The following is a 57,671-nucleotide window of genomic DNA, read 5'->3' on the forward strand; positions in this document are numbered from 1 at the left end:
ACGTCATGAATGTTCCATCTTTTTTTATCTGCCTAATATCACTATATTATTTGTGGGGATACCTCAGGGTCAGAGTACATTTTTAGGCCAGTTAATTTACTCTGACCCCAATATTTTAACAAACTAGGAAACATAGCATGACTCAGCAACTTCTGCCTTGCGTAGAAATTAACCCGTCGACTACGCCTGATGCCTGCGTTATCTGGCTTCACGGTCTTGGTGATTCAGGGCATGGCTTCGCGCCCATTGTGCCCGAGCTTAAACTCCCAGGTACAATGGCTGTAAAATTTCTTTTCCCCCATGCCCCAGAGCGCCCAGTTACCATTAATGGCGGTATGCGTATGCGCGCTTGGTACGATATCAAGTCGTTAGACTTTGAAAGTCGTGCAGACCTTGCTGGCGTGAAAGAGTCGGCGGCACGGGTAGAAGCATTAATTGAAGCGCAAATTGAAAGCGGTATTCCTAGTGAACGTATTGTTCTTGCTGGTTTTTCTCAAGGGGGCGTTATTGCGCTGCATCTTGCGCCAAGATATGCCAATAAGCTTGCTGGAGTACTGGCACTTTCTACGTACATGTGCGAGCCGTCGCTACTTGAAAGCGAAGCTAATGACACAAACCGTGAAACACATATAATGATGGCACACGGGGATCAAGACGAAGTCGTTCCTGTATTTATGGGTAACGCTGCGTTTAAAACATTAAGTGAAAGTGGGTTTAAAGCCACGTGGCAGACTTACACCATGCAGCACAATGTTTGTATGCAAGAGCTAAACGATATTAGCGCTTGGCTTCAAAAAGTGTTGAACTAAGGCTTTTAGCTTGCCAGTTATAAAAAGATAGCCATGAGAAATAGCTGGTTTAGCAATTGCTCACCGGCTATTTTTTTGATGTGTGTCTAGTTCGGCTCCTGGCTCTTTAAGCCTTCAAAGCGCAAGCTTTTACTTCATTCAACTACGCGATTTCGGCCTGCACTTTTCGCTTTGTAAAGATTGTCATCAGCTTGCTTTAAACAAGCATGCAGCGTTGTATCGGTTAGCGCCGTTGCCACGCCAAAGCTTGCGGTGAGCTTATGATTCACATCCCCTTCCACAAATGGGTTGGCTTCAATTACCGACCTCACCTTTTCAGCTAGCTTAACGGCTTGACTTAGCGTGGCGTGAGGAAACAGCACTAAAAACTCCTCCCCTCCTGTTCTCGCTACAACGTCTGTAGCTCTTATTGCATCTTTCATTAGCCTTGAGATGTGAATAAGCACCTCATCACCGATATCATGCCCATAGGTGTCATTAATGACTTTAAAATGGTCGATATCGACAACCACCGCGCTTAACGGGAAAGATGCCGCCGGGTCTTGCATCGCCCTTTCGAAAAAAACAGTTTCTAAAAAACGTCTATTAGGAAGCTTGGTTAACGGGTCGGTATTAGCCTGCCGCATTCGCTCTAAATTCTCACGCAGCATTTCTTTTCGACTTTGATGCCAAAAGTGCTCGCCAATAAACGCGACACAAATAAAGCAGAAGGTGGCTATAAGAAAACGAGAAACGTGCACGTCGGTGTACTGAGCCATTATTTTATCTTGGTTGTACAACATGACGATAGCAACACCTATTGTAACTGCCACATATGCCATTGCTGGCTTAAACCGCACCACAACAATCTGAACGAAGAGCAAAGGAAAGATAAAATAAAGACCAGTATTGTTAAGCCCGCCGGTATACACCAAGCCATTTATGGTAAACGCCACGGCAAGCCCAGCAGTGTAATAAAAAATATCAGCACGGGGAAACATGTGCGACAGAGCAACATTTGCGTAGATCACCGCAGCTGACACCGCTAATGTCAAAACTAGAAGGGTGCTGTTGGTTCCCATGTTGAGCCACGCCATAAACGCCATGATCGAGCCGCCAACATAAGAGATGAAATATAAGGTTAATCTTCTTCTTTTAGCCTCTGCTTCGTCTTGTTGCGCATTTCTAAGCAGTTGCCGTAATGACGCACTATCCATACAAAGACATATCTCCGCGTTTTTTCAAGCAAATTAACGTTCAGCATAGACCGAAAGATTCACAATGACCAAATAGAAAACTGCATGTAATTTCAAACATTGATACAGAAAATGCGTATACTACGACGTATCTTGTATGACATTTTGTGATACGTTGTTTTAGTTTCTTTTTTAATAAATTTGGAATAGCCATGAGTCACCTCAACACTACCCGCACCGTTCGAATTGCTACTAGAAAAAGTGCTTTAGCACTTTGGCAAGCAGAGTATGTGAAGGCAAAATTGATGGAGCACTACCCATCAATGACCGTTGAGCTAGTTCCGATGAGCACACAGGGCGACAAAATTTTAGACACACCACTTGCTAAAATTGGTGGAAAGGGCCTGTTTATCAAAGAACTTGAAATTGCAATGCTTGAAGGCCGAGCCGATATTGCCGTGCACTCGATGAAAGATGTACCTGTAGAATTTCCTGAAGGATTCGGGCTACATGCAATCTGCGAACGTGAAAACCCGTTCGACGCGTTTGTCTCAAACCACCACGATAGCTTAGATGCACTTCCTCAAGGCGCAGTGGTGGGCACCTCTAGTCTTCGTCGACAGTGCCAAATTCGTAAATATCGTCCAGACCTTATCATTAAAGACTTGCGTGGAAACGTGAATACCCGCCTAGCTAAGCTTGACGCGGGTGAGTACGACGCCATTATTTTAGCTTCCGCAGGCCTAATTCGCCTAGAAATGGAGTCTCGTATTCGCATGCCACTACCTGCTGATATTTCATTACCTGCAGTGGGCCAAGGTGCAGTAGGCATTGAATGCCGTAACGATGACGAAGAGCTTATTAGTCTGCTTCAAGCACTAAACCATACAGATACTCATACGCGAGTGACTGCTGAACGCGCTATGAACGAAAGACTAGAAGGCGGTTGCCAAGTACCGATTGGTAGCTTTGCTACCCTTGATGGCAATGTGCTTACTTTAACAGGTATGGTAGGCAAACCAGATGGCTCTGAACTGCTTTTTGCATCGGCTACAGCATCACGAGAAAAGGCTTCAGATATTGGTGTTGAAGTGGCCGAAGCGCTTCTTGAGCAAGGTGCAGGAGAAATCTTGAAGGCACTTTACAGTTAGGGGCCTTATCGTTTAAGCGCTTTTCATTTGAGACACTATGCGCCTAGCTAAACCTAATGACATTGTTATTTTAACGCTAAAAAAGGATGAGAATTAGCTAACATGTTGCTATTTACGCGCCCGCTACCAAAACTGAAAGCCAGCGCTCTAGCGTTTGAAAAGGCTGGAATTAATGCAGTGGGCGTGGCGACATCTGACATTGTCACCGTTTCATCGGAACAAAATGCGGCCGCATCTTTTTTATCGTCAAACACAGTAAACGCAATTGTTGTCACCAGCGTATACGCTGTAGAAGCAGTCGTTTCGGGGCTTAACGAAGCAAGTAACCACTCTGCATTCGTTATCGCCGTTGGCGATGCTACCGGGCGAAAACTAAAGGCCAAACTTACGTCTGCTTTAGCGGCAAACGTTATTACGCCTGAAGTCCATACATCCGAAGGAATATTGGCAATGCATCAGCTTAATGAGGCAAATTGTCGGCATGTCGTTATTATTAAAGGTGAAGGTGGGCGAGACGCCATAGCAAAAGGGTTAGACGAAAAAGGTATTTTAGTGAATAGCTTTAGCGTTTACAAAAGAGAGCAACTTACGCGACCAGTTTACACAAAACGGTGGAAAATGGGCGAAGTTAGCGGCATTATCGCAACAAGCGAAGCAATGGCACTGCAACTAATTGAGCAATTTGGTAATGCACTTTTAGCCTTCCCTTGGCTAACAGTGAGCGACCGAATAGCGCAAACCCTTAATAAAAAAGGTATTACAAACGTAGCGGTTTGTCAGCAAGCCACCGATCAGGCACTCATCGCCTGGGTAAAGGATAACTGGGAGTATTGAATGGCCAACAATAATGAAAATAGCCCACAGAAAGAAGAACTCGTGAAAGTGGACGCTGAAAAAGAAGTAATCGAATCTTCTGCTACCTCAAGTGATTCATCAGATTCAGGTGCTACAAAAAAGAAATCGTCAGGAAATGGTCTATTGTGGTTTGTTGTTATCATCCTGTTTCTGATTGTGGTTGGCATGGCAGGCGCTGGTTATTGGTATTACATGCAGCAGCAGTCGGCAAGCAAAGACTCTGAGTCAACGCAACAAAGTACGGTTTCTCAGCTTAACGCTATTGAGCGTGAACGCGCCGACATCTTAGCGTCAATTGACAACGTAACTAAAACCAATAAAGCATTAGAGAGCACGGTAGCCGAGCTTAAGGCGCAGAACGAAAAGCTGACTCTACAATCAGAATCAACGCTTCAGCAGCTAAATAATATGGAAGGCCGTCGTCCATCAGACTGGCTGATTGCCGAAGCTGACTATTTAGTGCGCATGGCTGGAAGGAAGCTATGGTTGGAGAACGATGTTCGCACGGCTATTTTACTGTTGGTAAATGCTGACAAACGTTTGAAATCATTGGCCGACCCGTCAGTGTTACCTGTTCGCGCAGCCCTGGCCGAAGACATTCAAACGCTTCAGCAGATGAACCCCGTATCGCAAAGTTCGGTAGCCCTTGCGCTTACTGGCATGATTGCACAAATTGATAAGCTCCCTCTTGATACTTTTGAAAAGCCTGAAGATGCGAATGCAGAAGACACCACTTTGTCAGAATCGACAGACGATTGGCAAGAAAACCTAGCAAAAGTATGGCGTTCTCTAGTAAACGATTTTCTTACCATTAAAACTATTGAAGGCCCGGTTGAACCCGTGCTTTCCCTAGAAGCACAGTTTTTAGCTAAGGAGCAGCTACGCTTACAGCTAATGCATGCTCAAACCGCCGCTCTTCAGGGCGATGCTGGCCTGTACAATCAGTCGCTTCAATATGCACAAACGTTAATTATTGAAAAATTCGATACAGAAAAAAGCCAAATAACAGGTTTTGTGGATGCTTTGCAAAATCTGATTGCTACCGATATATCGCGCCCTATTCCTACTGAACTAGCGTCGCAAAAACCGCTTGAGCGACTTCTGGAAAGCCGCGTTAAGCAGGCGTTTGGACAAGGAGCAAATGCACTATGAAATGGTTAGCTATTGCCCTTGCGGTATTAGCCGCATTCGTTGTTGCATTAATTGTGGGCCCAATGTTGTTAGGCGACAAAGGCTACGTACTTATTTCGCTGGGTAACACAGCAGTTGAAATGACAGTAATCAGTTTTTGTATTTTGGTAATAGGCTCTGTCATTGCTTGGTATGTGCTGTCACGCTTTGTGATGTGGGCGCTTAGCCTAATTACTGGCTCACACAAATGGTTTGGCACTTTGGGTGAGCGCAAACGCAAGCGTGCATTTTTTGATGGCTTACACGCTATGGCTGCGGGTGATTTTGATACGGCACAAAAAGCACTTAGCAAAACCACCAATGGTAACTTTGAAGGCGTTAACTACCTAGCGTCAGCGCAAATAGCATTTGCCGATAACGACCTAGCTAAGGCGCGTTATTTTTTAGAGCAAGCTGCTGACTTTCCTAAAGCTAAAGTTGCGGCAACGGTCATGCACGCTCGCATCGACATGGCAGAAGCGAAATACGATGTTGCGCTTGAAAAGCTTAACGAACTTGACGAGCAAGAACGTGAAAATAAACAAGTGGTTCAGTTGAAAGCGCAAATTCTAGCCAAACTGGGTAAGTGGCAAGTGCTTCAAGATAACCTTTCTGGCTGGCGCAAAGCGTTGCCTAAAGCAGAATACACCGCATGGAGCCAGCGAATTGCTAAAGGTAAGTTTGCTGAAATTGCCAGTAAACAAGGCGCTGTCGAGCTGAAGTCGTACTGGGATACATTGCCACGAAAACTGCGCCACGACGACGCCTATCGCGCCGCCTACATTCAGCAATTATTAGAGCAAGGTATGCATGCTGATGCGCAGCAGTTACTTGTTGAATGGCAAAAGCGTGGCCCTAATAGCGCGTTGTTTCCGCTGTTCACTCAGCTTAATATTCCTGATGCGTCGCCGTCACTGCGCCTGCTTGAAAGCTGGATAAAACAAGACGAAGAAAACGTAGCGCTTTATTCTACACTAGGACAGGTTGCATTTAACTCTGGTGATGATGTGCTGGCAGAAAAGGCCTTGTTAAAAGCAACGAAGATGAAGTCGCGCAAAGAAGATTTACTGCTACTTTCTGCCATTAGCGAACGCAAGCACGACACTGCTACGGCCCTTCAGCTTTACAAGGAAGGACAACAGCTAGCAAGCTAAATGAATATTCGTTTAGTCTTGCTGGTAGCACTTGTACTTTTTGTAAATTTGAAGATATAGTAAAAGAAGATTTTCAATTCATGTTGCCAAAAACAACGTGAGTTGATGTAGTTAACTTGTCGGAGTGCTTCACTGGTAACCCAGTAAGCTGAGACCGCGAAAGTGGGATCCGTAGAACCTGATCAGGCTAATACCTGCGAAGGGAACAAGAAAATACAATGTGCACAATGTTAAGCCTTGGTTTGGCGTTGTGAAGCGAAGTTGTTTTGCTGTTGATGAAACAGATACAAGCCTTACGGTGCTGCTCATCGCTTAAGGTAAACTGTTTAAATTTATCGCCAAGTAAACATCAACGGTGTAAAGGGCTGTAATCACCAGATCCTTTACCAACAATCTCGCTAAAGTATCGGGCTTATCCCCTTCCACACTGTATTCTCCTTCACTCCTGACAAGCATTTTTAACCCTATACTTACAAGGCTAAAATGCTATGTCGAACAGACGCGAACAGCGACAACAAGCGCAACAATTCATTAATGAACTAGCGGGCGAAGCTTACCCTAACTCAACACGTCATTACGAAATGGGAAGCCGCGAAGATATCCGTGTGGCAATGCGCCTTATTCACCAACACGACAGTTTGGTGGGTGGCACAGAAGATAACCCCATTCTAGAGCCAAACCCGGCTATTCCGGTATACGACACCTCTGGTCCTTATGGCGACCCGAAAGAAAACATTGATGTTCACAAAGGTTTAGCGCCACTTCGTAAACGCTGGATTGAAGAAAGAAGCGATACTCATGAACTAGACGGTGTGTCGTCACACTTTGCCAAAGAGCGTGAAAATGACATCTTCACAGAAGATTTTCGCTTTATTCGAAGCCGCAAGCCATTGAAGGCCAAAGCCGGTAAAAACGTAACGCAGCTTCACTACGCCAGACAGGGCATTATTACCCCTGAAATGGAATACATTGCCATTCGCGAAAACATGGGCCGCCAAGCTATTAAAGACGCCGAGCTTACCCAGCAACACAAAGGCGAACATTTCGGCGCTAATTTACCTGACACCATCACCCCTGAGTTTGTGCGCCAAGAAGTGGCCGCGGGGCGCGCCATTATACCTTGCAACATAAATCACCCTGAACTAGAACCAATGATTATTGGTCGCAACTTCTTGGTAAAGATTAATGCCAATATTGGTAATTCGGCGGTTACGTCATCTATTGAAGAGGAGGTAGAAAAGCTTGTGTGGTCAACCCGCTGGGGCGCCGACACCATTATGGATTTATCCACCGGCAGAAACATTCATGAAACCCGTGAGTGGCTGCTTCGAAATAGCCCCGTTCCTCTTGGCACCGTGCCTATTTACCAAGCCCTAGAGAAAGTAAATGGTGTGGCCGAAGACTTAACGTGGGAAATGTTTAAAGACACCCTAATTGAACAAGCCGAGCAAGGCGTCGATTACTTTACTATTCACGCTGGCGTGCTGCTTGAGTACGTGCACCTAACCGCCAAACGGGTTACCGGTATTGTGTCTCGCGGCGGCTCTATCATGGCTAAATGGTGCTTAAGTCACCACCAGCAAAGCTTCTTGTACGAGCACTTTCACGATATTTGCGAAATTTGCGCAAAGTATGATGTCGCCTTGTCGCTAGGTGATGGCTTGCGACCTGGAAGCGTTGCAGATGCTAACGACGATGCACAGTTCTCAGAGTTACGTACCTTGGGCGAGTTAACTAAAATTGCCTGGGAACATGATGTTCAGGTAATGATTGAGGGCCCAGGTCATGTGCCAATGCATATGATTAAAGAAAACATGGAAGAGCAGCTTAAGCACTGCCATGAAGCGCCATTTTATACCCTTGGGCCACTCACGACTGATATTGCACCAGGTTATGATCATTTCACATCAGGTATAGGTGCCGCCATGATTGGTTGGTATGGGTGCGCCATGCTTTGCTACGTAACGCCTAAAGAGCATTTAGGCCTACCGAATAAAGAAGACGTTAAACAAGGCCTAATCACTTATAAAATTGCAGCTCATGCTGCCGATTTAGCGAAAGGTCACCCGGGTGCACAAATTCGCGATAACGCCATGTCGAAAGCACGTTTTGAATTCAGATGGGAAGACCAATTTAACTTGGCATTAGACCCACACACCGCTCGTGCCTATCACGACGAAACCTTACCTCAAGCTTCGGGCAAAGTTGCGCATTTTTGCTCAATGTGTGGCCCTAAATTTTGCAGCATGAAGATTTCTCAAGAAGTACGTGACGTTGCAAATCAAGCTGAAAATGCGCAGTTAGATGAAGCTCAGCAGAGTAAAAGCCAAGGTATGAAAGAGATGGCAAACGCCTTTAACCAGTCGGGGGCACAGCTCTATCACGCCGCTGATAGCAAGGTAGAACTGCCATGATAGGGGCTACGCTTACCAAACCCATACTGCAGCCCCCCACGAAAAAGCAGCCTATTGTTTGGTGTGTGGGCGGCATAGACTCAAGTGGCGGCGCGGGTGTAACACGCGACGCCATTACGCTGGCCGATTTAAATGTGCATGCTTGCGTATTAACAACGCAGTTAACCGTGCAGTCGAATGCCATATTGCTCAGCAAGGAAAACATGAGTGCGTCGGCGCTAAATCAGCAGTGGCAGGTGCTATTTGAAGACACGCCCCCCAATGCCATAAAAATAGGGGCTATCGCCAACGATGAACAGGCACTTTTATTATGTGCACGTATTCAAACGAAGCTAACTCCCCGCCCATTTGTAATTTGGGACCCCGTGCTGTCTACGTCATCTGGTGGTGTATTGAGCGACCTAAGTGAAAGCGTAATCGACGAGCTTCTAAACACCGTAGACTTAGTTACGCCGAATACCGATGAACTTGCTTGGCTTGCCGACTTACCGGTAACTAATGAAGCAAGCCTTCTTAGTGCGGTGAACCGACTAATGGGAAAAGGCGCTAAGGCCGTTTACGTAAAAGGCGGCCACGCCACCTGGCAAGATAACGCTTGCGACACGTTCGTTTGTGCATCGCATACCATTCGCTTTACACAGCCAAAAGCGCAGCTAGGTAAACTTCGCGGTACGGGCTGCATACTGGCCAGTGCCATTGCGGCTTTTGTCGTACACAATTATGGCATAGAAGACGCACTCACACTGGCGAACGCATATGTCAGCGAAATCAGGTACAACGCTTTTTCGGCGCCCGTTGCAAGTGGAGTTAAAAGCACGGTTGCAAATACGGTTAAGAGCACTGTTGAGAGCGCGCTAAAGAGTACAGCCCAAGACACAACGCAGCGAGAAACTGTTACCGAGCTTTATTATTCATCTAACGCTCTTACCTACTTTGCTCGAACTAACGGCTTTCCCACAGAGCCTTCACGCTTTCCACGGGTAAATTTCTATCGCCGTAGTCAAGTTCCATCAAGCGATGCATTTTTATCTGATGAAGAAAGCGGTGTGGCATCGGGAAGTTTAGGCTGCATACATTCACAGGGCTTTCCGGCGCTCACCCACACCAAACTGGGGGTTTACCCTGTAGTAGATAGCGTTGATTGGATAGCCCGCCTTTGGCCAACTGGCGTAAGGATAATGCAGCTTAGGGTAAAAGAAGGATCAATTGACCATAAACGCCAGCAAATTAAAGAAGCAATTGCACTGGTCAAACACACTAACTGCCAGCTTTTCATAAACGATTACTGGGAGTTAGCCATTGAAATGGGCGCGTATGGCGTGCACTTGGGCCAAGAAGATATTGATACAGCCAACTTAGATGCCATTCGCTCTGCAGGATTAAGGCTGGGTATCTCTACTCATGGCTTTGCAGAAATACAACGGGTTCGCGCCCTTAACCCTTCGTACATTGCCCTTGGTCATATCTTTCCCACACACACCAAAGATATGCTGTCTAAACCACAGGGTGTGGAACGCTTGGCAAAATACGTAAAACTTTGTGAAGGCATACCCACTGTAGCAATTGGTGGCATTAACTTGTCGCGTATAAACACAGTAGCGAAAACCGGGGTTAACGGCGTTGCTGTAGTTAGCGCTATTACACAAGCCGACCATCCATTAAAAGCCTACCAAGCGTTAGCGCAGGAGGCGGGGTTTGCATAGTAATTCTAACAATGCCTGCATAAGTGCCCAAGACATACAACGCTATAGCAGGCAGCTTTTGCTTAGCAGCGTGAACGATGAAGGCCAATTGAATTTAGCCAATTCTCATGCGGTGATCATTGGTCTTGGTGGCTTAGGTAGCTTGGCGGCTCGCTATTTAGCGGGCGCCGGAGTTGGCAATATCACGCTGGTCGATGGCGATATTGTAGAAATCAGCAATTTGCAGCGCCAAACCACCTATAACGAAATGCATTTAGGCGAGCTAAAAGCCAAGTCGCTTTACAGTGAGCTTCGCAAAGTCAATTCACACCTTAATATCCGCTTTAAAAGCCTATTTGCTGATAGTAACAACTTACCAACTTTGATTAGTTCAGCCACCTGTGTATTAGATTGCACAGACAACACACAGGTCAGAAAGCAAGTTAATTTAGCGACCTATCAGGCGCGAATTCCACTTTTCATCGCCGCGGCCAGTGGGCTTACTTGGCAAGCACTGAATCTTCCTCAAAATTCTGCATCTTGTGGCTGTTACGAATGCTTGGTAAACAGCATTGATATTCGTGAAGACTGCATGAGTCAGGGCGTACTTGGGCCTGTGGTTGGCATGGCTGCCTGCCACCAAGCAACACAGGCCCTGTTATTCATGGCCAAAGGCTTTGATGCAGACATCAAATGGGGGCAGTACCTTAACGGCAATGCTGGCCTAGGTTCACTGCAAAGCTTTGCGTTGCCGCCCTCTTTATCTTGTGAGGTATGCAATGACTCAGATTAAAATTAACGTTAACAACCAGCCTGTGAGCGTTATCTCGCCTATTTCGCTCAACGAGTTAATTGCACTTAAACAACTTAATAGCGACGGTACTGCTATTGCAAGAAACAACGCCATTGTCAGTAAAAAAGCATGGTCGACAACTTACCTTAATGACAACGACACTGTTGATATTTTTACCTTAGTTGCAGGGGGCTAATATGCTTACTTTGGCAAACCATACCTTTTCTTCGCGCCTTCTAACGGGCACAGGCAAATTCAGTAACGCCAGCACCATGAAAAGTGCAGTTGCAGCAGCTAATAGCAGCATAGTCACGCTGGCAATGAAGCGTGTTGCTAGCAATAGCGCGCAAGACGATACGCTAACCGCGCTTCGCGCCCTTGGTGTAACGCTGCTTCCTAACACGTCGGGGGCAAAAAACGCGAGCGAAGCAATATTTGCCGCCGAGCTTGCTTACGAAGCATTAGGTAGCCCGTGGATAAAATTAGAAATTCATCCCGACCAACGTTATCTACTGCCCGACCCCATCGAAACCTTATTAGCAGCTGAGGCTCTGGTGAAAAAAGGGTTTCACGTTTTGCCCTACTGCGGCGCAGACCCTGTGCTCTGCAAGCGTTTAGAAGAAGTAGGCTGCGCAGCCGTCATGCCTTTAGGTGCCCCTATTGGCAGCAATCAAGGTTTACAAACCAAGCCTTTCTTACAAATTATTGTTGAGCAAGCATCGGTGCCAGTTATTGTTGATGCGGGTATCGGCAAACCCAGTGAAGCCATGGCGGCCATGGAAATGGGCGTAGACGCAGTGTTAGTGAATACAGCAATTGCAACAGCACAAGAGCCAGTTGTGATGGCAGAGGCCTTCGCAAGTGCTGTAGAAACGGGTCGCAAAGCTTATGAAGCTGGCCTTGGTGCAACCAGTAATATGGCACACGCTTCTAGCCCACTAACCGCATTTCTGGAGCCTTCGATATGAAGGTTGCACAGGCATTATTGCAACAAGACCTAGCGCACATTGCTATGTCAATAAACAGTAAAACGGCGAAAGATGTAGAGCGAGCAATACGCTCAGACGCGCCAACGTTTGATGACTTTATGGCATTGATTTCTTCTGCTGCCGCGCCCTATTTAGAAGTAATGGCGCATCGTGCAAAAGCCTTAACCCGGCACCGCTTTGGCAACACCATGCAGCTTTTTTTGCCGCTGTATTTATCGAACTTATGCGCTAACGAATGTACTTATTGCGGCTTTACCATGAGCAATAAAATAAAGCGTAAAACACTGACGAAAAGCGAGGTACTAAGTGAAATTAGTGCTATTCGAGACATGGGGTTTTCGCAAGTATTGCTAGTAACAGGAGAGCACGAAACCAAAGTAGGCATAGAGTATTTTGAACAAACCTTGCGCGCTATTCGCGACAAGGTGAGCTACTTAATGATGGAAGTGCAGCCGTTAAAACGCAGTCAGTATGAAACCCTGAAACAGTGCGGTTTAGACGCCGTGCTGGTGTATCAAGAAACTTATTCGCCCCAGCATTACGCAACCTATCATACCCGCGGCAAGAAGCAGGATTTCTTATGGCGACTAGAAGCGACCGATCGCATAGGTCAAGCTGGCATAGACAAAATAGGCATTGGTGCACTGCTTGGCTTGGGTGACTGGCGTGTAGATAGCGCTATGACAGCGCTGCATGGCAAGCTGCTACAACAACATTACTGGCAAAGTCGAGTATCTATTGCTTTCCCCCGCCTTCGAAGCTGTGAAGGAAATAGCACTGGAGGCAATGCCCTTACTAACCGCAAGCTTCCTAATGAGAAAGACCTGCTTCAGTTGATATGTGCACACCGACTGTTTAACCGAGAAGCTGAACTGTCGCTGTCTACCCGCGAGTCGGCCGCGTTCAGAGACGGCGTTATGTCTTTAGGCATTACATCGATGAGCGCAGCATCGCAAACTCAGCCAGGCGGCTACAGTGCACCATCAAAAGCACTTAACCAGTTTGATATTGACGATAATCGCTCGGTGTCAGATGTGGTGAATGCGCTTTCCCTGAATGGGTTAGAGCCTGTTTGGAAAGACTGGATGCCATTTGAAGATCGCCAAATAAACGCGAATATGACGACTTAATATCGCGTGTTGTAATGTTAAAAACACTCGCGTTTTGAGGCTATTTTCATTGTATTAACCGATTAGTTTTTTTAAGGGAAAATAAGAAAAAATTTATTTTGCTTTCCCTTGAATCCATCCGTACAATCCGCCGAAAATTTAGCCAGACACCACTTGAGTATGTCTGGCTTTTTCGTCTTGTTTACCACATATTATAGTTCTCAACATTTAAGGGCAGTGCGTTGGATACCTTTGAATTTATTCAAATTCGAAAATTTATAGTGAAGCTAGGAAAGATGCTGCACAAGTACGGCACGCCCGCGTTCCGACTTGAAGCGTACCTTGGCGAAGTTGCCAAGTATTTGGGTGTACATGCTTCTTTCATATCTACGCCAACGTCGTTAACTTTTGTTATCTGGAGCGATCGTCACGAAGACGAATACAATCACGCTGCGCGACTTCTTCCCGGCGATTTAGACATGAACGCGCTGTCGCTTACCGATGAGCTTGCCAGTGAATTGTTAGCTGGAAAATTAACGCTTTGCGAAGCCGATAGACGCTTAAACGAAATAGATGCCATGGGCAGCCCTTATGGCAAATGGGTAACCGGTATTGCCTTTGCTATGGCAACGGGTGCGTTCGCCATGCTAATGGGTGCAAGCTGGAGCGAGATTGGCTGGTCGGGCGCACTAGGCATTGTTGCTTATTTATGGACACTATGGGCGCAGCAGTCGAAACGCGTAAACTTAATGCTAGAGCCAGTTACCGCGTTTGTAGGCGGTATTCTTGCCTGCGCCATTGGTCAGTATGTCGACCCGGGCATTAATATTCCGCTAGTGGTGCTGTCTTCGGTAATTGTATTTGTACCTGGGCTTGCGCTAACCATGGGCCTTGCAGAGCTGTCCTCGCGTAACATGGTGTCGGGCACGGCTAGAACAATGGACGCTATTATGCAGCTTTTTAAACTGTACTTTGGTGCGTTTCTTGGTGTGTCTGTGGGCTTTAGCGCGTTTGGTGAAAACGTGTATACCCCTGCTGAATCACTGCCTTATTGGGCAACGTGGCTGGCAGTATTTTTACTGTGTATAGCGCTAGTGGCAATTTTCAGAACCCGCTTAAAACACATACCGTGGGCATTGGCAGCGGCATTTATTGCCTATAGCGCAACCGCGTGGAGCTCAGATTACATGAGCCCAGGGTTAGGAGCCTTTGTGGGCGCGTTTGCCTTGGGTATTTTTGCCAATGCTTTCACCCGTATTGCCAACCAACCGGCCACCATTGTTGCTATGCACGGGCTTATTGTACTGGTGCCAGGGTCGAAAACGTACATTGGCTTAAACTCGTTTATGACAGGCCAAGACTTTGTAAAGGCCGACCATTTGGGGCAAGAAGTGTTTCTGATCTTTATGTCGCTTGTAGCGGGGCTAATCTTTGCTAACGTTGTTGTACCCACTAAAAAGGCGCTGTAATAGCGCCTTTAAAACTCATACGGTTTGTATATCTGTAAACACCTGAGTAGCTAGAGCCGCTATTTAAGCAGCTTGATTAGCGCACGCCCCAAACGTGCGTTAAGTGCGCCAGCTGCAATAGCTTCTGCCGAATTCTCCATAAACTTAGCCGACAAGCTACCGCCAATTTGATTGGCCACTTCGTCAGTTGCCAAATCAAATACCCCCTGGGCGGCAATGTTTTGCGCAAGCACTTTTAGCAATTTCCAGTTGCCCGCTGTACCCGGTCTTAACCCATACACCCGCGCCATACGGCGAATAGTACGAAAGCTTATCCATACCACAGCGAAGGTTTGTATAAGATTATTAGGGCTAATAAACGCCAAGCTTCCTGCAGTAACCGACTCTTTGTTAAGTACTTTGTGTGCTTTTTCCTGAACAGGTTTTAGCACCGTATCTTCGTAAAGGCCCAAACGCTCTGCCCCAGTCATATCGGCTTGCAGTTGTTGTTTATAGCGCTTAAAACAATGCGCAGCGTAAGAGCCACTGGAAAAGCGCTTACCGTGTTGAAGTAACACATTGTCTATTCGTTGCGCCGATGTGTCGACGCCTTTGCTGGCTAGCAAATTACGAATAGTGCTGGCGTCTTCCATTGCGGTATTCACTTGCTTATAGCCACGCCACTCTTTAATGCTTAAAAAGCTAAAGCAGCTAACAAAACCCACCAGTAAAGCGCCTAATACTCCCGTACCAATAGGGTGCTCAGCCATATTTGCAGCAAGCGTGGTATAAGCTTCAAACACAAAGAACCCAATTAAGGACACCACACCAAACCCTAGCGTTGCCCCACCTAGTGATATGCCGCCCTTTTTCGCGTCTACTTCCCACACATCGTCGGCAACTTGCTGCGGCAGCTTAGTTTCAGGCTGCGCAATATCAAGGGTTTGCGTTTTAACTTTGGTTTTGTACTGCGGGCTTTTCACTTCGTCACTGTGAAGAGTAGACGGCTGCGCGCTTTCATCATATTTAAACGGTTTATCGCTCATTCTTGCTCTCCTTTGCCCAGTAAAAACTGAAGCAATCTATCTACGCCCTTGCCGGCCAAAATGCGGGCTTTAAAATCAGTCGGCACGCTTACATCAGGCACGGGAAAGTGGCTTCCCTCTTCCATATCTTTCAATGTGCTGGGAATGGGTTCAAACGTAGATTCTACATAACGGCCGTCGGTGTCTTTATAGCGAATAGCATGTTCGTTAGCACCTTCGTCGGTCACTTGCATGCTAGACACTAAAAAATGCTCGAACTCAATAGGCTTACCATCGAACCTTGCTCTTGCACCTTCGGTAATTTGGGTAAGCAAGTTCAGTAAGTTACTGCGCTGGCTTACGGGGATTAAGTCTGACTTTGTCGCCACAAAGGCCACTTTACCTATTTGCTCTTTTTTCAGCACATTGCGTGAAAACCACGTGCTTTGACCGTACACAAAGGTATCGGCTAAATGACTTAACGTTTCTTTTAACTGATACAAATGCTGCCTGCTGTGGTTCAGCCCCTCAAACAAATCGACAAGAATAATTTGCTTGTCGGTTTCTTTGAAAATGGATTGTTTTAGCGGCGTTAGCCAAGCGCTTTTAAACTTGCCAAAATGCTTATCAAATACTTTGAACCACGGGTGCGACACGTCGCTAGTGATGCTTGATGGCAGCGGGGTAAAGCCAAAAGCCTGCCAATCGAAGTCACTCGATTCTAATAGAAAGCTGCCCGGCTGCAGCAAAGATATACCGTTGGCTTTAGCATCTACTAAATAATCTCGGTATGCATTAACGAGCCGCTGAATACGTTCAGCCGTTGGCTCTTGCTCAAAATCGAACTTATTTACAAAGGCTTTCCACTGGCTAGCGAAATACTGTTGCGGCCCGCTGCTTAACTGCGCCCACGCAGAATCAGACCAGTGCGCATAGGTTTTACCCAACATAGGAATGTCGGTAACCCATTCACCGGGGTAATCGATAAATTCAAACACTACGTCACTGTGCGGCAGCACATGGCGTTTTAACGTTGCGGTTTCTTTTAAACGCACAATTAATTTAAAGCCAAATGCCTCTTCAGTAGCTTTGGGCCACTGCCCGTTTTCAAGGCTGGCAATGTTCTGTAAATGCGGGAACGGTTTATAACCTTCAATGGGCGCTATGCGCATATCTACAACTTGTGAAGGAGGTAAATAGCGTAATAGGGGCAAACAGGCATAGCCTTCTTCACTGCGGCTTTTCAGCATAGTGATTAAGCTGGTAAACAGCATAGATTTACCGCTTCGACTAAGCCCTGTAATGGTAAATCGGTGAGTTTCTTTATTAAACACACTGCTAAGTTTGTCGCCGGTTAGCGACGCCATTGCTCGAGTCTTGTCAAAAAGCGTAGCGATATTTTTTTGCATTATCTTGTTTGTGTTCTGCCGTTGCAGCTCCTATACCCTTTTTAAAGTCACATGCTACCAGAGCTAAGCTCTTACTTTATTATAGATGTGCTTATAAAAGTTAATGTGGTTGTTACATTAGAAAAGCAAGGGCAATGCCAGCTAAACGTCGGTTTTGACAATAGCGCAGTGTCTGGGTTTTAGTGTTCGCGAGTTAAATTGAAAAGCTTTTTCTTTATGCGGTTTTTGCTGGAATGCCAGTGGTTCTTGGGTTTGCGAGGCGCGTTCTCGATCAGGCTTTGAAAATCGATATCCGACTTTTTCGTTGGCGGCACATGAGCGCAAAAGAATGTATCAATTTGTGACTGAGCCAACTTTTCCAAACTTTCGCGATATTGATTGGGATGACACAATGGATACGGTGGCACAAGCTCACCTTTAACTTTCACTAATACATCGGCAATATACGCTTGCTGCGTTGGAATGTGCACAAGGGTTAAATCGTGATCGGTGTGACCTGGTGTGTACATCACCTGCCAGTCGGCAAAGCCCGGCAATAACTGATTGTCGGTCAATGTCATGTCTGGCGCCAAGATAGGATTGTACCAAATAGGCATTCTTGGTTTACCAATACGACTGGCAACCCACCACGTTAACAACAAATCAATGCCATGAGCCGTGCGCCCTGCAAACCCCGTATACCAATTAACAGCCTTGGGATGAGAGGCGACTTGCGCGCCTGTACGCTGGCGAAGCTGAATTGCACCACCCGCGTGATCGGGATGCATATGAGTAACCACTATTAACTTTAAATCGTTTAGGGGTCTACTGAGCGTTTGCGTAATGTAACTGCACACGCTGTCTACGTCGGCACGGCTGCAGCCGTCAAGCAATAGCAACCCGTTGCTGTCTTCAACAAGGTAAATATGCTGTATGTAACCAGCCAGTGTGTGAATTTTCATTACTGCTTCCTATTCACCAATAAATGTACGAGCGCTCACGTGGAAATCATTGCAAAACTGATGCGCTATGCCCTTGTAGGCAATTAGTAAAGCGGCAAAAAAGCATTGATGCCGATAGCCCCAAATCCTATCAAAGCCTATCTGGTATGACCAGACTCAGCGAACAAGTGTAGCATTAAATCGCGAAGCCACATTAAACCCGGCTCTCCCTCCTGTTGACTGTGCCAGTAAAGGTGGGTTTCCAGAGCCGGTAACTGATACGGCAATTTAGTACTGACAAGATTGCCATCACTCACTGCGTCAGCCACAGAACCTGGCAGAGTTAATAGGGCCTGTGTATTTGCCACCACGTCGGCCGCCGCACGATAGTTTTGGCAACGCCACAACGATGGGCGGCTTACTCCCAATTGCTGTAGCGCAATTTCTTCAACCGATGCCCCTTTTGCGCGGTTAGAAACCGTAATATGACGCGCCGCAACATACTTTCTTTTATCTAGCGTTTCAGCTAGGGGGTTTTGCTTATTCATAAGCACTTTGTAGGTATCGCGGCGCAATAGCGAGTGTGAAATAGGAGCAGCCACAGCGCGACCAATATCGATAACCAAATGTAGATTTCGATTTGTTAGGTCAGCCAACATTGAATCCCTGTGTAAGCGAGTGCTTACTATTTCAATATTGGGTGCTTGCTTTTCTAACGTTGATAACAATGTTGGCAATACGCCCAATTCAAGGGACTCTTGCATTGCAATAACAAAGCGTTGATGACTGTGCAGTGGATCGAACTCACTAAATTCCCCTAATGCCTTACGAATATCACTTAGGGCTTTGAGGATAGCAGGAGCCAAACGTTCGCAAGCTGGTGTGGGCAACATGCTTTGCTTTTCTTTAACAAAAAGCGGGTCACCCAAAATATCGCGAAATCGGCGCATAGCATGACTCACAGCCGACGGTGTAATGTGCAGCGCCTCGGCAACTCGGGTCATATTTTTATGCTGCCAAAGCGCTTCAAACACTTTCAGTAAATTAAGGTCTAGCTTTTCAAACTGCCTGCTTTCTAACATTGCCAACACCATGAATAAAATTCACAACAAATAAGGATTATATTTCATTTCATTCACTGAGCAACTTTCACTAGTATTGAGTTATCAATTTTTTGCACACTTTTTGGTTAGCACCGTTGTTTGAGTGCTTGTTTAAGTTTAAACAAACGCCTGCTAAGTGATGCGAAATAAAACGCTTTATTCAGAATGAAAACTAAAGGTGCCCTATGGATTTTTCACATAACGACAAAACCAAAGCCTTGTTAGAAAAGCTCGACAACTTTATTGCCACGCACATAGCGCCAATTGAAAACGAAGTGTACGACTTTCATCACAAGGAAAATAATCACGGCGACTGGAAAAACTGGAAATTGCATCCGGGTACCGAAGCCCTGAAAGCAAAAGCCCGTGAAGCTGGCCTAGCAAACCTATTTTTACCCGATGCAGAACTAGGCCAAGGCCTTACTACATTGGAATATGCGCCAATGGCTGAGCGTATGGGTAAATACCTATTTGCACCAGAGATCTTCAATTGCAATGCCCCTGATACCGGCAACATGGAAGTGCTTTACCATTTTGGTAACGATGCCCAAAAAGAAAAATGGCTGAAGCCATTACTTGCAGGTGAAATACGTTCGGTATTTGGCATGACCGAACCCGACGTTGCCTCGTCTGATGCCACCAATATGGCAGCGACGATCATTGAAGATGGCGACGATGTAGTAATTAACGGCAAGAAATGGTGGTCAACAGGATTAGGTCACCCTAACGCTGCAATCACTATATTTATGGGTTTGTCTAACCCAGACAACGACAAACACAGTCGCCACAGCATGGTAGTAGTACCGCTAGATACACCGGGAATTACCATTACACGCATGCTAGACGCGTATGGCGATTACGATGCGCCTTATGGCCATGGTGAGATGCATTTCGACAATGTGCGCGTAAGCAAAGACAACCTTATCATGGGGTTAGGTAAAGGCTTTGCTATTGCTCAGGGGCGCTTAGGGCCGGGTCGTATTCACCACTGCATGCGTGCAATTGGTATGGCTGAAAAAGCCTTAGAGCTTGCCTTGAAGCGCGGTCATGAGCGCGTAGCATTTGGAAAACCTATCATTCGCTTAGGGGGCAACTTAGAGCGCATTGCTGATGCTCGCATGGCTATTGAGCAAGCACGCCTGCTAACCCTTCACGCCGCATGGAAGATAGACAACTTAGGTGTAAAGCACGCCATGACAGAAATCTCTGCCATTAAAGTTGTTGTGCCTAACATGCTGCAAAGCGTGGTTGATATGGCGCTACAAATTCACGGTGGCGCAGGTATGTGTAGCGACTTCCCACTGGCGCGTTTTGCAGCCGGCGCAAGAGCACTTCGCTTAGCCGATGGCCCTGACGAAGTGCATAAAGGCATGGTGTCTCGTTTAGAGCTTAAAAAATATCAGTAAGATAAGACACTAAAAAAGCGGCCTAGGCCGCTTTTTTACTTTTTAAAACGTATAAATGGCACTTAGCTGGGCATTAATTCCTGCACCGTAAAAACCTATGGTGTGAAGGCTATTAATGTACTTTTTATCAAAGATATTGTTGATATTCATGCGAACGGTGAGATCGTCAGTAAACGCGCGCGAGGCATACACATTACCTAGGAAATACGCCCCCTGCCTTACGTTGAAATCGCTATTGCTGATCTCAGATTGCCATCTACCGCCTAAGCCCACTTCCATCTCTGGCGCCGCAGGAATGGTGTAACCCATTTGGAATGTCACTACGTCACGAGGTGCCCATGTATTAGCTTTGCCCCCTTGCTCGTTTTCAACATCAATTGCGGTATAAGCGGCTTGTACACGAAGGTTATCAGTAAGCTGGCCCACCATCTCAAATTCAAAACCATTCGACTCTACCGACACTCCTTCATAAAAGTATTGACCGTTTTCAGGGTTAATACCGGCAAATGCAGCAAGGTTGTCTTGCTTTGCAGTAAAATACGCGAAAGTGGTGAGTAATGTGTCGTCTAACCATTGCGCTTTAAGCCCTGCTTCAAAGTTCTTTCCTTTTGTTGGTGCAAGGAACTGACCCGATAGTTCATACTGCTCTTGGGGCTGATAAACATCAGAGTAGCTTACATAGGCGTTAACACGTTCGGTTACGGCGTAAGTCGCACCTACATAAGGGCTAACTTCACTTTCGCTGTTATCGATAATCGTGCCCGAATTAACACCGCTTCGTTCAAAGTCGATGGCGTTAAACCCAGCAATAACAAAAAGCGCATTGGTAACAGAGATTTTCGTTGAACCAAAGTAACGCGTTAAGTCTTGCTCTATTTCTGAATAAAGTACCGGTGCTAGCCAGTCAGGCTCTGCAATAGCGTCAAACGCATAAGGGAACGCGGGCGTTGGACCAAAGGCCGGTGTATTGGCAAAATCAAAACCGTGTTGGAATGAATCTTCATCGCTGGTTGCGTTGCTTACGCCAACATTAAATTCGTGCTGGCGGTTAAATAGGTTAAACGTGCCGAACAAACGCCCCTCATAAAGATGTGAATCACGCTCAGAATCGTAACGCCCCGGCCAGCCAGATAGCCCTAAACCGGTTTCTTTATCTATTGTGCCAGAGGCATAAAACAATTTGCTTTGATCTTCAAAATCACGGTAGTTGTAGCTAAGCAGTAACTGCCAGTCGTTGTCAAAAACATAGTCTAGTTCAACAAATGCATTGGTAGACTCTGTGTCCCACTTGGTCCACTCTTGTGACGTGGTATCGCTGATATCCCACTTTGCTTGCGTGCCGTCGGAGTAGTTAAATACTAGCCCGCCCCAGGTGTTTCCATCGGTGTTAGCATCTTGGTACGACACACCAAATGTTACCGTAGCGTTGTCGGTTAACTGCCCGTCAACAACACCATAAAGAAAGCTTCTGTTGTCTTCTAATCCGTCTAAGTGGCTTTCTTTGTCTTCTATACTGCCAACCACCCGCGCGGCCCAGCGGCCGTCTTCAGTTAGCAGCATTGAGTAGTCGCCCTGAACGCGTTTGAAATTATAAGAACCAATACTGGCACCAATCTCACCGCCTTCTTCGTTAGTAGGGCGTTTTCGAACGTAGTTGATGGTACCAGACGCATTACCTACGCCCGTAAGCAAGCCATTGGCGCCACGAATGACTTCAATATTTTCATAGCCGTAAGCCTCAACAGCCCCAGTTACAATTCCCCAATCATTAGGTAGACCCACACCGTCTATTTGCGTGTTCTTAATTTCAAAACCACGGGCGGTGTAGTTGGTGCGGTTTGTTTCCCACTGCTCTACGTTAATACCTGGCGCTAGCCTTAGCGCGTCGTTAATGCTGAATGCGCCAAACGACTGCATTAAGTCTTCAGAAATAATACTTATAGACTGCGGCGTTTCGCTAATTTCCATGGTTAAGCCAGTTGCGCCACGACTGACACGGTTTTGGCGAACACCCACAATACGAATTTTTTCAACATCCGCTTCTTTAACTTCTTCAGTTTGGTTGGCGGCGGTTTGTGCACTTACCGACATGGCAAAGGCAAGCGGAGTTAACGCAAATAGAGTTCGTGGTTTCATTGTGTTCCCAAAGTAGTTTTAGTTCCTGATAGTGGGGCGGGATTATACTTAACAAAACAAAATACACAAATGATAATTATTATCATTTGTTTTTAAAAGCAGTTTTAAGAAAGGCTTTTTGAACAGGTAATTAAAAATACTGAGAGCCGTTTTTAAAGCGGCTCTCATTTATGACATGAAACGATTTTTTAGGGCGTTTGCGTTACTGGTGGGTACTTCTCATGACAAGACTATTCATGACGTAGCGCTTTAATAGGCTTGTACCTAGCAACGCGCGCTGCGTTACCACCCACAGTAATCCACGCTATGGCAACGCTGATTGCGCCAGACCCAATACAAATGGGAATTAACAGCCAAAAATCTATTCGGTAGGGAAACTGCTGTAGCCAGCTTAGCATTAGCCACACCGCTACAGGCCACGCAATAATGTTGGCAAGAGCAACAGGCTGTGTGAATTGCCAAACCAGAAGCTTAACTATATCACTCACACTGGCCCCCATCACTTTTCGAATTCCTATTTCCTTGGTACGTCGCTGTGCACTAAATGCCGCAAGTCCGTACAAACCCAAGCACGCAACCGCAATAGCCAAAACTGCAAACGCACTCAGCAATTTCATTTGGGCATTTTCCTGCTGATACTGGCGCTCTAGCATATCGCTTAAATAACGAATGTTAACGGGTTCAAGCGGCACTACATCGCGCCAAACCTGTTCAACCGCCTCTCGCACGGCTTTATCTTTGTTTAATGAATAGCTAGATGAATAGCTAATGGTTGCCACGCTGAAGCGATTGGGGTCAAGTAAGTAAACGGAAGGTCGAATATCGAACTTCACAGAACGGAAATAAATATCAGGTATTACACCAACAATGGTTAGTTCAGACATACCATTTCCGTAGCCACTATGAATCACAGCACCTATTGCGCTTTCTGGCGAGTCAAAACCTAATTTAGTTACCGCAGAGCGGTTTAAAATAATGCTCCCTTTACCCCAGTTGTCATCATTACCACTTACAAATACATCGCTTCTGTTAGCTTTATTAAAAACGCGTCCTGCAATGGGCGTTACTTCATAGTCGTCAAAGAAACCATAACCCATAGAGTAGTAGTTAAGTAATGCTGTAACAGGTTCGTTGTTGTCAAAGCCCGGACGAGTGAAGTTAGTGTTGTTTTCATTGTCTTGTGACGGGGCTTCAGACGAATAACTGACGCCCGTAACGTCTGGAATCGCCTCTATTTGGCTTTTAAGCGCATCTCTATTGTCGCGTGCAGCACCTATATTAAGCACCAGTTTGTTGTCTGAGGTATAACCTAAGTCCATGTTATTCGCGTGCTGAGTTTGCAAGTACACGACAGAAGTACTGATAAGTAAGCCTATCGAGATAACAAACTGCCCCACCACCAACGCGGAACGTAGTGTAGATGAGGCACCTGAGTCGCTGCTTTCACTTGCTTTTAGCACGCGCCCTGGCATGTAGCGGCTTATCACAAGTGCCGGATAGCTTCCCGCTCCTAACCCCACTATTAACACAATACCTGCCAATAGCAGAAACAAGTCAGGCGATGAGAGCAAGTCAAACGTAATCGATTTATCAAGCACGTAGTTATAAAACGGCAAGGTCACTTCTACACCCACCAGCGCTAGCAGCAATGCAATGAATACTAAACAAATGGCTTCAACTAAAAACTGCACTGCGACTTGACTGCGACTAGCACCAAGCACTTTTCTCATAGCCACTTCACGGGCTCGCAGCCCTGCACGTGCGGTAGATAAGTTCATAAAGTTTACGCATGCAATTAGCAAAATAAGTATGGCTACAAACGAAAAAGTAAACACCATTCTGTCGTTGCCAAGCTCGGAAAAATCACCTAAGTTACCCGCGTGTTTGTGCGCATGTAAGTGCAAATCTTCAAGCGGCATAAAGCGCAGCTCTACCGAGTCAGTGACTTTCCTATCGTTCAACACCCCAGCCGCATCTTTGGCATTTTGTGCATACGGGCTCTCGTTGTTAATCCAGTAATCCAAACGCGCTTGAGCTTGCTGCAAACTCACGCCTTCACGTAATTTGAAATAGGAATACACGTTAACGCTGTTCCACGTGTTAAGTAGCCCGTCAAAGCTGCTAAACAGCTGCACATCCATGTATACCAACATGCTGATGTTAAAATGCGTGTTTTCAGGAAGATCTTTTAGTACGCCTGAAATGGCAAGCTCAATAGGCCTTCCAGCAACGCAGCAAAGCGTTAGGGTTTCACCAACAACATCGGTGCGTCCAAAATAACGAATAGCGGTTTCTTCCGTTACCAGTAAATCGTTAGGCTTTGCAAAGCTAGACTCTATAGAGCCGTGTGCTAAAGGTAAGTCAAATAGCTCAAAGAAGTACTCTTCTCCAACTAGCACGTTGTCTTCAAAGCCCTCACCGTCTTTTCTAATGGTGGTGCTCATTGAAAAAAGTCGTGCGCCGACTTCTACTTCGTTCGCCATAAAATCGCGCACCGCAGGCATGACCATACCGGCACTGCGAACCGTAAGAAAAGATGGCCGACCTGGAGTGTGATACGCGGTGTGTAACCGCACCACCCGATCTGATTCACTCATCCAAGCGTCGTATCCGGACTCTGAGCGAACAAACAACATGATTAGAATGCAGCTCATTAAGCCAATGGCCAAGCCAACAATATTGATGGCTGAGAACAGCGGCTTTTTAACAATATTGCGCCAAGCAATAAGGATATAGTTACTAAACATATTGCACCCCTAGCGCTATGCGGCTTTTACATTTTCAGTGACAACGTGGCCATCGAAAAGATGAATAGTGCGTCTTGCGTAATCGGCGTGCGACGGGCTGTGCGTTACCATGACAATGGTAGTGCCTTCGTTATTCAGTGCCTGCAGCATTTCCATAACTTCTTGGCCGTGCGCACTGTCTAGGTTTCCTGTTGGCTCGTCGGCAAGGATCATAGACTGCCCACCTACCACAGCGCGGGCTACGGCAACACGCTGCTGCTGACCACCAGAAAGCTGGCCTGGCATATGTTTAGCGCGATGGGCAATGCCTACTTTATCCATTACTTCAGCCACGCGTTTTTTGCGCTCGCTGGCGCTTATATCGTGGTACAAAAGCGCAAGCTCAATGTTTTCTTGCACGGTCAGCTCATCAATAAGGTTGAAGTTCTGAAAAATAAAACCAATGTGATGTTTTCGAATTTTAGACAGCTGAGACTCGTTATATTGGGCAATGTTTTCATCATTGAACCAGTACTCACCGCTGCTTGGGTTGTCTAACATGCCAACAATGTTAAGCAAGGTAGACTTGCCACACCCTGACGGGCCCATAATGGCAACGAACTCACCTTTTTCAATTTCAATATTGACCCCATTAAGGGCAAGCGTTTCAACTTCGTCTGTTTGGTAAATTCGTTTTAAGTTATTCATTTTTAACATTGTTCGTCCCTCACTTTTGGTCAATATATAAAACTTGCATGTCGAGATAATCGGCATATGAACTGATGATCACGCGCTCACCTACCGACAAGCCTTCTATCACTTCAATGGCATTGTTGTTGCGTCTACCAAGGCGTACACTGCGGCGCGTAGCTTGTGTGCCGTCGCTGTTAACCACAAACACCCAATTGCCGCCGGTGTCTTGGTAAAAGGCGCTATTTGGAATAAGCACAGCCTCGCTTGCATCGCCAAGCGTAAGCTTCATTTGCAATGTCTGGCCCCGGCGAATGTCTGCTGGCTGCTGCTCATTAAAGGTAAGATCAACTTCAAATTGACCGTTTTGTACCTGCGGGTAGATTTTGCTGATTGTTAGCTGATAATCGTCAAATATCGCTTGCTGGCCTAAATCAATGCGCGGCAAATAGTATTCATCCACCAGCACGCTTACCTTAAAGTCGTCGGGTGTATCGATTTGCCCCAAGCGCTCACCGCGACCAATACTTTGCCCTACTTCTACACTGAACCCCGATAACTTCCCGCCCACAGGCGCACGCACATTCATGCTTTCAAGGTTTTTGCGTGAAATTTCCAAGTTATGTTCTAAGCGCTCACCCGTGCTTTTCAAAAATGCCAGCTGCGACTCTTGCATGCGCGCGTCAGACGCTTGGCTTTCTTTGGTAATTTGCAAGCGCTGCTTATACCACTGCAACGAGTCGATTGTTTCGTCGTATTGCGACTGACTAATAGAGTTAGATGACAAAAGCGGCGCTTCTCGCTCTAGCTTTCGTGTAAGCAATTTTATTTGGTATTCAATATCAATAAGGTCGCGTTTATGCTGCAGGCGATTTTGTTCAAGGCTAAGCTCAATACTGCGGATATTGTTAAGCTGCTCTGCAACACTTGCCTCGTTACCCAGCACACTAAGCTGCAAACTGACATTCGACAACTCAACAATTAAGTCGCCGGGTTGAAGCTGTGCGCCATCTTCCACCAATACCCGTTCAACACGCCCTCCTTCAATGGCATCTAAGTAAAGGGTTCGGCTTGGCACTACTCGGCCTCGCACGGGAATGAAGTCTTCAAACGTGCCTTGTGTAACCGTAGCAACAGACAACCGCTGCCCGTCTACAGCCAAGCTTTTGCTTTGGAACGTAAACGCTTTGTAAAAGCCAAACGCAATAACCAAGGCTACCGCTACTAACAGGTAAGGGTTCATGTACCAGGCTTTGGCTTTCTTTACCTTTCTGTCCATGGTCGCCCCTGAATGTGACGAAGAGGGCGGCGTGTTCACTCGCTTAAGTTGTGTCATGAAATACCTTTAATTGAGCTTGTTGCATGCATACTTGGATATTGCCTTGGCTTACCCTTTGCTATGTTTTTGTTATATATGCTGATGCAGAACAAAATTATATTGCAGCTAGTAACACAAGAAGCGTTCCAAATAAGCTAAGCAATTGATTAAAAATAACTTTAACGAATTCACACAAAAAACAAGCGCACCCAACATGTACGTTTATGAACAGTTGGTGTACGTTAATGAACACTAAAACGGCAATGAGATGACGATGAAACAACAAGGAAGCGTACTACTGGTTGATGACGATGAAGATATTTTGGTGGCAGGTAAGTTGCTGCTAAAACGCTTTTTTTCAGACGTAAGAATTTGCAATCAGCCAGAGCACATCCCCACTTTACTGAATGAACATCGTTTCGACGCCATTTTGTTAGATATGAACTTTGGCCCAGGCGAGAGCAGCGGCGAGCAAGGTTACAACTGGCTAGACAAAATCATTGCCCTAGACCCACAAGCCGTTGTGATTATGATTACTGCCCATGGCGGCATAGATACCGCCGTAGAAGTGATGAAACGTGGCGCGACCGACTTTATCGCCAAGCCGTGGCAAAACGAAAAGGTGATTGCCACCGTATCTTCAGCGGTAAAACTTGGGCAGTCGCGCGGCGAAGCAAGTGCGCTTAGACAAACCAACGAAACGCTTACCAAACTAACCAGCAGGCAGTCGCAACCCTTTATTGCCAACGCAAACTCAATGCAGCCCGTAATGAATATAGTAGAACGCTGTGCCCCTACCGACGCGAACGTACTCATTTTAGGTGAAAATGGCACGGGCAAAGAAGTGATTGCCAGAGCCATTCACGAAAAAAGCGCCCGAAGCGGCAACATTTTTATTACGGTAGATTTGGGGGCTGTGCCTGAGTCGCTGTTTGAAAGCGAGCTGTTCGGCCACAAGAAAGGGGCGTTCACAGGCGCGATGGAAGATCGCGTGGGGCGCATATTAGCCGCGAACGGCGGTACGCTATTTTTGGATGAAATAGGCAACCTGCCAATGCACTTACAAGCTAAGCTGTTAGCGGTATTGGCGCAGCGCGAAGTTACCCCGGTTGGCGCAAACAAAGCCACGCCGTTCAATGTACGCATTTTGGCCGCTACAAACATGCCCCTTGCGCAACTGCGTGACGAGCGGCGTTTTCGACAAGATTTACTGTTTAGGTTAAATACCGTAGAGCTTACGCTACCCGCATTACGCCAGCGAACAGAAGACATTATTCCCATTGCTAACATGTACTTAGCAGATTATGCACGCAAGTACGCTAAAGACGGCATTCGCTTAAGCCAAGGGCTACAAGATGCCTTTAAGGCTTATTCGTGGCCTGGCAACATTCGTGAGTTAAAGCATTCAGTAGAGCGCGCAGTTATTCTATGCAGCAGTGACGAGCTTGGTACAGAAGACTTTCAGCTTAACGCGGTGCCACATCGCGCTACTTTTAACGATGCGCCCAAACCTTACCACAATACGGGGGCTTCAGCGGTTGATAGTGCAGCACCGACAACAACGGTAAGTGAACAGACAAGTGCTACATTACACCACCAAGCAGAAAGCGCTCATGCGCAGTTCAACCTAGAAGAAATAGAAAAACAGACCATTTCAAAAGCACTTAAGGCGTATCGCTACAACATTAGCCATGCGGCAAAAGCACTGGGCTTAACCCGCGCTGCGCTTTATAGACGGATGGAAAAACATGGGCTTTAACCGATTCTCGCTGCTACTTAGCACGCGCGTTTGCTGTTTAATGATATCGGTAGCGCTGGCTGCTTACTTTTGGTTTACGCCTGGCTATACCGCAACGTTCTTTTTAACCACGGTAATTGCCATTGCATTAGCGTTTGAAACCCGAAAATTCGTAAGTAAAACCAATGCAGAGCTTACCCGCTTTTTAGAGTCGGTTCGCCATGGTGAGCTGACACAGCGCTTTGCCTACCCTGAATTTGGCAGTGGCTTTGAAAAGCTGGGCGAAACCTTCACCAGTATATTGGCCGATCTTCAACAAAAACGCACCGAACAAGAGCAAACACTTCGACATTTAAAAGCCTTGCTAGAACAAGTGCCCGTTCCACTATTAAGCCTTTATGAAAACGGCGATATAGTGCTGTGGAACCACACAGCACGAAAACTCTTTGGCACGGTATTGATAAAAAACGAGCGAGACTTAGCGCAGCATTCATTACACCTTGCGAATACGCTGAAAAACATGCGCCCAAGCGAAAAAGAGCTGGTTGAATTCGACGCAGACGGCAGCAATCACAAGCTTGCGGTGTCGGTATCGCACATTATTGTGGCAGGAAAAAAAGAGAAACTTGTTAGCCTGCAAGATATAAACAGTGAACTGGGTTTAGCGCAATTGCAGGCTTGGCAAGCGCTGGTGCGTGTACTTACACATGAAATTATGAACAGCATTACGCCTGTGGCTTCACTGGCCGACACCACATCTCATTTAGTAAAAGACATAAAACAGAACTACCAACATGACAACGCCGTGTTGGCCGAGCTAGACGACGTAGAACAAGCAGCCGATACGCTTTCAAGGCGCAGTAATGGGCTTATGCAGTTCGTAGGCAGCTATAAAAAGCTTACCCGCCTTCCTGCCCCCCAACTTAAACCAATAAAAGTTAACGAGCTGCTTGAGCAAACCGTAGCGGTGTTCGCTCAGTCGTGGCAACAAAAAGGCATTGCCATTGATATGCAGCTAATTGCAGCTCCCATTCAAATTGACGCCGACAGGCACATGATTGAGCAAATAATTGTGAACATTTTGCACAACGCTGAACATGCACTGGCGCACGTAACCCACCCTAAAGTAACGATTAGTGTAAGCCTGACCAAGCGCAGTCGATGCGTAATTGAGATAGCAGATAACGGTGCAGGTGTGCCTGATGACATTATTAATAAAGTGTTTGTGCCGTTTTTCACAACAAAGCGCGAAGGCACAGGCGTTGGATTGGCGCTGACTCAGCAAATAATGGTAGCCCACGGCGGACAAGTACGTGTTAAAAACCTAGAGCACGGCGGCGCGTGTTTTAGTTTGGTTTTTTGAAAGCAAAAAATTTTAGAATTAAAAAACTGCGAACCCAAATTGCGAGTGCTACGTCTTTAGATAAAAAGATAAGGGTGCGCAATGTTAATACCACTGTTACTGCTGTAAGTCGCCTTTTTAATAGGCGTACTTGAGATTGTTATAAACCAATGACAAACACAGACATAGCGCTACTGGTTATAGAGCTTCAATTTGGTAACAAAGAAGCACTTGGTAAACTATATCAACACTTTCACGTTGCAATGCGTAAGTACGCCGTGCTGCGGGTTAAAGACAGTATGATTGCCGACGACCTTGTGCAAAACGTTTGGGCTAAAGTGGCAAAACGGGTAACCAAGTTAAACGACGTTTCGCTTTTCAAAAGCTGGCTATACAGAGCGTTGCGCTGGGAAATCGTAGATTGGTATCGAGCGTCGAGCAAAGAAGTACCGTTACACAGCGACATGCCCGAAAAAGCCATAGAAGTGGTGTTTAGTGAGCCCTTATCACCGTTAAAACATTTATTAACATTACCTACGAACGAGCGCGATGTAGCCGAGCTTTTTTACCTGAACGATTTAAATATTCAAGAGATAAGCCTAGTGACAAACGTTCCACTTGGCACGGTGAAATCGCGTTTACACCGCGCCCGCAGCCTGTTGAAACAACGCATTTCAAAAACGGAGTACGGTTATGAAGAATAATTCTGATGACGACATTAAGCGCTACTTAAATCAGCAGTCGCAAGAACTCGACAACATGTTGGGAAGCGGTTTAACTGACTACCTAAAACTGGGCTTTGCCAGCAATTTTTCAGGAATTATGAAGCTAGGCTATGTTATTGCGATAGCGCTAAGCATTGCTATGTTTTACTGCGGTTATAAATTTTTTACTGTGCCAGCTACAGACCATGTGTTTTGGGGAGTGTTGCTAATTTTAAGCTTTAACGCACAGGTGGCGACAAAACTTTGGATATTCATGCAAACTAACCGCAACATACTTTCGAAAGAAATGCGAATGATTGAGGTAAGGCAAAGGGCTTGGTTTGAAGCTATGAAATTAAAAGATTAAGGTTTGCTTGAGTTTACATTGCAAATGATTTAGAAGTGAAAACTAATAATGGAATTGCAACTAAGTTAACGGTTTGACTAAGAATATATCGTACTACTCAACTAACGCTTCTTTTCTGGCGAAACAGTATGACAGCGTTTCTTTCGAGTCGGTACATAAAGATTGGGTAAAGGAAATTCCCAAAGATGGGATGGTACTAGACGTAGGGGCTGGCTCTGGTCGCGATGCGCGTTATCTTGCCTCGAGGGGTTTAGGCGTGGTTGCAGTAGAGCCCGCCTCTGGCATTCGAGAGCTTGCTAAAGATTACACAATTTCAAACCCTATCCATTGGGTTTCAGACTCGTTACCTGAACTGTCCGAAGTTTTTAAATTACAGTCCAAATTTGATTTAATTCTGCTAAGTGCCGTGTGGATGCATATTGCGCCCTCTTCACGTGAGCGCGCTTTCAGAAAGCTCTCTTCACTACTGAAACCCAACGGCAAACTAATTATATCGTTGCGTTTTGGTGGCTGCGACGATGAACGCACCATGTACGACGTTTCCGCCGACGAACTTGCGAAATTGGCTAGCCAGTTCGGCCTTTCTTATCGCTTATTAAGCTCAGCGCAAAACGCAGATGAATTGGGTCGTGATGATGTTACTTGGCAAACGGTTTTACTTACCTTGCCTGACAATGGTACTGGCGCGTTCCCGTTAATAAGAAACATTGTTGTAAATGACAGTAAATCATCTACCTATAAGGTTGGCTTACTAAGAACGTTGCTCAGAATTGCAGAAGGCCACCCCGGCGCAGTTATCGAACAAACAGGCGAGCACGTAATTTTGCCCGCTGGACTCGTAGCGCTATATTGGCTGAAGCTTTATAAGCCGCTGATTGATCAATTCGAGATGCAGCAAAACAGTAATTCACGCAAAGGCCTAGGCTTTGTTAAAGACAATGGCTGGCAACAATTTAAAAGCTACTCAAGTAACGATTTTTACATTGGTGCCCGCTATACAGACAATCAGATTGGACCCGGCCTATATCGAGCGCTAAAAGATATTGCTAAGACTATAGAAACCATGCCGGTGCGATACACTACTTTGCCAGGTACCAAAGATGCTGTGTTTCACGTTGAGCTTAATACAACAAAAAAGCCAAAGGCCGACCTTGTATTAGATTTCAGCTTTTTATCGTCGCTTGGAAAGTTTTACGTGCCCATTCATATCTGGGACTCGCTAACACAATATAGCGTGTGGATTGAACCAGCGCTAATAAACGAGTGGTCTTCGCTTATGGCGAGCTACAACCTTAATAAGGCAAAACAGTATACCAAGCTAGATTACTTGAATGCGCTTAGATGGGAAGACCCCGAGCGGACAACGGCAAGAATTAGAAAGCGCGTAACTGAATTAATGGCCAGTGAGGATGTAGCATGTTGTTGGTCTGGTAAAAGACTGAGATTTCAAGATTACGCAATCGATCACGCCTTCCCTTTTGCTCGCTGGCCTAACAACGACTTGTGGAACTTGTTACCCACAAAAACCAAGATAAACGCCAATAAGTCTGACAAATTGCCTACAGGAATTAAGCTTTCAAGCTCTAGAGAGCTTATTGTTTCTTGGTGGAAACAAGGGTGGCAAAACAATCAGGCTGAGTTTTTTAGCCAAGCAAATTTAGCACTTCCAAACCTTAAGCCAGATAACACAAACTTTGACGATGTATTTGAAGCGTTTACGCTACAGCGCGACCGCATAAAAGCATTACAGCAGTTGGAAGATTGGCGGTAGTGCTTGTAGCAGGTTAACTTCCAGTAAAACAAAAAAATAGATTAAGGACGAAATAGTAAATAATGGCAGCCTTAGCTGCAGCAATTGGTTTTGTGGATTCCTCTAGTGAGTGCTGAAAATTAAAGCAACCTCTCTTACGGTTAATAATTTATTCCTTATTAAACCAAAGGTGGCTCACAATCAAAGTACCGAACTCAAAAAATAAGTTGCGGAACTGAAGCAATACCAAGTTTTTGTTTGGTCGTAGGGGACAAGTCTTGCCAACGCTCGGCTAGCCAATCTACAAGTTGAGTTCCATTCATTAAGTGAACGCTTAAACCATCCGCGTGCTGTGTTACATCTTCAGTGAAATCACCTAATGATACTACCCATCGATGACAATCGTCTTTTCTCTCAACCTTCGCTATCTGCTCGATAGCATGCTTATCGGTGTAACCTACATGATCTTTCACTTGAACCAACAGCTCTTGCGTAATGAAAGGGTTGCGTGACTGGGCTTCTATATCAACATCAACGCCAACCTCGTGACTTTGCTTACTGGGTATAACCGCGGTGTAACCTTCAATTTCAAGCAATTCTTTTACTAGGTGTTCTAAGCCCTGGCCACCAGCTTCCAAGTAATGATTTCTATTTCGAAGGTTATCTAACAGTTTTTCCTTAAATTGCTCTAATTTTTCCCCAGCTTTTTCGTTAATTTTGGATAAGGCACCGCTACTCACATTATTTTTAATGTCGTTATAACGCTCTATGATTTCCTCTTTAAAGTAATCTAAGTCAGCAACGGTTAAGCGTATGCGCAGCCTAGATTGTAAACCCTGTTTCAAGTCTGTACGTGCGATAGAAATTGGCTCGTTTTCGGCATCGCAGGGAAAATCTACTTTTATTTGGTTTTCGCCCCACGGTTTGTCTGCGCAGAATTGCTTTTTACCAGTAGCGACACCGATGTATATGCGCGCAGGAGCTGGAACTACTATTAGATCGCCCTGCTTAACTTCAATGAAACGGCGTAGTTGATTGCCGCTACGCCCTACGCTTTGCTGTGTGCCATCAAGATGTTCAAAGAACTTATCAGCAGTGGTGAAATTGCAAAGCTGAAACTGTCCCCATCCAATCCCAGCATATCCCTCGCTGATTAATTCAACAGGTCCCCTCATCAGGAGTACTTTACTATTTTCAAAATCGGTCACCGTACATCCCTCGTATTTTAGGTAAGTTATATTGATGTTTAGTTTAAAACATCATAGCAATCTAAAGTATTTATCCTTTATCCACCAACCCATTGAAAACCTCAATCGCCCTATCAAAGCTTTCATTGTTGTCGAAATAAAGCTGGCTTAGTCAGCTTTTCTTTATTTTGTAGATAGCGCAGGCAAAGGCTAGTGTTTCTCTAAAGCTACGAATTCTTTAAACATCTCTCGCTGCGGTTTTGCCACCCGCTTTTTTAATACGGGTAATTATTAGCGCTAATTGAGTTTATAATAGCGGTTAAACAGTTTTTGAATTACATCGACCAACTTGAGTAGAACATGGCCCATAAAGTACGTTATAAGTTTAAAGGTGTGGCAAAAGAGATAAACTTTTCTTACAGCCGCCATCAAAATATGCATGAAGCCGTGGCTGATGCTGAGGGAATAGACCTTTCCCAGTTCCTGCAAACCGAACAGCAACTTGCTGCTATCAGTAAAGATAAAAAAACCGTTAGAAACTTCAGAGATACCGAATTTGTAAAAATGGGTTTTTCTGAATTGTACTTCTTAAAAAACGGTCAAGAATGATGGTTACACTCTTGCAATACATACTAGGCCTCTGAAATGCTTTGCTTTCGGGGATTAACGGTCAAATTTTAAAAAATGGTAGGCCCGACAGGGTTCGAACCTCTGACTCCGGAGCGCAAAAACATCAATCAAATTTTTATGGGTTACCCTCAACCAACCCATGAAAAGCCTCAATCGCCCTATCAAAGCTTTCGTCATTTTCAAAATAAAGCTGGCTTAGGCGGCTTTTCTTTATTTGGTAGGTAGCGCTGGCAAAGGCTAGCGCTTCTCTAAAGCTCTCAAACTCTTGGTCGAATACCGTAAACACTTCGTTCTGGGGTTTTCCTACACGTGTTTTACTGCCATTTATCTCGTAATCGAACCCTGCAAAACGAATGCGTGAAAGGGCTTCTTTGCCAAGTCGCATTCCCCCTTTTAGGCTTATTTGAAATGCGGCGTCCATTTCTTCAATTTCATCTTCGCTCCAATGGTTAAACACCCTAATGGCTTTTTTGTACTTCGCTGCCAATAGCTTTTTTAACACGCTTGTTCTGGGTTCTAGCGTGGCGTTGTTTTCATTTTTTAATAGGTCGAAGCACTCATTGCATGAAGGTACAGAAATAAAATCGGCCTGTAGGTTGCCATTTTGCCAGTCGTGAATGAATTTTATAGGCGGGATAAAGTCTTGCCGTGCTGCTTCGCAGCCGCAGTAAATACAGCGGTGAAAGTCTGCCGAATGTACCGCACTTAGTGTGGAGTAGAACTTTTGATAATTCTTTACTGACATACTGGCGCTAGGTTGAAACTTAAAAGCTATGAACACCAATAATGGTAACACAGCAGTATTGAGTAAACGTTAATTGTGCTTCTTAAAACAAAAGCGCTGCCCTTTTGCAGCGTTTTTCTTTATCCAATATCGGTTACAAGCGAAAGACTTAAATGTGGGCCGCCTTCAGCCTAATCTAGAATTATGACTGCTGTTGAAAATGCACTAATACTTAGTGAACCCTGAGTAACAAATTCATTTATCTCCCCCGAATCACTTTTCCAAAGCTTCACTTTGGTTGAAGCCATAAACCCTAACGGAAGGGGCATTTCATGCATGTCGTAAGAAAAATTAACCGCAGCATAAATACGCAAATTGTCCTCTGTCACCGAAAAGCCAAGAAGCTGTTTTTGTTCATCGAAGTAATAGACTTCGAACTTACCCATAAGGCTAGCGTTAATCGTTTTAACCAGCTCCGATACTGAGTTTTCCCGAATGTGAAAGGCATTAAATAAAGTCGCATGCTCGCTACCTAAAGGTAGCACTGCAAACAGTGTGCTGAGCAGTGCGGTTTCGTGCTCGTTAATGGGGTGTTCACAGGAACTGACTTCATGTTTACTACCTGATCCCGTTAGTTCATTAGACAAAGTATTGCTCAACCCATTTGCCAACGAAGTAATTGAGCGCCTTTCGTCTTTTTTACTCAGAAAATCACATACTACTTGTGAAATTAACAATGCTTGTTGCTTATTCACTTCCGCGCTTTGCACATCATTCTGTAAGCTAGCTTTTTTATTCAGAATAAATACGCTGATACCGCCGATTAAAAGGGCTAAAAGTGAAGCCCATTTCAGTGACAAAAACCTATTCATCGTTTTGCCCCCTTTTCTATTAATAAACCCACGCCCATGGCGGCCATATTTACCGCAACAATGCCATTTAGATAATTGAAAAACGCATAAGGCGCGTAATCGAGCACCTCTACACCAAGCGTTGCAGAGTAAAAAGCGCCAGCAGTTGTCCATAGTTAAAGACAAGTTGGCAAAGCTCGAAAATGAAGTAGAGAAAATCAGTATAACGACTTAGGAGTGACTTGTGACAAAGAAAAGCGAAGATCATGGTTTGAGGAAAATGGCCCGCCCTAGAGGATTCGAACCTCTGGCCTCGGCCTCCGGAGGGCCGCGCTCTATCCAGCTGAGCTAAGGGCGGATTGTGTTACATAGGTAGTAAGCACACTGCGTTTACAAAGATGAAAATACGCGAATAAACGTATGCTGCAAACGGGGCGTAATAATACTTAGCCCGTAAGCTAGCTTCAACTCATTTATTAAAATCTATTTAGATGACTTGGCACAAGTGTTAAAAATCCTTACTTTTTATGGGTAATTGGCCTCAAATAGTTGTTCAGCCCCAATTAACCGTTATAATCTGGCCAGTTATATTTTAAACAAATTCATCATTGCCTGGAGACAGATGTGAAATTAAAGACTTGGTTAACTGTTGCTGCTACTGCGCTAACCGTTTTTGCAGCACAAGCACAAGAAATGAGTAACGATGAAATTGCCGAGCGTATTAAGCCGTTAGGTCAGGTTCACGTAGCGGGCGCAGCGGCGGCAGGTAATGCTGGTGCAGCAGGCGGCGCAAAGTCAGGTGAAGAAGTTTACAACTCAGCTTGTGTAGCGTGTCACGCTTCAGGCGTATTGGGCGCACCAAAACTTCAAGTTGCAGCCGATTGGCAACCTCGTTTAGACGACCGTGGCCTTGATGGCGTATGGCAAAATGCACTAAACGGTATTAACGCAATGCCTCCTCGTGGTACCTGTGGCAACTGTTCTGATGAAGAAATTAAAGCTGCTATCGAGTATATGATTGAAGGTATCTAATACCCTCAAAATCGCAACAACTTGATGGAAAAAGTAGCGTTTTATCCTCTAATCGGGTAATTTAACTCCTTGGAGAAACGTTACTTTTTTACTGGCGAGCGGAATGTCAAAAGATTCGACGCAACATGAGTTAACTGAAGAAGAACTGCGCGAACTTATACCGCAGCTTCAACAACTCACAGATAAATATAAGCGCGCTGAACGTGTTCAGAAGGCGCTTTTTGACATTTCTGAGCTTGCCAGTTCTGTTAGCCACCTTAACCGCCTGTATTCTGCTATTCATGAAATCATTGCCGATTTTATGAACGCCGACAATTTCTTTGTCGCCTTCTACGAACCCGATAGTCACGTTGTCGACTTTGCCTACTTCATAGACGAATTCGACGAACAAGCGGTTCATCAACTTCCCGCAGAATCGTTAATGGACGGGATGACAGGTTACATATTGAAAACGGGCGACCACCTGTTTTACAAGCGTGACGACGAAGAAACCTTTGCCTCTGAACACGATATTAAGCTGGTTGGCTCGCAGCCTTTTGAACTGCTGGGCGTACCGCTAAAGCGCGGCAGCCAAGTAATTGGCGCTATGGTAGTGCAAACCTACGACGAGGGTGTGAACTACCGGCAGGAAGATTTAGAAGTACTCCTTTTCGTTTCTCAGCATATCGTGACGACCGTTGATAGGGTAAAGAACCGAGAGCTTACCGAACGCACCATTCGCGAGCGCACCCGTCAGTTACGTAAAATAAACGACGACCTTCAAGAAGAAATTTTAGAGCGCCAAAAAGTAGAGTCTTTGCAGCAAGCGCTGTTCGAGATCTCTGAGCTAGCGGCTAATCTTGAAGGTGACATGAATGCGTTTTATTCCAGTCTTCATGAAATTTTAGCCAGGCTAATCAGCGCGCCAAACTGTTATATTGCCATTTTAGATAAAGAAAACGATTTACTGAAGTTCCCGTATTTCAGTGACTCTATCGAAAAAGAAGTCAGCACGCGGCCTCTTGGTTTAGGCTTAACCGAGTTCGTATTGCGAACAGGGCAAGCAGAGCTTGTAAACCCGCCTAGAGTGCTAGAGTTAGCAGAGTCGGGCGAGCTTGATGTGTCTGTTGCGCAAACCATGCTAAACAGTGCAAATTCATGGCTAGGCTCTCCGCTTATTGTCGATGGCGAGATTGCTGGCGTTATTGCCGTGCAAACCTACGGTAAACACGCAAAGTACAACTCTCGCGACCAAGAGCTTTTACGCTTTGTATCGCATCATATTGCCGTAGCCATTGAGCGTAAGCGCAACACAGAATCGATGCAGCGCTACAACGTAGAGCTGGAAGAGCGCGTTAAAGAGCGCACTGCAGAGCTTAACCGCGCGAATAAATTCTTAAAGCAGCAAATTGAAGAGCGTAAAGAAATTGAGCTTAAGCTGATTCACGATGCCCATCACGACTCGCTAACCGATTTGCCTAATCGCTCAATGTTTACTAGCCGCTTAGAACTGGCAATTGCGAGTAAACAGCGTTACTGCGAAAACATGTTTGCAGTGCTGTTTATCGACTTAGACCGTTTTAAAGTTATCAACGATACGCTAGGTCACCACGCTGGTGACGAGTTCTTAGTTGAAGTGGCGAAACGTATTGCACTTTGCATACGTGGTCACGACTTATTAGCACGCCTAGGTGGCGACGAATTTGTTGTGCTACTTGATAACTTTGAAGATGAGTCTGACGTTGAAGAAGTTGCTAACCGCATCATTTCATCTATTTCCGAGCCGTTTTTACTTGATGGCCGCGAAATGTATTCTGGCGCCAGTGTAGGTATTGCGCACTTAGAGTCTTATTATCGCAGCGCAGATGAAGTGCTGCGCGATGCCGATGCCGCAATGTATCAAGCGAAAACACTTGGTCGTGGCCGCTTTGTTATGTTTGATAAGAGCATGCGCGATAGGCTTATTGAAGAACTTGAGCTTGAGAACGAATTTAGGCGCGCATTGCGCGAAGAAGAGTTCGACTATTTCTTACAGCCTGTTATTAAGCTTAATGACAACAGCACGCTGTACAAAGAAATGTATATTCGCTGGTCGCACCCCGCCTACGGCAAGATTGCTAGGGAGCAGTTTAGACAGGTGGCGGAACACAGTGGGCTTACTCTTGATCTAGATTTATTCCAGTTAACCAAAGCCTGCGAGCTACTTAACTATTATAAAGACTCTGATGAGCCCGTTAATAAAATAGCGGTTAATGTCTCGATTAATCACCTGCTTCAGGCTTCAATGGTTAATCAAATGATTAATGTAATTGAAACCTCGGGGATTACGCCTAGCCAGTTGGTGTTCGAATTTGACGAAAACGACTTAAATCGCCGCTCTCAGTTTATTCTACCTGCTATTAAAAAGTTGAAACGCGCTGGCGTAACCTTGGTATTGGATAACTTTGGAAGTGGCTTAGCGTCACTGAGTTATTTATTCGCCTACCCGTTCGACTTTATCAAAATTGATCATCGCTTCGTAAAATCCCTTCCTCGCTCTCAGCGCAATTTAAAACTGATCCAGTCGGTTATGCTTATCTCAGAGCACTTAAGATTCCAAGTCATCGCTGAGGGCGTTGACTCAGAAGCTCAGCTTGATGCTCTTAGCGAAATTGAATGTTCATACGCACAGGGTAAAGTATTAAAGCAAGCCAAAGTGCTCGATATGGCGCTGATTGCCAGCTAGAAGTTAGTACTTACAAACCACAATTAATTAACGTTTCTGTTTATTTCTTACCTAGAATATCGCGAAGGTTTGCAATGCCGACTTGCGCTTTTTGCTGGCGTTCTTCTTTGGTGGCTTTCGGCTTTTGATTTTCCCATTGCACGTCATCTGCAGGCAGTTCGAATAAGAAACGGCTTGGCTCTGGGTTTATCACTTCACCAAACTGACGACGCTCTTTGGCAAGGCTAAAAATAAGCTCGCGCTGCGCACGGGTAATGCCCACATAAGCAAGCCTGCGTTCCTCTTCAACATTGTCTTCGTCAATGCTGCTTTGGTGCGGCAACAACCCTTCTTCCATTCCTACTAGGAAAACAATCGGGAATTCCAGGCCTTTCGAAGCGTGAAGGGTCATTAGCTGCACTTGGTCCCCTTCCCCATCGTCTTCGCCACGCTCCATCATGTCGCGCAGAATTAGGCGGTTTACCACTTCGGTTAACGTCATAGGCTGATCTAAATCGTTGCCTTCAAGCATGTCGTTCACCCAACCAAATAGCGTACTTACGTTGGCCATGGCCATTTCAGCGGCTTTGGGGCTAGCACTGGTTTCGTACAGCCATTCTTCATAACCCATGGTGCGGATCATGGTACGCACGGCGTCGGCAGTGTTGCCGCGTTCAGCGTTGTCCGACAGCTCTATTACCCAGCGGGCAAAGGTAGACACCGAATGAAAGGCTTTTTCAGGCAATACACTGTTTATATTTGGGTGGGTTGCCGCTTCAAACATCGACACACCAAGGCTGTTGGCGAAGTTCCCCAACTTTTCAAGCGTTGCGCGACCTATACCACGCCCTGGCGTGTTTATAATGCGAAGCAAAGCATTGTCATCATCTTGATTCACCAGCAGCCTTAAATAGGCCATGATGTCTTTCACTTCGGCGCGACCAAAGAACGAAATACCGCCACTTATTTTATAAGGAATGCGGTTACTCATTAGCAGTTTTTCAAATATACGGCTTTGGTGGTTTCCGCGATACAAAATGGCGTAGTCTTTAAACTGCGTGCGGTTCATAAATTTGTGCGCCAGCAATTCTGCCACCACACGCTCGCCTTCGTGCTCTTCGTTTTTCGCCTCTATGACTTTAAGCGGCTCGCCGTATTGCAGCTCTGAAAACAGGGTTTTATCAAACAGGTGCGGGTTATTCTGAATAAGAATATTCGCGCAATGTAGAATGCGCCCCGATGAGCGGTAGTTTTGCTGCAGCTTAATTACGTTTAAGCGCGGAAAGTCTTGCTGTAAAAGATGCAGGTTTTGGGGCTTAGCACCACGCCACGAGTAGATAGACTGGTCGTCGTCGCCAACCACAGTAAAACGTGCGCGCTCGCCTACTAATAGCTTTACCAACTCGTACTGACTGGTGTTGGTATCTTGGTATTCATCCACCAGCAGGTAGCGAATTTTACTTTGCCATTTTGCCCTAATTGCTTCGCTGCTTTTTAACAGTAGCGTGGGCAGCAGAATTAGGTCGTCAAAATCGAGCGCGTTATACGCTTTTAAGTTGTCTTGGTAGCGCTTGTAGGCCTCAGCAAATTCTCGCTCGCCAGTGCTTGTTGCCGACTTCAACAAGGCGTCGGGCAATATAAGGTCGTTTTTCCAGTTCGATATACAGCTTTGTAGTAACTGAAGCTGCTCTTTATCGCCATCTATCGTGTCGGCGGTTAAGTCTGTTAATAGCGCTAACGAGTCTTTGTCGTCAAACAACGAAAAGCCGGGCTTAAGGCCTAAGTCTTTAACGTGGGCTTTAATAATGGTTAAACCCATAGTGTGAAAGGTTGACACTTTTAGCCCGCGAGCTTCGGGTTTACCCAAGGTTTGCGCAACACGCTCTTTCATTTCGCGAGCTGCTTTGTTGGTAAAGGTAACCGCTGCAATATAACGCGCTGGCATATCGCAGTTTCTCACTAAATGAGCAATCTTATTGGTAATTACACGCGTTTTACCACTACCCGCACCCGCCAGCACCAAACATGGGCCAGACACAAAGGTTACAGCAGATTCTTGAGCTTCATTTAGTTTCATTTAATTCCTAAAACAACATACATTTTGGGCACAACACAGTTTTCATTGCATGTCGTGTCGATACCGATAGAATAGCTTCATATTTTGAGCTGCGCATTATAAGGGAATTCCATGTTGGATCCGAAGAAACTCGAAGATTTAGCGAAACAAATTGCTGATGCCGTTCCACCTGGCGTTAAAAACATGGCTGAGGAAGCCGAAGGTCGAGTAAAGGCGGTATTGCAGTCGCAGCTGTCTAAGCTTGATTTAGTCACACGCGAGGAGTTCGACATTCAAAGCCAAGTGCTTATTCGCACGCGAGAAAAGCTGGATGTTATGGAAAGCCGCATTGCCGAACTTGAAGCGAAGCTAGCGGAAAAGTAGTACTTAATGACGTAAAGAAACCCAAAAGCGCCTTAATGGCGCTTTTTTGTTGAGCTCAACAAAATAGATAATTTAGTTTGCCCTTCAACAAAGACATCCTAGCAGCGCTTCAATTCCGTAAGATAATACCAGCGCCAGATAGCTACCAACTTTGCTATTGGTAAGCTGCAACTAACTAAACCAAATAAAAATGCAGTGCCGTGCCAATTGTGATGGCTAACCCAATGTAGTGGTTTTCAAGAAATGCGGTGAAGCAGCCTTCACGTTGCCGACGCTTAATAAGCTGATATTGGCGCACGCAGAGTAACGCTGAAAACAGCACTGCAATGTAATAAGGCCACGTTGCATCAATCGCACTCCCGATACACCACAGTATGGTGAGTGCAGCACCTTGCAGCATCATCACAATTTGCACGTCGTTTTTACCGAACAATATAGCCGTAGACTTTACGCCAATTTGTAAATCGTCGTCGCGGTCGACCATGGCGTACATGGTGTCGTACGCCACCGTCCATAGTAGGTTGCCTACAAATAACCACCACGCGTACGTTGGAACCGTTTCCAGCACGGCCATGAAAGCCATAGGAATGGCCCAGCCGAATGCGGCTCCCAACACCACCTGCGGCAAGTGAGTATAGCGTTTCATAAAGGGGTAGCTAGCCGCAAGAAGCAAGGCTACAACCGAAAGCGCTATAGTTTGCCAGTTAAGAAATAGCACTAGTACAAAGGCTATGGCAATGAGCGTATAAAATAACTGAAGCGCTTGTTTAGGTGACACTTCGCCCGTTGCCAGCGGGCGCTGAGCTGTGCGCTTTACGCTGCCGTCTACTTTTCTGTCTGCATAGTCGTTAATCACACAGCCCGCTGAACGCATTACTACTACACCAGCAATAAAAATTAGCGTTATATGTAAAGCGGGTTGCCCTTGGCCCGCCATGAGCAGCGCCCACAATGTTGGCCACAATAGCAGGTAAATACCCACGGGTTTATCTAAACGCATAAGTCGCGCGTATGCATTCCAATTGTGCTTCATAACTGTTTTTCGCTTTCCTTTTCAATGCTGGTGCAGTTGTTATAAGCGGGTGATGCGGGAAGAAAGACCTCTGCCACTATCATGCTGTAGTTGTCTAACGTAAACAACGAACGTCTTCCCCACAAGCGTTGAGTGTTGTGAATACCAAATTGCGAAGCCGAAACCGTACACAGCTGAAACGCTGAACGCGTAAAACGGGCATCATTGAAAAGACGCTTACCTAACGGCTCTTTGCCAAGGTCGGAAAGCTCGCTGTCGACAAACGCCTGAGGAATGATAGAGCGCGCGAAAACCCAGGGCTGATGATCGCCACAAAGCAAAATTTCTCGGGCTTGATAATGGGTGTCACCATTAGCATGTAATAGCGACAGTTCGTTGTCGTGAGGTATTTGGCCTTGCTGGCCAATTAGCTCAAGAGAAAAGTGCTTGCATAAAGACTGAACTCGCTCTGTTAACGACCCGGTGTCTAGCAACCAGTTTTTTAGCTGCGCATTAGGAATGGAGACGCCGGAAGGTGCTTGCCAGTCAACCGCCAAACCCACTGGAAAAGTGGCATTAAAACTCACACAAAAAACCCGAATAATGAATCTGATGACATGATACCACGTCATGTCCAATTATTTTCACTAGGTTAAACTTTTGCAGTAGTGTGTTTAATCAGAGTTTTGCTACACTAGCGGGTGAATTCATTACTTTGGTGTTTCGGACTTCACAATGCTTAAGTCTTTAGTTTTACGTGTATTAGCGGTTGGTTGTTTAGTATTAAGTGGTAACTCGGCAATGGCTCAAGAAAAAGCCAATTATGCTTATTTAGGCTTAGAGCCTGAAATTGTCACCAACTATATTAGTGATAGTGCCAAGAAATTGGGGTATGTTCGCGTGCAGGTTGAGCTAATGATAAACGACGTGAATCAGCTTGAAATTGCCGAGCATCACATGCCGTTATTGCGTTCTACCGCCATAGAAATTTTCGGGCAGCAACCTGAAGAAAAAGTAAAATCGCTAACAGGCCGTGAAGACATTCGACGCGCTATTCTAAAAGCGCTTCAAGATCATATGAAACAAGAAACAGGCGGTGAAGTTATTAAAAACGTTATTTTCACAAAGTACCTGTACCAAGGCGGCTAATTCAACATTTTATTTGTAGGCTTGTCCTCTTAAAGCCGGTGTAAAGACGTTAGTATCAAACCACGTGTAAGAACATAAAAAAAAGCGAGCACTGTTTAAAAATGTGCTCGCTTTTTTATGGATAGTCATGCCCGTTAACCACGTACAATTAACAAACATTAGGTTCGCTTGAATAAAGGCTATTTCGATTATTCACGTCTGCCTGAGCCAAGGCTTAAAGCGGCGGCAAGTAAGCAGCCTGAAATAAGTCCTGCCGTGTGCGCCGCGTTCGCCATGTTAACCCAAAGTACGTCGGCGTAACCCAGTACCAACCATACCAGCATAAACCCAACGATGGACTTTGGTAGTGATAATCCCCAGCTTGGTCGCAACCAGCCTAACCACCAAACAAAGCCCAAGACAGCGTACACAACGCCCGACAAACCGCCAAATAAGTAAAAACTGCCTTGTATTGGTTCGCTGAAGAACGCTTGCGCTGCATTTGAAATAGTAGCCGACACCAAGAACACGATAAGCAGCATACTTACGCCAAAAGTGCGCTCAATTTTGGCCCCCAGCATTCCCCACCATAACAGGTTGAATATAATGTGAAGCGCCGAAAAGTGGATGAAAGCAGGGCCCAATAAACGCCACCATTCGTTATTTTCAGACAAAAGAGAAAGCGGCTGCATGAGCAAATGCTGCGCAATAGGTGAAAATAGCCCAAAAAGCGATAGGAGATACACCGCAACACACAGCACAAATACAATCGACGTAAAAGGCGCTTTAACCGCATCCGAAATCATGTTGCTCATCGAGAAACCATTACCCGAGGGCGCTAAGCGTACGTTTTTACCATTTTTCCAAGCTGCTTGCTGATACTTAGGGTGAGAGGGATTTGCCAAAAAATCTTCGGCTATCATTTTAGCTCGGTCAGTTGACTCATGATCATCTAACACAACCACGAACCCTTCTTCATTTTTCACAACGTTTGCCGTTATGTTCTGACTGGTTAAATAGTTCGCGAGAAGGTGCGCAGGACTTTGCTGATTAAATGCAATTAAAGGATGACCCATAAACTTGTTGTTACCCCAATGGAAAAAGATTGACTCGATGCTATGAAAACCGAAGGCGCTGACGTGATATACAACCCCTTTATACTGAAATTAGAAGGCCTGCGCAAAGCATAAAATAAAGGTGCACAATGTGCACCTTTATCATATCTTTATGCCGTTTCCACAGGGTTGCCCTGCCGCCAAGCTTCAAAGCCCCCATCCATGCTGTAAACGGTTTCGAAACCTTGCTGTGCTATCACTTGCGCAGCCTGTTGACTGCTAACACCGTGATAACACACTACAACCACTGGAATGTTCTTGGGTGTTTGATCGATAAACGCTGCAAAATTGTCGTTGTTCAATTGTGCGGCGTTTGGCATATGCCCATTAGCAAACGACTGTGGATCGCGAATATCCACAATAGTAACGTCGCCTTGAAAGTTAGCGACGTCGCTTACGCTAATGTGTGAGAATGTTGTCATTATTGCCAGTCCAGAATAACTTTGCCTGATTGTCCAGACCCCATGGTATCAAACCCTTTCTGAAAGTCATCAATAGAAAAGGTATGGGTGATGATAGGCGAAAGATCTAAGCCGCTTTGCAGCAAGCTCGCCATCTTGTACCAAGTCTCGAACATTTCACGGCCATAAATACCTTTTATCACCAAACCTTTAAAAATAACTTGGTTCCAGTCGATAGCCACATCTTGTGGAGGAATACCTAGCATGGCAATTTTGCCGCCGTGATTCATTTTGTTAAGCATGTCTCTGAACGCAGCGGGTACACCTGACATTTCAAGGCCCACGTCGAAGCCCTCTGTCATGCCAAGCTCGTTCATTACATCTTTTAAGTCTTCTTTACTTACGTCGACAACACGGGTTGCACCCATTTTTTGCGCAAGCTCAAGGCGGTACGGGTTGATATCGGTGACCACAACATGACGCGCACCTACATGCTTTGCAACGGCTGCCGCCATAATGCCGATGGGGCCAGCACCTGTTATCAGTACGTCTTCACCCACTAAATCAAAACTTAGTGCCGTGTGAACAGCGTTACCGAACGGGTCAAAAATAGATGCAAGGTCGTCGCTAATGTTGTCGGGAATTTTAAACGCGTTAAATGCAGGAATAACCAAATACTCGGCGAACGCGCCTGGGCGGTTAACCCCCACACCTTCGGTGTTACGACACAAATGCACACGACCTGCGCGGCAGTTACGGCAGTGACCGCAAGTAATATGACCTTCACCAGACACGCGATCGCCTACTTTAAAGCCTTTTACTTCTTGGCCCATGCCCACCACTTCACCCACGTACTCGTGGCCTACAACCATAGGAACCGGAATGGTTTTTTGCGACCATTCATCCCAGTTGTAAATGTGCATGTCGGTACCACAAATAGCGGTCTTACGAATTTTAATCAGTAGGTCGTTATGGCCCACTTCAGGCTCTGGCGTATCTTGCAGCCAAATACCCTTCTCGGCTTTCGCTTTAACTAGCGATTTCATGAGATCACTCCCATTTCACGGCCTACTTCAATAAACGCATCAATGGCTTTGTCTACGTGTTCAAGGCTGTGACCAGCTGACATTTGCGTACGAATACGCGCTTGGCCTTTAGGCACAACTGGATAAGAGAAACCAATAACGTAAATGCCTTTTTCAAGCATCTTGTCTGCCATTTCACTGGCTAAACGCGCATCGCCTAGCATCACTGGAATGATGGCGTGGTCTTTGCCCGCTAGCGTGAATCCCGCGTCTTCCATGCGTTTACGGAAATGATTTGCATTGCGCCACAAATTAGCGCGAAGCTCGTCACCCTCTTTCATCATTTCAAACACTTTAAGTGATGCTGAAACAATAGGTGGCGCAACCGAGTTAGAGAATAGATAAGGACGAGAACGCTGACGCAACCACTCTACCACTTCTTTTTTGCCCGACGTGTAGCCGCCTGACGCGCCGCCAAGCGCCTTGCCAAGGGTGCCGGTTATGATATCTACACGGCCCATTACGCCGCAGTATTCATGGCTGCCTTTACCGTTTTCACCCAAAAAGCCCGTTGCGTGACAATCATCTACCATAACCATGGCGTCGTACTTGTCCGCCAAATCGCAAATTGAGGCAAGATCGGCAATTACGCCGTCCATAGAAAACACGCCGTCGGTAGCAATAATTTTGAAGCGTGCACCGTCAGCATCGGCCTGCTTTAACTGCTCTTCTAGCGCTGCCATATCGTTATTAGCGTAGCGGTAACGCTTGGCTTTACACAAACGCACACCGTCAATGATACTCGCGTGATTAAGCGCATCAGAGATGATTGCGTCTTCTGGGCCAAGCAAGGTTTCAAATAAACCGCCGTTGGCGTCAAAGCAAGACGGGTAAAGAATGGTGTCTTCTGTGCCTAAGAAATCGCTTATAGAGGCTTCTAATTGCTTGTGAATGTCTTGAGTACCGCAAATGAAACGCACAGATGCTACACCAAAACCATGGCTATCTAGGCCGTTTTTCGCCGCTTCAATTAAGCTTTCATTGTTCGCTAGACCAAGGTAGTTGTTGGCACAAAAGTTAATAACGTGCTCGCCATTTTCAACACCAATATCCGCTTGCTGTTGTGACGTGATAACACGTTCTTTTTTGTACAAACCATCTTCTTTCGTGGCTTCAATTTGCGATTGCAAATGAGAAATAAATGCCGCAGACATGCCATTCTCCGAGTGTAGGTATATAAAAGCTGCTAGTTTAATGAAAGCGCGTTAAAGGGTACACACCCTTGCGCTGTATTTAATGGGTTTGTCGACAAAGTTTGTAAATTATTCAGCACACTGCGTTAACAGCCCGATGCGCTGCAAGATGTAAAATAAGGCACGTCACGCCGACTCCTTCCAAAACCCAAACTCTACTTTATCGCTTAGTACTTCCCAAACATCCGCTTCGGCTATGGGTCGGCTAATTAAATAACCTTGCCCAATGTCACAATCGAAATGGCAAAGTAGTTCATACTGCTCGCTAGTTTCAATCCCTTCTGCTACCACTTGCATTCCCATTTTTCGAACCATGGAAATGGTAGAGTGCACAATGTTTCTGTCATCTGCGCTACTGGCGATATTGGCCACAAAAGAACGGTCAATTTTGATGTAGTCGGCAGGTAAAGACTTTAAGTAACTTAACGACGAGTAGCCTGTACCGAAGTCGTCTATCGCTAACATACACCCCATATCGCGAATATTCTTCATGATGCTAGTCGCGCGTTTGATATCAGAGACTAAAACCGTTTCGGTTAGCTCTAAACAAATTTGGTTAGGCGCGATATCGTTTTTGATGATCTGTTGCTGTAAAAACTCTGGAAGGCTCGGATCTAAGAATTGACCCGCAGATAAGTTAATTGCAAGTTTAACATCAGGGTAACCACTGTTTTTGAGTTCTCTAATCAAATACGTTGAGCGCGAAATCACCCAATAATCGAGCTCGAGCATAAATGAAGTGCTCTCAAGAAGTGGAATAAACTCTCCTGGAGAAATATTGCCCTTTTGAGGATGATGCCAACGCAATAGTGCCTCAAAACCTATCAACTTTCCGGTATGCATTTCGATTTGAGGCTGAAGCGCCAAACTAAACTGGTTATCGCGTAGCGCCTCACGTGCTTCCGATTCCAGCTCAACCTTTTGCATCACTTTGTGGTTCATCGTGGAATCATAAACACGATATTCCGCGCCCTTTTTCGCTTTCGCTTCGTACATTGCAATGTCAGCATGACGCAATAACTCAACTGGCGTAGCGCGAGAATGATTGGTAATAGCAATACCAATACTGATGGATACATAAAAGGTAATGTCATCAACAATAATGGGAGCCTTGAACTCATCAAGAAGCTTTTTAGCCACCGTATCAACGTGCTCTTTGCTTTCAATATTTGAAAGCAACACCACAAATTCGTCGCCTCCAAATCTAGAAGCAATATCCGATTCTCTTATGGGCCGTGAAATGCGCATAGCAGCGGCTTTTAACAGTTTATCGCCAACATTGTGCCCATGACTGTCATTAACCTTCTTGAAGTCGTCTAAGTCCATGAACATTAATGCCACTAAACGGTCATCACGAATTGAACTTGCCAGCTGTTTTTCAATTTGAAAGGTTAACATATTCCGGTTTGGCAGCCCGGTTAACACATCGAACATTGCCATTTTTTCAAGTTTCGCGGTGTTAATAGCCATTTGACCATCGAAGCTCTCTAGTTGACGGGCAAGATCATTCGCCGCTTCTTCAACCACATCAAGTTCGTCGGTTAATTTAAAAACTGGGGCTTTTCTGCGCTTTGCAGCAATGGTGTAAAACTCGCTGAATTTGTGCTCCGCCAACATAGGCAGACGTTCGCTCACATCTAACAGTCGAATGCGGTATTGGTTTAAAAATAGATAAAGTAGCGACGAGAAAACGAAAAACAGTGCAATCGCACTAGAAATAACAATATGTTGATATTGTTCATTTTGGCGGACCATCGTAGAAACATCTTGCACAATCAACAGATACGGATGATCGCCAGTAGCATGGTCAAAGGGCAGCAAGCTGACGAGCAGCTGTTGCTCTCCTAATTTTACATTCGTCCCTCTGATAACTAAATCATCAACGTGCCAACCTTTAGGCAACGCATCAAAGAGTGCCTGAAGATAGATGCGATTCGCAGCAGATACTTGACTTGAAACCTTTAATTCTGAAACCCCTTCAGAGTTTTCTTTATGCTGGACTACGGCCACTTTATGAACATCAGTAGCGCGGCTGAACAAATACAAAAGTTCACGTAAAGACGTTGATAAGACAATAACGGGTAATTGCTCATTACTCGCCATAACAGGAATTGAAATGTAATGTGTACATACGTCTTCACATGAGAGTAATGAACGACTCTCAAACGATGCACGTGTTGTATTCACTAACCTTTCTATGGTTTTGTTCAAAGGCCGAGATGCGTTTCCTACCACGCCATTATCGTCGAACAAAAAAAGCGACTCGACTTGAAAGTTAAGCGCTAAATACTCACTTAACCTGCTTAGTGTTTTCTGGAGTGTTTCTAGGTTATCAGCACTGCCGCTTCTATTTTGGCTTATGATGTCCATTAAAGTAATCATTCTAGCGTGCAAGATATCTTCTAAAAGCTTCATGCGGCGCTGGTTACTTATTTGGTTTTCACGTTGTTGCAACAACACCCTTGCTTCTGACTCTTGAATAAGCACAGTAGAAATTACAACGGCAACCGTAAGCACCATTGCCAGCAAGATAGTGATGGTTTTGGTAGTAAAAGAGACTTGAACTTTCATCCTCTTTCCTTAAAACCAGTACATCAATTGTAGTGACCACATTTCCCAATTTTTATCCGCATGAGACGCCACATCCATATTTAACAAGCTAACCACTCGCGCAGCTCCTTCAACCCAGTGATATTCGCCCTGAAGCCGCCATTTGGGCGCAATGTCCCAGCGTACCCCTAATGTATAGGTATCCTGATAACCAAAGTAAGCAGGGATAGTCCCTCCAGATATGAGCTCTAATTGCTTTCCATCTCTGTCCGATGTGTCGTTTACATAGGTGTCGTAACCAATAAGCCCACTTATATCGTTACTAAACAAATACCGAAACTGAATAAACCCGCCTTCACCAGTTTGTTTTTCTGTAAAGTCAGGGGCAAACAACCCTCTACTGTCTTGGATCTCGCGTAACAACTCTGCAGACACTTCCCAATTTTCTGCAAAATACTGACCGGATAACATTATGCGCTCTACGTTTGCGCCACCGGCCAAGCGATTGTCTTCTTGCGACGGCGTATAGGTAAAATCTGAATTTAACCAACTAACGCCAAGTTTCCATGTCATGGTAGACGGTTGCCAAAATACGCTCGCCTGATGCACAAAATCTTGCTTTACTTTACCGTTAGCCGCGTCGCCTAACAGAAAATCTCGCTGTGAGTCGTTGATGTTTGAACGGCCATAACTCCAATTAACTTCCCAAATATTATTCGCGCTGTAATGCGAGAAACTGGTCTGAATACCATTACTGCCCAGTGCAACGTCTCGAAACCCGTCAAAATATACCGATTGGGGAAGCACAGATGTGTAGCGCGTTTGAGGTACATCTCTGGTCACAGAGTATAGCCAATGCCTATTTTTAAAGCGGCCGACGTGTATTTGGCCGCGCCACCCACCTGCCAAGTCCGGTAACTTCCAATCTACAAACAAATAATCAAGACGGGCGCCTTGCTCGAAACGATTCCCGCCATCTAGATAATTAATCTGTCCAGCAATAGAAATATTCTCTGCAAGTTGGTAATAACCATTTAAACCTATTTCTGTTAGCTCAGCCGTAATTGTATCGTTGTCAGTAATGAAACTGCTTCCATTTGACTGCGTGACGCCTTGGGAAAGGTAACCGTGCCATGAAAAGTCACTATGCGAGGCGAATACCGGCAGGCTTATCATGCATAAAGCAATTGCAATGTGTTTTTTCATTAAATACCTACCTCTACACGTCGTAGCTTCAAAAAGTCGGATTGCTCGACGTAGCCTATTGCGCCAGACGTCCGTTCTAAGGCCTTGACTAACTCTTGATAAGAAGAAACTCTAACGGGTGTGACGCCCTGCCCTGAGTAGGTAATCTGATCCCATAGTCGAGATAATTGATAAGGAAACATGTGAAGTACTTCGCGACAAAACTGCTTATGTAGTTCATTACTATCTTGCAATACAAAAACGGTAATCTTAGTCCCATCACTCCAATATTGGCGGTGTCCTGTGAAGATTTGACGTAGCTCGGTGCGGTTGAGCTCGTTGACCATTACACTTTCATTTACCATAACATTTAGCTCAGAGGAATGTGCCAGAGGCGCACACAAAAGTAGTGCAACTTTTGCAAGTAACACAATGCTAGAGTAAAGATGTGCAAGAACAGTCGACAGCCTTCGCAAAGCGGGCTCTTTCATTCCGTAACGACTCCCTGTTATTTCAAAGGAACACTTCGCATGGCTAAGTGTAGATAATAGTGAATACTTTTACCTTACAACTAAGTAAATTAAGCCACAAATGGCTTACGCGCTTACTTTTTAGACCTGTGGGCAATTTTTTTCGCCCGCGCTTTTCTTGTAGTATACGTAAAGCATTGTGATGACAGATTAGTCCCACACTTTTATGTAACGTTCTTTTAATATAAAAGCGCATTGAGATTGAGAATTGGCAAAGCCAAGCAAACTCTGTATCGTGGTGCAGGTAAGTGTTCCCTTCACACATAATAGCTACCAGCTTTGCGAAATAGCTGCATGTAGGCAGGGCTCCAAGTGAAAGTGGCTCAATAAACCCTGTTTGCTAACCGGTGTAAGTGATACCGTGTTAATTTACGCATATTCACCCAATGAAAACGTTGAAGCTGCACAAAGAACACACGTCTCTTTTCAGTTTAGCCCTCGTGGGCAAAGCACTTTAGCATGCATATTTAGCAACATAAGTTATGCTTCCAAATACGCGGGTATTGTTTAAGCAACCCATTTATTCGTGTTCAATTTATTGTGACGGCAGCAACTATCTCCTAACGGCAAACTATTGTTCACTTTTCATTCTGCAGCACATATTTCTGGTATTAATAGTCTAAAAAGATAACTTCAACACGAACAAAACAGGCCAGCATAATGCGAAAAGGTGATGACAGGTAATTCAAGTTGCCTTTGGAGGGGGATTAGCATGTTTTTCTTGTCAGACGTCCAGCGATTGCTGAAAAACAAAAATAAATCATTAGAATATGAAGTTTTCTACAGGCTGCAAGCAACATGACGACAATTAGACGAGACATCGGCGCTGGGCACCATTTCATCTTCGACGACAGCTTGGTCAGTAACCCTAACCAAGACATGTTTACTCATGAGTTTTGGCAGCTTCAGAATAAAATTACGGGTCAGGCAAAAGGGCGCGGCACAACTATTTTCATAGAATACGAGCACCAACACTGGGTGTTACGTCACTATAAACGTGGAGGCTTAGTAAGTAAGATTCTAAGTGACCAATACCTGTTTACAGGTGTAGAACGCTCTCGCCCTTTCGAAGAATTTCAGCTACTTGAGTACATGCGAAATCAAGGTTTGCGAGTTCCAACTCCCGTTGCGGCTCGCATCCATCGCTGGGGATTAATTTATCGAGGTGACTTGATAACACTGAATATCCCAAACAGTCGCGATTTACATCACGTTTTGTGCAATACCCCCCTCTCTCCAGAAGAGTGGTATAAAGTAGGGCAAGCACTAGCGGCCATGCATAACTGCCAGGTATACCATCACGATGCCAACGTTAGAAATATCATGATGGATAGTGATAAGGAAATTTGGCTTATTGACTTCGATCGCTGTGAACAGCGCGAAGGTGATAGTTGGAAACAAGAAAACCTAGACCGCTTGTTGCGCTCACTTCATAAAGAAAAAGGTAAGAACCCCGTTTTTCACTGGCAAGAGAGCGATTGGGCATCGTGTATGAACGGGTATCGTGAATCAATTAAAACTAAGTTTTAACACTAATAGCCAGATGATGACAGCAACGCTCAACATAGGCGAGTAATGTGATACATTAAGCGCGTTGAGAATATAAACCCTCTACTTAGAAAAGATTCGACTTTATGCACACTAGAGCACTTTACCCAGGTACTTTCGACCCTATTACTAATGGTCATGCAGACCTTATTGAGCGCGCATCGCAATTATTCTCTCATGTGATTGTGGCCATTGCTTCAAACCCTAGCAAAAAGCCGCTGTTTTCATTGGAAGAACGCGTAGAAATGATAAAGAAAGTAACGGCTGACCTGCCCAATGTTGAAGTCGTTGGATTTACTGGGTTGTTAGCCGACTTTGCCGATGAACAAAATGCCACAATTCTTATTCGCGGCCTGCGTGCGGTATCTGATTTTGAGTATGAATTTCAACTGGCCAACATGAACCGCCGCTTAAATCCAAAACTTGAAAGTGTGTTTTTAACACCCGCCGAAGAGAATTCCTTTATTTCATCGACGTTGGTAAAAGAAGTGGCACTTCATCGAGGTGCGGTAAGCGGCTTTTGCCACCCAGTGGTAGAACAGGCATTAAAAGACAGACTGAGAAAAAAAGACTAAGTGCCGATGGCGGTATCGCTATCGCTGGCAGTGGGTACAAAAAAAGGTATTTCGCTGCCCTATCACTTTACTTTCTATTGTTTTTCCGCACACTTCACACGGTTCGCCCTTTCTTCCATAAACATTAAGATGCTGCGCAAAGTATCCCGGCTTGCCATCGGTTTGGGCAAAATCCTTTAGCGTGGTTCCCCCCTGTTCAATGGCTTTCGCCAGCACTTGCTTGATGGTGGCTGTAAGCGATTTATAGCGCGCTGCACTAATATTGCCCGCCGCTCTGCGTGGGTCGATGCCAGCGAGGAATAATGCCTCATTCGCATAAATGTTTCCTACCCCCACCACAATGGCATTATCCATGATGAAATTTTTAACCGGGCCTTTTCGATTGCGCGACAAAGCAAATAAACGCTTATCGTCAAAATCGTCGGTAAGCGGCTCTGGCCCCAAGTTACCAAGCATTGCAATTTGGGTGTTAGGCGCTTGAAACAACACTGCACCAAAGCGTCTGGGGTCGTTTAAACGCAAACACTTGCCTGTGTTAAGCACAATATCGACATGATCGTGTTTAACAATGGGTGTAGCGGCATCAATCACTCTTAATTTGCCCGACATGCCCAAATGGAGAATAAGTGTTCCAACAGCGGTCTCAATAAGCAGGTACTTCGCCCGGCGCTTAACATCAATAACCTTGTGCCCTTCTACGCTAGACACTTCATGTGGTATTGGCCAACGCATTCTTCGCTCGCGCACAACCACTTGCGTAATTGTATTGCCAACAAGATGTGGTGATACGCCCAAACGGCTAACTTCAACTTCGGGTAATTCAGGCATTTATAATGTCCACGGTAAAAGCTTATCAAGGTCGGTGTGGGTTAATGTATACCAGTTATTTTCAAATTTGATCACTGTTGGCGATGTGTCGGGATAAAACGCATAAACAAGCCCACTGCTATTGCCTGCGAGCCATACTACAGCAATGTAGGGCTGTGTCTGTGCAAAATCAGATGGTACTTCATTTAAAGGGGTTAAGGTTGCGCGTTGCCAGTGTGAAAATTGTACGTCAGGTGTAATTGAAAGACTGCTGCCTTGCACCTTTTGTCGCCACTGCTGCCCGGTGCGCTCTAAACTGTTACCGTCGTGCTCAATTTTCAGTACGTAAGCGTCTTCGGGCAACAAACTACGCGCTTGCACAACGTTTCTTTCAGGCAAAAGACTGTCTAAGTTAAACAATGCAATCATAATAAGCATGGCAATTATAACCACGTTGTTCATTGCTCGCTGAGAAATTCTAGCCACGCTTTTTACCCGCTAAATTTGATAAGACTAAGTTTGAGATTTACGTACTGCAATATAGTAATACCTCATCAATACATAAGCTAACCCAATTCAGGAAAAGTAGGGGCTTGGTTATGTGGATACGATCTAGAGGCAATCGACTCTTATATTGATGCGAGGATCTGGTTGGCTAATTGGTGCGTTCTTCTAGGATCGCTAATGGAAAAACCAAAAAGCTAAGCGGTAAAAAGCAAAAAACCCAGCAAAAGCTGGGTTTTCGTGGAGACAAAAGCAAGCTAATTACTTGATTTTGGCCTCTTTGAACATAACGTGCTTACGCACAACGGGATCATACTTTTTGATCTCCATTTTGCCAGGCATGTTACGCTTGTTTTTATCAGTAGTGTAGAAGAAACCTGTACCTGCTGAAGAAACTAGTTTAATTTTATCACGCATTGTCGGCTTCCTTAGATTTTCTCACCACGGGCACGGATATCAGTAAGTACTGAATCAATACCTTTCTTATCGATGATACGCATGCCTTTTGCAGACAAACGTAGTTTTACAAAACGGTTTTCGCTCTCAACCCAAAAACGGTGTGTTTGAAGGTTTGGCAAAAAGCGACGACGAGTCGCATTTCTTGCGTGTGAACGGTTATTACCAACCGTTGGACGCTTACCTGTTACTTGGCATACTCTTGACATTGTATTTGTCTCCAGAACAACGATAACTGTCGCGTCAGTTAATCCCAAGCGCTCAAACAGTGGTTGGGTCAATTGACGAATTACTATAAATTAGAGGGCGCATTTTATACAGCAAACCTAGGATCATTTCAATAAGAAAGTAAAAAAAGGTTACATTGAAGTACAAATATTGACCTTTTTTTGCGTGCCAATCAATTTTTCCCATTGTATTAGCGTCAAACTGGCTGTTGGAGCATTTATAAACACTATTACATTTTAGGTCGCCGCGATATACTGGTAGTGTGTTTTAAAATGACATTTCACTGAAGGGTAGCAACGTCTGCTAACACTTAAAGATCGACCGTCTTAATATTGATGTTAGGCTTGAGTAGATATTGCATTACTTACTTTGAGTGTTCACTTAAAGTGTAACGAACATAACGATGATCGCGTTTTAGTGCCAC

Annotated in this window: 51 protein-coding genes, 1 tRNA gene, 1 pseudogene and 1 riboswitch; of the genes and pseudogenes, 25 read left to right on the plus strand and 28 right to left on the minus strand. The window is 45.3% G+C overall.

Going from position 1 to position 57,671, the window contains the following annotated elements:
* The first annotated feature begins 137 nt into the window (after positions 1-137).
* A complete protein-coding gene (locus ACHUFN_RS18420; RefSeq protein ID WP_394224182.1) occupies positions 138-809 on the plus strand; it encodes an alpha/beta hydrolase in 672 nt (223 codons plus the stop codon).
* Between the two features lie 134 nt (positions 810-943).
* Here ACHUFN_RS18420 and ACHUFN_RS18425 read toward each other — a convergent pair whose 3' ends face one another.
* The gene (locus tag ACHUFN_RS18425; RefSeq protein WP_394224183.1) at positions 944-2,005 is read right to left on the minus strand and encodes a GGDEF domain-containing protein; all 1,062 of its coding nucleotides are present in this window, start codon (positions 2,003-2,005) and stop codon (positions 944-946) included.
* Between the two features lie 191 nt (positions 2,006-2,196).
* Here ACHUFN_RS18425 and hemC point away from each other — a divergent pair, with 191 nt between their 5' ends.
* The 11 genes from hemC to ACHUFN_RS18480 all read left to right on the plus strand — a co-directional run bounded on the left by hemC (position 2,197) and on the right by ACHUFN_RS18480 (position 14,770).
* Positions 2,197-3,135, plus strand: a complete 939-nt coding sequence (gene hemC / locus ACHUFN_RS18430) for a hydroxymethylbilane synthase (protein ID WP_394224184.1) — start codon at positions 2,197-2,199, stop codon at positions 3,133-3,135.
* A gap of 102 nt (positions 3,136-3,237) precedes the next feature.
* On the plus strand, positions 3,238-3,969 hold the full coding sequence (locus ACHUFN_RS18435) for a uroporphyrinogen-III synthase (RefSeq protein ID WP_394224185.1): 732 nt from the start codon (positions 3,238-3,240) through the stop codon (positions 3,967-3,969).
* The gene (locus tag ACHUFN_RS18440) at positions 3,970-5,142 is read left to right on the plus strand and encodes a uroporphyrinogen-III C-methyltransferase (RefSeq protein WP_394224186.1); all 1,173 of its coding nucleotides are present in this window, start codon (positions 3,970-3,972) and stop codon (positions 5,140-5,142) included. It begins immediately after the preceding gene.
* On the plus strand, positions 5,139-6,314 hold the full coding sequence (locus ACHUFN_RS18445; RefSeq protein WP_394224187.1) for a heme biosynthesis HemY N-terminal domain-containing protein: 1,176 nt from the start codon (positions 5,139-5,141) through the stop codon (positions 6,312-6,314). Before ACHUFN_RS18440 ends, ACHUFN_RS18445 begins: the two co-directional genes overlap by 4 nt.
* Positions 6,315-6,424: 110 nt before the next feature.
* A riboswitch (TPP riboswitch) is annotated at positions 6,425-6,536 on the plus strand.
* A 266-nt stretch (positions 6,537-6,802) separates the two neighbouring features.
* Positions 6,803-8,728, plus strand: a complete 1,926-nt coding sequence (gene thiC / locus ACHUFN_RS18450) for a phosphomethylpyrimidine synthase ThiC (protein ID WP_394224188.1) — start codon at positions 6,803-6,805, stop codon at positions 8,726-8,728.
* The gene (gene thiE / locus ACHUFN_RS18455) at positions 8,725-10,431 is read left to right on the plus strand and encodes a thiamine phosphate synthase (protein WP_394224189.1); all 1,707 of its coding nucleotides are present in this window, start codon (positions 8,725-8,727) and stop codon (positions 10,429-10,431) included. Before thiC ends, thiE begins: the two co-directional genes overlap by 4 nt.
* On the plus strand, positions 10,424-11,203 hold the full coding sequence (locus tag ACHUFN_RS18460) for a HesA/MoeB/ThiF family protein (RefSeq protein ID WP_394224190.1): 780 nt from the start codon (positions 10,424-10,426) through the stop codon (positions 11,201-11,203). Before thiE ends, ACHUFN_RS18460 begins: the two co-directional genes overlap by 8 nt.
* Complete coding sequence (gene thiS / locus ACHUFN_RS18465; protein WP_394224191.1) at positions 11,190-11,399, plus strand: sulfur carrier protein ThiS; 210 nt, start codon at positions 11,190-11,192, stop codon at positions 11,397-11,399. The genes ACHUFN_RS18460 and thiS overlap by 14 nt, the downstream gene beginning before the upstream one ends.
* Before the next feature lies 1 nt (position 11,400).
* Positions 11,401-12,171 carry a thiazole synthase gene (locus ACHUFN_RS18470; protein WP_394224192.1) on the plus strand — a complete coding sequence of 257 codons (771 nt, stop codon included), beginning with the start codon at positions 11,401-11,403 and terminating at the stop codon, positions 12,169-12,171.
* Entirely contained in the window at positions 12,168-13,322 is a 1,155-nt protein-coding gene (gene thiH / locus ACHUFN_RS18475; protein ID WP_394224193.1) for a 2-iminoacetate synthase ThiH, read from the plus strand. Before ACHUFN_RS18470 ends, thiH begins: the two co-directional genes overlap by 4 nt.
* A 221-nt stretch (positions 13,323-13,543) precedes the next feature.
* A complete protein-coding gene (locus ACHUFN_RS18480; protein WP_394224194.1) occupies positions 13,544-14,770 on the plus strand; it encodes a threonine/serine exporter family protein in 1,227 nt (408 codons plus the stop codon).
* Between the two features lie 59 nt (positions 14,771-14,829).
* Here the strand turns inward: ACHUFN_RS18480 and ACHUFN_RS18485 are convergent, their stop codons facing one another.
* The 4 genes from ACHUFN_RS18485 to ACHUFN_RS18500 all read right to left on the minus strand — a co-directional run bounded on the left by ACHUFN_RS18485 (position 14,830) and on the right by ACHUFN_RS18500 (position 19,185).
* Positions 14,830-15,795 carry a DUF697 domain-containing protein gene (locus ACHUFN_RS18485; RefSeq protein ID WP_394224195.1) on the minus strand — a complete coding sequence of 322 codons (966 nt, stop codon included), beginning with the start codon at positions 15,793-15,795 and terminating at the stop codon, positions 14,830-14,832.
* Positions 15,792-17,183 carry a YcjX family protein gene (locus ACHUFN_RS18490; protein ID WP_394224196.1) on the minus strand — a complete coding sequence of 464 codons (1,392 nt, stop codon included), beginning with the start codon at positions 17,181-17,183 and terminating at the stop codon, positions 15,792-15,794. Before ACHUFN_RS18490 ends, ACHUFN_RS18485 begins: the two co-directional genes overlap by 4 nt.
* Before the next feature lie 179 nt (positions 17,184-17,362).
* Positions 17,363-18,124 carry an MBL fold metallo-hydrolase gene (locus ACHUFN_RS18495; protein ID WP_394224197.1) on the minus strand — a complete coding sequence of 254 codons (762 nt, stop codon included), beginning with the start codon at positions 18,122-18,124 and terminating at the stop codon, positions 17,363-17,365.
* Positions 18,125-18,261: 137 nt separating this feature from the next.
* Positions 18,262-19,185 carry a LysR family transcriptional regulator gene (locus tag ACHUFN_RS18500; protein ID WP_394224198.1) on the minus strand — a complete coding sequence of 308 codons (924 nt, stop codon included), beginning with the start codon at positions 19,183-19,185 and terminating at the stop codon, positions 18,262-18,264.
* Positions 19,186-19,391: 206 nt separating this feature from the next.
* Between ACHUFN_RS18500 and ACHUFN_RS18505 the strand changes: the two genes are divergently transcribed.
* Positions 19,392-20,612 carry an acyl-CoA dehydrogenase family protein gene (locus ACHUFN_RS18505; RefSeq protein ID WP_394224199.1) on the plus strand — a complete coding sequence of 407 codons (1,221 nt, stop codon included), beginning with the start codon at positions 19,392-19,394 and terminating at the stop codon, positions 20,610-20,612.
* 42 nt (positions 20,613-20,654) lie between these two features.
* On the opposite strand, the gene ACHUFN_RS18510 is transcribed toward ACHUFN_RS18505, so the two are convergent.
* The 4 genes from ACHUFN_RS18510 to ACHUFN_RS18525 form a co-directional block, all read right to left on the minus strand.
* Positions 20,655-22,748 (minus strand): TonB-dependent siderophore receptor, encoded by a 2,094-nt coding sequence (locus tag ACHUFN_RS18510; protein WP_394224200.1) that lies wholly within the window; start codon positions 22,746-22,748, stop codon positions 20,655-20,657.
* 230 nt (positions 22,749-22,978) lie between these two features.
* Entirely contained in the window at positions 22,979-25,495 is a 2,517-nt protein-coding gene (locus ACHUFN_RS18515) for an ABC transporter permease (protein WP_394224201.1), read from the minus strand.
* A 15-nt stretch (positions 25,496-25,510) separates the two neighbouring features.
* Positions 25,511-26,191, minus strand: coding sequence for an ABC transporter ATP-binding protein (locus ACHUFN_RS18520; RefSeq protein ID WP_394224202.1), 681 nt, complete (start codon positions 26,189-26,191; stop codon positions 25,511-25,513).
* A gap of 10 nt (positions 26,192-26,201) precedes the next feature.
* The gene (locus ACHUFN_RS18525) at positions 26,202-27,500 is read right to left on the minus strand and encodes an efflux RND transporter periplasmic adaptor subunit (protein WP_394224204.1); all 1,299 of its coding nucleotides are present in this window, start codon (positions 27,498-27,500) and stop codon (positions 26,202-26,204) included.
* Positions 27,501-27,756: 256 nt separating this feature from the next.
* On the opposite strand from ACHUFN_RS18525, the gene ACHUFN_RS18530 reads away from it, so the two are divergent.
* The 5 genes from ACHUFN_RS18530 (at position 27,757) to ACHUFN_RS18550 (ending at position 33,404) form a co-directional block, all read left to right on the plus strand.
* Entirely contained in the window at positions 27,757-29,241 is a 1,485-nt protein-coding gene (locus ACHUFN_RS18530; RefSeq protein WP_394224205.1) for a sigma-54-dependent transcriptional regulator, read from the plus strand.
* On the plus strand, positions 29,231-30,583 hold the full coding sequence (locus ACHUFN_RS18535; RefSeq protein ID WP_394224207.1) for a sensor histidine kinase: 1,353 nt from the start codon (positions 29,231-29,233) through the stop codon (positions 30,581-30,583). Before ACHUFN_RS18530 ends, ACHUFN_RS18535 begins: the two co-directional genes overlap by 11 nt.
* A 149-nt stretch (positions 30,584-30,732) precedes the next feature.
* Positions 30,733-31,266, plus strand: a complete 534-nt coding sequence (locus tag ACHUFN_RS18540) for an RNA polymerase sigma factor (RefSeq protein WP_394224208.1) — start codon at positions 30,733-30,735, stop codon at positions 31,264-31,266.
* Positions 31,256-31,633 (plus strand): DUF6768 family protein, encoded by a 378-nt coding sequence (locus tag ACHUFN_RS18545; protein WP_394224209.1) that lies wholly within the window; start codon positions 31,256-31,258, stop codon positions 31,631-31,633. The genes ACHUFN_RS18540 and ACHUFN_RS18545 overlap by 11 nt, the downstream gene beginning before the upstream one ends.
* 73 nt (positions 31,634-31,706) lie before the next feature.
* Positions 31,707-33,404 (plus strand): methyltransferase domain-containing protein, encoded by a 1,698-nt coding sequence (locus ACHUFN_RS18550; RefSeq protein WP_394224211.1) that lies wholly within the window; start codon positions 31,707-31,709, stop codon positions 33,402-33,404.
* 194 nt (positions 33,405-33,598) lie between these two features.
* Here the strand turns inward: ACHUFN_RS18550 and ACHUFN_RS18555 are convergent, their stop codons facing one another.
* Positions 33,599-34,591, minus strand: a complete 993-nt coding sequence (locus tag ACHUFN_RS18555; protein ID WP_394224212.1) for a restriction endonuclease — start codon at positions 34,589-34,591, stop codon at positions 33,599-33,601.
* Between the two features lie 339 nt (positions 34,592-34,930).
* Here ACHUFN_RS18555 and ACHUFN_RS18560 point away from each other — a divergent pair, with 339 nt between their 5' ends.
* Positions 34,931-35,179 (plus strand): DUF2960 family protein, encoded by a 249-nt coding sequence (locus ACHUFN_RS18560; RefSeq protein WP_012516628.1) that lies wholly within the window; start codon positions 34,931-34,933, stop codon positions 35,177-35,179.
* Positions 35,180-35,315: 136 nt separating this feature from the next.
* Here the strand turns inward: ACHUFN_RS18560 and ACHUFN_RS18565 are convergent, their stop codons facing one another.
* The 4 genes and pseudogenes from ACHUFN_RS18565 to ACHUFN_RS18580 all read right to left on the minus strand — a co-directional run bounded on the left by ACHUFN_RS18565 (position 35,316) and on the right by ACHUFN_RS18580 (position 37,133).
* The gene (locus ACHUFN_RS18565; RefSeq protein WP_394224214.1) at positions 35,316-35,945 is read right to left on the minus strand and encodes a hypothetical protein; all 630 of its coding nucleotides are present in this window, start codon (positions 35,943-35,945) and stop codon (positions 35,316-35,318) included.
* A gap of 170 nt (positions 35,946-36,115) precedes the next feature.
* Positions 36,116-36,796, minus strand: a complete 681-nt coding sequence (locus tag ACHUFN_RS18570) for a hypothetical protein (protein WP_394224216.1) — start codon at positions 36,794-36,796, stop codon at positions 36,116-36,118.
* A pseudogene (locus ACHUFN_RS18575) lies at positions 36,793-36,948 on the minus strand (Na+/H+ antiporter NhaC); the annotation flags it as partial. The gene ACHUFN_RS18570 and the pseudogene ACHUFN_RS18575, both read right to left, overlap by 4 nt.
* A gap of 108 nt (positions 36,949-37,056) precedes the next feature.
* Positions 37,057-37,133, minus strand: a tRNA-Arg gene (locus tag ACHUFN_RS18580).
* Positions 37,134-37,399: 266 nt separating this feature from the next.
* Between ACHUFN_RS18580 and ACHUFN_RS18585 the strand changes: the two genes are divergently transcribed.
* Positions 37,400-37,807 (plus strand): c-type cytochrome, encoded by a 408-nt coding sequence (locus ACHUFN_RS18585; protein ID WP_394224218.1) that lies wholly within the window; start codon positions 37,400-37,402, stop codon positions 37,805-37,807.
* Between the two features lie 103 nt (positions 37,808-37,910).
* Positions 37,911-40,511, plus strand: coding sequence for an EAL domain-containing protein (locus ACHUFN_RS18590; protein WP_394224219.1), 2,601 nt, complete (start codon positions 37,911-37,913; stop codon positions 40,509-40,511).
* A gap of 40 nt (positions 40,512-40,551) precedes the next feature.
* Here the strand turns inward: ACHUFN_RS18590 and rep are convergent, their stop codons facing one another.
* On the minus strand, positions 40,552-42,567 hold the full coding sequence (rep, locus tag ACHUFN_RS18595; RefSeq protein ID WP_394224221.1) for a DNA helicase Rep: 2,016 nt from the start codon (positions 42,565-42,567) through the stop codon (positions 40,552-40,554).
* A gap of 111 nt (positions 42,568-42,678) precedes the next feature.
* Between rep and ubiK the strand changes: the two genes are divergently transcribed.
* Entirely contained in the window at positions 42,679-42,930 is a 252-nt protein-coding gene (ubiK, locus tag ACHUFN_RS18600) for a ubiquinone biosynthesis accessory factor UbiK (RefSeq protein WP_394224223.1), read from the plus strand.
* 175 nt (positions 42,931-43,105) lie between these two features.
* Here the strand turns inward: ubiK and ubiA are convergent, their stop codons facing one another.
* Positions 43,106-43,963, minus strand: coding sequence for a 4-hydroxybenzoate octaprenyltransferase (gene ubiA / locus ACHUFN_RS18605; RefSeq protein WP_394224224.1), 858 nt, complete (start codon positions 43,961-43,963; stop codon positions 43,106-43,108).
* The gene (locus tag ACHUFN_RS18610) at positions 43,960-44,529 is read right to left on the minus strand and encodes a chorismate--pyruvate lyase family protein (protein WP_394224226.1); all 570 of its coding nucleotides are present in this window, start codon (positions 44,527-44,529) and stop codon (positions 43,960-43,962) included. Before ACHUFN_RS18610 ends, ubiA begins: the two co-directional genes overlap by 4 nt.
* 148 nt (positions 44,530-44,677) lie before the next feature.
* Between ACHUFN_RS18610 and ACHUFN_RS18615 the strand changes: the two genes are divergently transcribed.
* Positions 44,678-45,091, plus strand: coding sequence for a flagellar basal body-associated protein FliL (locus ACHUFN_RS18615; protein ID WP_394224227.1), 414 nt, complete (start codon positions 44,678-44,680; stop codon positions 45,089-45,091).
* Between the two features lie 188 nt (positions 45,092-45,279).
* Here ACHUFN_RS18615 and glpG read toward each other — a convergent pair whose 3' ends face one another.
* The 7 genes from glpG to ACHUFN_RS18650 all read right to left on the minus strand — a co-directional run bounded on the left by glpG (position 45,280) and on the right by ACHUFN_RS18650 (position 53,090).
* Positions 45,280-46,146, minus strand: coding sequence for a rhomboid family intramembrane serine protease GlpG (gene glpG, locus ACHUFN_RS18620; RefSeq protein ID WP_394224229.1), 867 nt, complete (start codon positions 46,144-46,146; stop codon positions 45,280-45,282).
* A 149-nt stretch (positions 46,147-46,295) separates the two neighbouring features.
* Complete coding sequence (gene glpE / locus ACHUFN_RS18625) at positions 46,296-46,607, minus strand: thiosulfate sulfurtransferase GlpE (RefSeq protein ID WP_394224231.1); 312 nt, start codon at positions 46,605-46,607, stop codon at positions 46,296-46,298.
* On the minus strand, positions 46,607-47,632 hold the full coding sequence (gene tdh, locus ACHUFN_RS18630) for an L-threonine 3-dehydrogenase (protein ID WP_394224233.1): 1,026 nt from the start codon (positions 47,630-47,632) through the stop codon (positions 46,607-46,609). Before tdh ends, glpE begins: the two co-directional genes overlap by 1 nt.
* The gene (locus tag ACHUFN_RS18635) at positions 47,629-48,825 is read right to left on the minus strand and encodes a glycine C-acetyltransferase (RefSeq protein WP_394224235.1); all 1,197 of its coding nucleotides are present in this window, start codon (positions 48,823-48,825) and stop codon (positions 47,629-47,631) included. The genes tdh and ACHUFN_RS18635 overlap by 4 nt, the downstream gene beginning before the upstream one ends.
* Positions 48,826-48,990: 165 nt before the next feature.
* A complete protein-coding gene (locus ACHUFN_RS18640; RefSeq protein ID WP_394224237.1) occupies positions 48,991-51,435 on the minus strand; it encodes a bifunctional diguanylate cyclase/phosphodiesterase in 2,445 nt (814 codons plus the stop codon).
* 9 nt (positions 51,436-51,444) lie between these two features.
* Positions 51,445-52,620: a hypothetical protein gene (locus ACHUFN_RS18645; protein WP_394224239.1), complete on the minus strand. Its 1,176-nt coding sequence runs from the start codon at positions 52,618-52,620 to the stop codon at positions 51,445-51,447.
* Positions 52,620-53,090 carry a substrate-binding domain-containing protein gene (locus ACHUFN_RS18650; protein WP_394224241.1) on the minus strand — a complete coding sequence of 157 codons (471 nt, stop codon included), beginning with the start codon at positions 53,088-53,090 and terminating at the stop codon, positions 52,620-52,622. The genes ACHUFN_RS18645 and ACHUFN_RS18650 overlap by 1 nt, the downstream gene beginning before the upstream one ends.
* An 837-nt stretch (positions 53,091-53,927) precedes the next feature.
* On the opposite strand from ACHUFN_RS18650, the gene ACHUFN_RS18655 reads away from it, so the two are divergent.
* Both ACHUFN_RS18655 and coaD read left to right on the plus strand, forming a co-directional pair.
* Positions 53,928-54,659 carry a 3-deoxy-D-manno-octulosonic acid kinase gene (locus tag ACHUFN_RS18655; protein WP_394224243.1) on the plus strand — a complete coding sequence of 244 codons (732 nt, stop codon included), beginning with the start codon at positions 53,928-53,930 and terminating at the stop codon, positions 54,657-54,659.
* 104 nt (positions 54,660-54,763) lie between these two features.
* Positions 54,764-55,252, plus strand: a complete 489-nt coding sequence (gene coaD / locus ACHUFN_RS18660; RefSeq protein WP_394224245.1) for a pantetheine-phosphate adenylyltransferase — start codon at positions 54,764-54,766, stop codon at positions 55,250-55,252.
* Between the two features lie 18 nt (positions 55,253-55,270).
* Here coaD and mutM read toward each other — a convergent pair whose 3' ends face one another.
* The 4 genes from mutM to rpmB all read right to left on the minus strand — a co-directional run bounded on the left by mutM (position 55,271) and on the right by rpmB (position 57,228).
* Positions 55,271-56,080 carry a bifunctional DNA-formamidopyrimidine glycosylase/DNA-(apurinic or apyrimidinic site) lyase gene (mutM, locus tag ACHUFN_RS18665; protein ID WP_394224247.1) on the minus strand — a complete coding sequence of 270 codons (810 nt, stop codon included), beginning with the start codon at positions 56,078-56,080 and terminating at the stop codon, positions 55,271-55,273.
* Entirely contained in the window at positions 56,081-56,545 is a 465-nt protein-coding gene (locus ACHUFN_RS18670) for a hypothetical protein (RefSeq protein ID WP_394224249.1), read from the minus strand.
* A gap of 279 nt (positions 56,546-56,824) precedes the next feature.
* Positions 56,825-56,980, minus strand: coding sequence for a 50S ribosomal protein L33 (gene rpmG, locus ACHUFN_RS18675; RefSeq protein WP_012516577.1), 156 nt, complete (start codon positions 56,978-56,980; stop codon positions 56,825-56,827).
* A gap of 11 nt (positions 56,981-56,991) precedes the next feature.
* Entirely contained in the window at positions 56,992-57,228 is a 237-nt protein-coding gene (rpmB, locus tag ACHUFN_RS18680; RefSeq protein WP_044055442.1) for a 50S ribosomal protein L28, read from the minus strand.
* Positions 57,229-57,671: the final 443 nt, after the last annotated feature.

Source organism: Alteromonas gracilis, from assembly GCF_043642145.1.
Classification (GTDB): Bacteria; Pseudomonadota; Gammaproteobacteria; order Enterobacterales; family Alteromonadaceae; genus Alteromonas; species Alteromonas gracilis_B.

Excerpts from the sequence above, each read along its gene's own strand:
- ACHUFN_RS18420 (WP_394224182.1), top strand. The coding sequence starts at position 138 with ATGACTCAGCAACTTCTGCCTTGCGTAGAAATTAACCCGTCGACTACG.
- ACHUFN_RS18425 (WP_394224183.1), bottom strand. The coding sequence starts at position 2,005 with ATGGATAGTGCGTCATTACGGCAACTGCTTAGAAATGCGCAACAAGAC.
- hemC (WP_394224184.1), top strand. The coding sequence starts at position 2,197 with ATGAGTCACCTCAACACTACCCGCACCGTTCGAATTGCTACTAGAAAA.
- ACHUFN_RS18435 (WP_394224185.1), top strand. The coding sequence starts at position 3,238 with ATGTTGCTATTTACGCGCCCGCTACCAAAACTGAAAGCCAGCGCTCTA.
- ACHUFN_RS18440 (WP_394224186.1), top strand. The coding sequence starts at position 3,970 with ATGGCCAACAATAATGAAAATAGCCCACAGAAAGAAGAACTCGTGAAA.
- ACHUFN_RS18445 (WP_394224187.1), top strand. The coding sequence starts at position 5,139 with ATGAAATGGTTAGCTATTGCCCTTGCGGTATTAGCCGCATTCGTTGTT.
- thiC (WP_394224188.1), top strand. The coding sequence starts at position 6,803 with ATGTCGAACAGACGCGAACAGCGACAACAAGCGCAACAATTCATTAAT.
- thiE (WP_394224189.1), top strand. The coding sequence starts at position 8,725 with ATGATAGGGGCTACGCTTACCAAACCCATACTGCAGCCCCCCACGAAA.
- thiS (WP_394224191.1), top strand. The coding sequence starts at position 11,190 with ATGACTCAGATTAAAATTAACGTTAACAACCAGCCTGTGAGCGTTATC.
- ACHUFN_RS18470 (WP_394224192.1), top strand. The coding sequence starts at position 11,401 with ATGCTTACTTTGGCAAACCATACCTTTTCTTCGCGCCTTCTAACGGGC.
- thiH (WP_394224193.1), top strand. The coding sequence starts at position 12,168 with ATGAAGGTTGCACAGGCATTATTGCAACAAGACCTAGCGCACATTGCT.
- ACHUFN_RS18485 (WP_394224195.1), bottom strand. The coding sequence starts at position 15,795 with ATGAGCGATAAACCGTTTAAATATGATGAAAGCGCGCAGCCGTCTACT.
- ACHUFN_RS18490 (WP_394224196.1), bottom strand. The coding sequence starts at position 17,183 with ATGCAAAAAAATATCGCTACGCTTTTTGACAAGACTCGAGCAATGGCG.
- ACHUFN_RS18495 (WP_394224197.1), bottom strand. The coding sequence starts at position 18,124 with ATGAAAATTCACACACTGGCTGGTTACATACAGCATATTTACCTTGTT.
- ACHUFN_RS18500 (WP_394224198.1), bottom strand. The coding sequence starts at position 19,185 with ATGTTAGAAAGCAGGCAGTTTGAAAAGCTAGACCTTAATTTACTGAAA.
- ACHUFN_RS18505 (WP_394224199.1), top strand. The coding sequence starts at position 19,392 with ATGGATTTTTCACATAACGACAAAACCAAAGCCTTGTTAGAAAAGCTC.
- ACHUFN_RS18510 (WP_394224200.1), bottom strand. The coding sequence starts at position 22,748 with ATGAAACCACGAACTCTATTTGCGTTAACTCCGCTTGCCTTTGCCATG.
- ACHUFN_RS18515 (WP_394224201.1), bottom strand. The coding sequence starts at position 25,495 with ATGTTTAGTAACTATATCCTTATTGCTTGGCGCAATATTGTTAAAAAG.
- ACHUFN_RS18520 (WP_394224202.1), bottom strand. The coding sequence starts at position 26,191 with ATGTTAAAAATGAATAACTTAAAACGAATTTACCAAACAGACGAAGTT.
- ACHUFN_RS18525 (WP_394224204.1), bottom strand. The coding sequence starts at position 27,500 with ATGACACAACTTAAGCGAGTGAACACGCCGCCCTCTTCGTCACATTCA.
- ACHUFN_RS18530 (WP_394224205.1), top strand. The coding sequence starts at position 27,757 with ATGAAACAACAAGGAAGCGTACTACTGGTTGATGACGATGAAGATATT.
- ACHUFN_RS18535 (WP_394224207.1), top strand. The coding sequence starts at position 29,231 with ATGGGCTTTAACCGATTCTCGCTGCTACTTAGCACGCGCGTTTGCTGT.
- ACHUFN_RS18540 (WP_394224208.1), top strand. The coding sequence starts at position 30,733 with ATGACAAACACAGACATAGCGCTACTGGTTATAGAGCTTCAATTTGGT.
- ACHUFN_RS18545 (WP_394224209.1), top strand. The coding sequence starts at position 31,256 with ATGAAGAATAATTCTGATGACGACATTAAGCGCTACTTAAATCAGCAG.
- ACHUFN_RS18560 (WP_012516628.1), top strand. The coding sequence starts at position 34,931 with ATGGCCCATAAAGTACGTTATAAGTTTAAAGGTGTGGCAAAAGAGATA.
- ACHUFN_RS18565 (WP_394224214.1), bottom strand. The coding sequence starts at position 35,945 with ATGTCAGTAAAGAATTATCAAAAGTTCTACTCCACACTAAGTGCGGTA.
- ACHUFN_RS18570 (WP_394224216.1), bottom strand. The coding sequence starts at position 36,796 with ATGAATAGGTTTTTGTCACTGAAATGGGCTTCACTTTTAGCCCTTTTA.
- ACHUFN_RS18590 (WP_394224219.1), top strand. The coding sequence starts at position 37,911 with ATGTCAAAAGATTCGACGCAACATGAGTTAACTGAAGAAGAACTGCGC.
- rep (WP_394224221.1), bottom strand. The coding sequence starts at position 42,567 with ATGAAACTAAATGAAGCTCAAGAATCTGCTGTAACCTTTGTGTCTGGC.
- ubiK (WP_394224223.1), top strand. The coding sequence starts at position 42,679 with ATGTTGGATCCGAAGAAACTCGAAGATTTAGCGAAACAAATTGCTGAT.
- ubiA (WP_394224224.1), bottom strand. The coding sequence starts at position 43,963 with ATGAAGCACAATTGGAATGCATACGCGCGACTTATGCGTTTAGATAAA.
- ACHUFN_RS18615 (WP_394224227.1), top strand. The coding sequence starts at position 44,678 with ATGCTTAAGTCTTTAGTTTTACGTGTATTAGCGGTTGGTTGTTTAGTA.
- glpG (WP_394224229.1), bottom strand. The coding sequence starts at position 46,146 with ATGGGTCATCCTTTAATTGCATTTAATCAGCAAAGTCCTGCGCACCTT.
- glpE (WP_394224231.1), bottom strand. The coding sequence starts at position 46,607 with ATGACAACATTCTCACACATTAGCGTAAGCGACGTCGCTAACTTTCAA.
- tdh (WP_394224233.1), bottom strand. The coding sequence starts at position 47,632 with ATGAAATCGCTAGTTAAAGCGAAAGCCGAGAAGGGTATTTGGCTGCAA.
- ACHUFN_RS18635 (WP_394224235.1), bottom strand. The coding sequence starts at position 48,825 with ATGTCTGCGGCATTTATTTCTCATTTGCAATCGCAAATTGAAGCCACG.
- ACHUFN_RS18640 (WP_394224237.1), bottom strand. The coding sequence starts at position 51,435 with ATGAAAGTTCAAGTCTCTTTTACTACCAAAACCATCACTATCTTGCTG.
- ACHUFN_RS18645 (WP_394224239.1), bottom strand. The coding sequence starts at position 52,620 with ATGAAAAAACACATTGCAATTGCTTTATGCATGATAAGCCTGCCGGTA.
- ACHUFN_RS18650 (WP_394224241.1), bottom strand. The coding sequence starts at position 53,090 with ATGAAAGAGCCCGCTTTGCGAAGGCTGTCGACTGTTCTTGCACATCTT.
- ACHUFN_RS18655 (WP_394224243.1), top strand. The coding sequence starts at position 53,928 with ATGACGACAATTAGACGAGACATCGGCGCTGGGCACCATTTCATCTTC.
- coaD (WP_394224245.1), top strand. The coding sequence starts at position 54,764 with ATGCACACTAGAGCACTTTACCCAGGTACTTTCGACCCTATTACTAAT.
- mutM (WP_394224247.1), bottom strand. The coding sequence starts at position 56,080 with ATGCCTGAATTACCCGAAGTTGAAGTTAGCCGTTTGGGCGTATCACCA.
- rpmG (WP_012516577.1), bottom strand. The coding sequence starts at position 56,980 with ATGCGTGATAAAATTAAACTAGTTTCTTCAGCAGGTACAGGTTTCTTC.
- rpmB (WP_044055442.1), bottom strand. The coding sequence starts at position 57,228 with ATGTCAAGAGTATGCCAAGTAACAGGTAAGCGTCCAACGGTTGGTAAT.